The 54,844-nt window shown below is 65.8% G+C and carries 56 protein-coding genes and 1 riboswitch (1 of these 57 cut by a window edge); of the genes, 33 read left to right on the forward strand and 23 right to left on the reverse strand.

The genetic code is table 11. The features are described 5' to 3' along the window. Nucleotides 1–520 precede the first annotated feature (520 nt). Together ltrA and QX126_RS31200 are read left to right on the forward strand one after the other, a co-directional pair. Nucleotides 521–1,897 carry a group II intron reverse transcriptase/maturase gene (gene ltrA, locus QX126_RS31195; RefSeq protein WP_409997696.1) on the forward strand — a complete coding sequence of 459 codons (1,377 nt, stop codon included), beginning with the start codon at nucleotides 521–523 and terminating at the stop codon, nucleotides 1,895–1,897. Between the two features lie 355 nt (nucleotides 1,898–2,252). Beyond that, nucleotides 2,253–2,642 carry a DUF1236 domain-containing protein gene (locus tag QX126_RS31200; RefSeq protein WP_315718467.1) on the forward strand — a complete coding sequence of 130 codons (390 nt, stop codon included), beginning with the start codon at nucleotides 2,253–2,255 and terminating at the stop codon, nucleotides 2,640–2,642. A 52-nt stretch (nucleotides 2,643–2,694) separates the two neighbouring features. On the opposite strand, the gene QX126_RS31205 is transcribed toward QX126_RS31200, so the two are convergent. The 3 genes from QX126_RS31205 to QX126_RS31215 form a co-directional block, all read right to left on the reverse strand. Then, the gene (locus tag QX126_RS31205) at nucleotides 2,695–3,048 is read right to left on the reverse strand and encodes a VanZ family protein (protein ID WP_315739787.1); all 354 of its coding nucleotides are present in this window, start codon (nucleotides 3,046–3,048) and stop codon (nucleotides 2,695–2,697) included. A 130-nt stretch (nucleotides 3,049–3,178) separates the two neighbouring features. Beyond that, a complete protein-coding gene (locus QX126_RS31210) occupies nucleotides 3,179–3,778 on the reverse strand; it encodes a thiamine pyrophosphate-dependent enzyme (protein ID WP_315786174.1) in 600 nt (199 codons plus the stop codon). Further along, nucleotides 3,775–4,326 (reverse strand): thiamine pyrophosphate-binding protein, encoded by a 552-nt coding sequence (locus tag QX126_RS31215; protein WP_315786175.1) that lies wholly within the window; start codon nucleotides 4,324–4,326, stop codon nucleotides 3,775–3,777. Before QX126_RS31215 ends, QX126_RS31210 begins: the two co-directional genes overlap by 4 nt. A gap of 160 nt (nucleotides 4,327–4,486) precedes the next feature. Between QX126_RS31215 and QX126_RS31220 the strand changes: the two genes are divergently transcribed. From QX126_RS31220 to QX126_RS31230, 3 genes are all read left to right on the forward strand, one after another. Continuing rightward, the gene (locus QX126_RS31220; protein WP_315786179.1) at nucleotides 4,487–5,536 is read left to right on the forward strand and encodes a hydroxyacid dehydrogenase; all 1,050 of its coding nucleotides are present in this window, start codon (nucleotides 4,487–4,489) and stop codon (nucleotides 5,534–5,536) included. 33 nt (nucleotides 5,537–5,569) lie between these two features. Continuing rightward, entirely contained in the window at nucleotides 5,570–5,698 is a 129-nt protein-coding gene (locus tag QX126_RS31225) for a hypothetical protein (protein ID WP_315739783.1), read from the forward strand. Between the two features lie 269 nt (nucleotides 5,699–5,967). Beyond that, nucleotides 5,968–6,180: a hypothetical protein gene (locus QX126_RS31230; RefSeq protein ID WP_315739782.1), complete on the forward strand. Its 213-nt coding sequence runs from the start codon at nucleotides 5,968–5,970 to the stop codon at nucleotides 6,178–6,180. 8 nt (nucleotides 6,181–6,188) lie between these two features. Here QX126_RS31230 and QX126_RS31235 read toward each other — a convergent pair whose 3' ends face one another. Both QX126_RS31235 and QX126_RS31240 read right to left on the reverse strand, forming a co-directional pair. Continuing rightward, complete coding sequence (locus tag QX126_RS31235) at nucleotides 6,189–6,761, reverse strand: GNAT family N-acetyltransferase (protein ID WP_315786181.1); 573 nt, start codon at nucleotides 6,759–6,761, stop codon at nucleotides 6,189–6,191. An 8-nt stretch (nucleotides 6,762–6,769) separates the two neighbouring features. Next, nucleotides 6,770–9,127 (reverse strand): Orn/Lys/Arg decarboxylase N-terminal domain-containing protein, encoded by a 2,358-nt coding sequence (locus tag QX126_RS31240; RefSeq protein ID WP_315786183.1) that lies wholly within the window; start codon nucleotides 9,125–9,127, stop codon nucleotides 6,770–6,772. A 143-nt stretch (nucleotides 9,128–9,270) separates the two neighbouring features. Between QX126_RS31240 and cobT the strand changes: the two genes are divergently transcribed. From cobT to cobS, 3 genes are read left to right on the forward strand one after another with little or no spacing between them, the layout of a single operon-like run. Then, nucleotides 9,271–10,326, forward strand: a complete 1,056-nt coding sequence (gene cobT / locus QX126_RS31245) for a nicotinate-nucleotide--dimethylbenzimidazole phosphoribosyltransferase (protein WP_315786280.1) — start codon at nucleotides 9,271–9,273, stop codon at nucleotides 10,324–10,326. Then, complete coding sequence (locus QX126_RS31250) at nucleotides 10,326–10,919, forward strand: histidine phosphatase family protein (RefSeq protein WP_315786185.1); 594 nt, start codon at nucleotides 10,326–10,328, stop codon at nucleotides 10,917–10,919. Before cobT ends, QX126_RS31250 begins: the two co-directional genes overlap by 1 nt. Continuing rightward, nucleotides 10,916–11,635: an adenosylcobinamide-GDP ribazoletransferase gene (cobS, locus tag QX126_RS31255; RefSeq protein WP_315739776.1), complete on the forward strand. Its 720-nt coding sequence runs from the start codon at nucleotides 10,916–10,918 to the stop codon at nucleotides 11,633–11,635. The genes QX126_RS31250 and cobS overlap by 4 nt, the downstream gene beginning before the upstream one ends. Here the strand turns inward: cobS and cobD are convergent. Then, nucleotides 11,632–12,663: a threonine-phosphate decarboxylase CobD gene (cobD, locus tag QX126_RS31260; protein ID WP_315786186.1), complete on the reverse strand. Its 1,032-nt coding sequence runs from the start codon at nucleotides 12,661–12,663 to the stop codon at nucleotides 11,632–11,634. The two genes, cobS and cobD, sit on opposite strands and share 4 nt — an antisense overlap. Before the next feature lie 22 nt (nucleotides 12,664–12,685). Between cobD and cbiB the strand changes: the two genes are divergently transcribed. Further along, on the forward strand, nucleotides 12,686–13,654 hold the full coding sequence (cbiB, locus tag QX126_RS31265) for an adenosylcobinamide-phosphate synthase CbiB (protein WP_315786188.1): 969 nt from the start codon (nucleotides 12,686–12,688) through the stop codon (nucleotides 13,652–13,654). Here the strand turns inward: cbiB and QX126_RS31270 are convergent. The 3 genes from QX126_RS31270 to cobU are packed head-to-tail and all read right to left on the reverse strand — an operon-like array spanning nucleotide 13,641 to nucleotide 16,300. Continuing rightward, nucleotides 13,641–15,134 carry a cobyric acid synthase gene (locus tag QX126_RS31270; protein ID WP_315786190.1) on the reverse strand — a complete coding sequence of 498 codons (1,494 nt, stop codon included), beginning with the start codon at nucleotides 15,132–15,134 and terminating at the stop codon, nucleotides 13,641–13,643. The two genes, cbiB and QX126_RS31270, sit on opposite strands and share 14 nt — an antisense overlap. A 4-nt stretch (nucleotides 15,135–15,138) precedes the next feature. Continuing rightward, nucleotides 15,139–15,747 (reverse strand): cob(I)yrinic acid a,c-diamide adenosyltransferase, encoded by a 609-nt coding sequence (gene cobO, locus QX126_RS31275; protein WP_315786192.1) that lies wholly within the window; start codon nucleotides 15,745–15,747, stop codon nucleotides 15,139–15,141. 16 nt (nucleotides 15,748–15,763) lie between these two features. Then, complete coding sequence (gene cobU, locus QX126_RS31280) at nucleotides 15,764–16,300, reverse strand: bifunctional adenosylcobinamide kinase/adenosylcobinamide-phosphate guanylyltransferase (RefSeq protein WP_315786193.1); 537 nt, start codon at nucleotides 16,298–16,300, stop codon at nucleotides 15,764–15,766. Between the two features lie 34 nt (nucleotides 16,301–16,334). Further along, nucleotides 16,335–16,528, forward strand: a riboswitch (cobalamin riboswitch). 118 nt (nucleotides 16,529–16,646) lie between these two features. On the opposite strand from cobU, the gene QX126_RS31285 reads away from it, so the two are divergent. From QX126_RS31285 to cobJ, 8 genes are read left to right on the forward strand one after another with little or no spacing between them, the layout of a single operon-like run. Continuing rightward, entirely contained in the window at nucleotides 16,647–17,279 is a 633-nt protein-coding gene (locus tag QX126_RS31285; RefSeq protein ID WP_315786196.1) for a HupE/UreJ family protein, read from the forward strand. A 3-nt stretch (nucleotides 17,280–17,282) separates the two neighbouring features. Then, nucleotides 17,283–17,678 carry a DUF1636 domain-containing protein gene (locus tag QX126_RS31290; protein WP_315739769.1) on the forward strand — a complete coding sequence of 132 codons (396 nt, stop codon included), beginning with the start codon at nucleotides 17,283–17,285 and terminating at the stop codon, nucleotides 17,676–17,678. A 19-nt stretch (nucleotides 17,679–17,697) separates the two neighbouring features. Next, nucleotides 17,698–18,735, forward strand: coding sequence for a cobalamin biosynthesis protein CobW (gene cobW / locus QX126_RS31295; protein ID WP_315786198.1), 1,038 nt, complete (start codon nucleotides 17,698–17,700; stop codon nucleotides 18,733–18,735). A gap of 9 nt (nucleotides 18,736–18,744) precedes the next feature. Then, nucleotides 18,745–22,167, forward strand: coding sequence for a cobaltochelatase subunit CobN (gene cobN, locus QX126_RS31300; RefSeq protein WP_315786200.1), 3,423 nt, complete (start codon nucleotides 18,745–18,747; stop codon nucleotides 22,165–22,167). Beyond that, nucleotides 22,164–23,438 (forward strand): precorrin-3B synthase, encoded by a 1,275-nt coding sequence (gene cobG / locus QX126_RS31305; RefSeq protein ID WP_315786202.1) that lies wholly within the window; start codon nucleotides 22,164–22,166, stop codon nucleotides 23,436–23,438. The genes cobN and cobG overlap by 4 nt, the downstream gene beginning before the upstream one ends. Next, a complete protein-coding gene (locus QX126_RS31310; RefSeq protein ID WP_315786204.1) occupies nucleotides 23,431–24,063 on the forward strand; it encodes a precorrin-8X methylmutase in 633 nt (210 codons plus the stop codon). The genes cobG and QX126_RS31310 overlap by 8 nt, the downstream gene beginning before the upstream one ends. Beyond that, the gene (locus tag QX126_RS31315; RefSeq protein ID WP_315777613.1) at nucleotides 24,060–24,818 is read left to right on the forward strand and encodes a precorrin-2 C(20)-methyltransferase; all 759 of its coding nucleotides are present in this window, start codon (nucleotides 24,060–24,062) and stop codon (nucleotides 24,816–24,818) included. Before QX126_RS31310 ends, QX126_RS31315 begins: the two co-directional genes overlap by 4 nt. Then, entirely contained in the window at nucleotides 24,815–25,582 is a 768-nt protein-coding gene (gene cobJ / locus QX126_RS31320) for a precorrin-3B C(17)-methyltransferase (protein ID WP_315786205.1), read from the forward strand. Before QX126_RS31315 ends, cobJ begins: the two co-directional genes overlap by 4 nt. Here the strand turns inward: cobJ and QX126_RS31325 are convergent. Beyond that, nucleotides 25,546–26,319 (reverse strand): cobalt-precorrin-6A reductase, encoded by a 774-nt coding sequence (locus tag QX126_RS31325; protein ID WP_315786207.1) that lies wholly within the window; start codon nucleotides 26,317–26,319, stop codon nucleotides 25,546–25,548. The two genes, cobJ and QX126_RS31325, sit on opposite strands and share 37 nt — an antisense overlap. A 14-nt stretch (nucleotides 26,320–26,333) precedes the next feature. On the opposite strand from QX126_RS31325, the gene cbiE reads away from it, so the two are divergent. From cbiE to cobM, 3 genes are read left to right on the forward strand one after another with little or no spacing between them, the layout of a single operon-like run. Next, a complete protein-coding gene (gene cbiE / locus QX126_RS31330; protein ID WP_315786212.1) occupies nucleotides 26,334–27,569 on the forward strand; it encodes a precorrin-6y C5,15-methyltransferase (decarboxylating) subunit CbiE in 1,236 nt (411 codons plus the stop codon). Continuing rightward, on the forward strand, nucleotides 27,566–27,970 hold the full coding sequence (locus QX126_RS31335; protein WP_315739759.1) for a cobalamin biosynthesis protein: 405 nt from the start codon (nucleotides 27,566–27,568) through the stop codon (nucleotides 27,968–27,970). Before cbiE ends, QX126_RS31335 begins: the two co-directional genes overlap by 4 nt. After that, entirely contained in the window at nucleotides 27,967–28,728 is a 762-nt protein-coding gene (gene cobM, locus QX126_RS31340; protein ID WP_315786215.1) for a precorrin-4 C(11)-methyltransferase, read from the forward strand. Before QX126_RS31335 ends, cobM begins: the two co-directional genes overlap by 4 nt. On the opposite strand, the gene QX126_RS31345 is transcribed toward cobM, so the two are convergent. Then, on the reverse strand, nucleotides 28,698–29,828 hold the full coding sequence (locus QX126_RS31345) for a cobalt-precorrin-5B (C(1))-methyltransferase (protein ID WP_315786218.1): 1,131 nt from the start codon (nucleotides 29,826–29,828) through the stop codon (nucleotides 28,698–28,700). The genes cobM and QX126_RS31345 overlap by 31 nt on opposite strands. Nucleotides 29,829–29,875: 47 nt before the next feature. Here QX126_RS31345 and QX126_RS31350 point away from each other — a divergent pair, with 47 nt between their 5' ends. Further along, nucleotides 29,876–31,216, forward strand: a complete 1,341-nt coding sequence (locus tag QX126_RS31350; RefSeq protein WP_315786221.1) for a cobyrinate a,c-diamide synthase — start codon at nucleotides 29,876–29,878, stop codon at nucleotides 31,214–31,216. Next, nucleotides 31,213–31,869 carry a 5,6-dimethylbenzimidazole synthase gene (bluB, locus tag QX126_RS31355; protein WP_315786223.1) on the forward strand — a complete coding sequence of 219 codons (657 nt, stop codon included), beginning with the start codon at nucleotides 31,213–31,215 and terminating at the stop codon, nucleotides 31,867–31,869. Before QX126_RS31350 ends, bluB begins: the two co-directional genes overlap by 4 nt. 1 nt (nucleotide 31,870) lies before the next feature. Here bluB and QX126_RS31360 read toward each other — a convergent pair whose 3' ends face one another. After that, nucleotides 31,871–32,596: a formyltransferase family protein gene (locus tag QX126_RS31360; protein WP_315786225.1), complete on the reverse strand. Its 726-nt coding sequence runs from the start codon at nucleotides 32,594–32,596 to the stop codon at nucleotides 31,871–31,873. Between the two features lie 18 nt (nucleotides 32,597–32,614). After that, nucleotides 32,615–33,946 carry a hypothetical protein gene (locus QX126_RS31365; protein WP_315786281.1) on the reverse strand — a complete coding sequence of 444 codons (1,332 nt, stop codon included), beginning with the start codon at nucleotides 33,944–33,946 and terminating at the stop codon, nucleotides 32,615–32,617. Nucleotides 33,947–34,886: 940 nt separating this feature from the next. On the opposite strand from QX126_RS31365, the gene QX126_RS31370 reads away from it, so the two are divergent. The 11 genes from QX126_RS31370 (at nucleotide 34,887) to QX126_RS31420 (ending at nucleotide 45,096) form a co-directional block, all read left to right on the forward strand. Continuing rightward, nucleotides 34,887–35,591 carry an RNA polymerase sigma factor gene (locus QX126_RS31370; protein ID WP_315786228.1) on the forward strand — a complete coding sequence of 235 codons (705 nt, stop codon included), beginning with the start codon at nucleotides 34,887–34,889 and terminating at the stop codon, nucleotides 35,589–35,591. 138 nt (nucleotides 35,592–35,729) lie between these two features. After that, a complete protein-coding gene (locus tag QX126_RS31375) occupies nucleotides 35,730–36,554 on the forward strand; it encodes a flagellin (RefSeq protein WP_315739750.1) in 825 nt (274 codons plus the stop codon). 61 nt (nucleotides 36,555–36,615) lie between these two features. Continuing rightward, the gene (gene fliD / locus QX126_RS31380; protein ID WP_315786231.1) at nucleotides 36,616–38,331 is read left to right on the forward strand and encodes a flagellar filament capping protein FliD; all 1,716 of its coding nucleotides are present in this window, start codon (nucleotides 36,616–36,618) and stop codon (nucleotides 38,329–38,331) included. Beyond that, on the forward strand, nucleotides 38,331–38,756 hold the full coding sequence (locus QX126_RS31385; protein ID WP_315739748.1) for a flagellar export chaperone FliS: 426 nt from the start codon (nucleotides 38,331–38,333) through the stop codon (nucleotides 38,754–38,756). Before fliD ends, QX126_RS31385 begins: the two co-directional genes overlap by 1 nt. 232 nt (nucleotides 38,757–38,988) lie before the next feature. Next, a complete protein-coding gene (locus QX126_RS31390) occupies nucleotides 38,989–39,261 on the forward strand; it encodes a hypothetical protein (protein ID WP_315739747.1) in 273 nt (90 codons plus the stop codon). Nucleotides 39,262–39,719: 458 nt separating this feature from the next. Continuing rightward, nucleotides 39,720–40,385, forward strand: coding sequence for a flagellar hook assembly protein FlgD (locus tag QX126_RS31395; protein ID WP_315786234.1), 666 nt, complete (start codon nucleotides 39,720–39,722; stop codon nucleotides 40,383–40,385). A 22-nt stretch (nucleotides 40,386–40,407) separates the two neighbouring features. After that, nucleotides 40,408–41,646: a flagellar hook protein FlgE gene (flgE, locus tag QX126_RS31400; protein ID WP_315739745.1), complete on the forward strand. Its 1,239-nt coding sequence runs from the start codon at nucleotides 40,408–40,410 to the stop codon at nucleotides 41,644–41,646. A gap of 3 nt (nucleotides 41,647–41,649) precedes the next feature. Continuing rightward, nucleotides 41,650–41,919, forward strand: coding sequence for a hypothetical protein (locus QX126_RS31405; protein ID WP_315786237.1), 270 nt, complete (start codon nucleotides 41,650–41,652; stop codon nucleotides 41,917–41,919). 15 nt (nucleotides 41,920–41,934) lie between these two features. After that, nucleotides 41,935–42,387: a flagellar protein FlgN gene (locus QX126_RS31410; RefSeq protein ID WP_315739743.1), complete on the forward strand. Its 453-nt coding sequence runs from the start codon at nucleotides 41,935–41,937 to the stop codon at nucleotides 42,385–42,387. A gap of 27 nt (nucleotides 42,388–42,414) precedes the next feature. Continuing rightward, the gene (gene flgK, locus QX126_RS31415; protein ID WP_315786239.1) at nucleotides 42,415–44,172 is read left to right on the forward strand and encodes a flagellar hook-associated protein FlgK; all 1,758 of its coding nucleotides are present in this window, start codon (nucleotides 42,415–42,417) and stop codon (nucleotides 44,170–44,172) included. Between the two features lie 15 nt (nucleotides 44,173–44,187). Beyond that, nucleotides 44,188–45,096 carry a flagellin gene (locus QX126_RS31420; RefSeq protein ID WP_315786242.1) on the forward strand — a complete coding sequence of 303 codons (909 nt, stop codon included), beginning with the start codon at nucleotides 44,188–44,190 and terminating at the stop codon, nucleotides 45,094–45,096. Nucleotides 45,097–45,544: 448 nt separating this feature from the next. Here the strand turns inward: QX126_RS31420 and QX126_RS31430 are convergent, their stop codons facing one another. The 10 genes from QX126_RS31430 to QX126_RS31475 form a co-directional block, all read right to left on the reverse strand. Continuing rightward, nucleotides 45,545–46,078 (reverse strand): hypothetical protein, encoded by a 534-nt coding sequence (locus QX126_RS31430; protein ID WP_315786245.1) that lies wholly within the window; start codon nucleotides 46,076–46,078, stop codon nucleotides 45,545–45,547. Between the two features lie 138 nt (nucleotides 46,079–46,216). After that, the gene (locus tag QX126_RS31435) at nucleotides 46,217–46,540 is read right to left on the reverse strand and encodes a BA14K family protein (protein WP_315786246.1); all 324 of its coding nucleotides are present in this window, start codon (nucleotides 46,538–46,540) and stop codon (nucleotides 46,217–46,219) included. A gap of 1 nt (nucleotide 46,541) precedes the next feature. Next, on the reverse strand, nucleotides 46,542–47,324 hold the full coding sequence (locus QX126_RS31440; RefSeq protein ID WP_315786248.1) for an alpha/beta hydrolase: 783 nt from the start codon (nucleotides 47,322–47,324) through the stop codon (nucleotides 46,542–46,544). A gap of 3 nt (nucleotides 47,325–47,327) precedes the next feature. Beyond that, entirely contained in the window at nucleotides 47,328–48,623 is a 1,296-nt protein-coding gene (locus tag QX126_RS31445; protein ID WP_315786252.1) for an O-acetylhomoserine aminocarboxypropyltransferase, read from the reverse strand. A gap of 92 nt (nucleotides 48,624–48,715) precedes the next feature. After that, on the reverse strand, nucleotides 48,716–49,336 hold the full coding sequence (locus QX126_RS31450) for a nitroreductase family protein (protein WP_315786255.1): 621 nt from the start codon (nucleotides 49,334–49,336) through the stop codon (nucleotides 48,716–48,718). Between the two features lie 81 nt (nucleotides 49,337–49,417). Continuing rightward, nucleotides 49,418–50,347, reverse strand: a complete 930-nt coding sequence (locus tag QX126_RS31455; RefSeq protein ID WP_315786283.1) for an aliphatic sulfonate ABC transporter substrate-binding protein — start codon at nucleotides 50,345–50,347, stop codon at nucleotides 49,418–49,420. 1,255 nt (nucleotides 50,348–51,602) lie between these two features. Next, on the reverse strand, nucleotides 51,603–52,256 hold the full coding sequence (locus QX126_RS31460) for a DUF1007 family protein (protein WP_409999141.1): 654 nt from the start codon (nucleotides 52,254–52,256) through the stop codon (nucleotides 51,603–51,605). A 108-nt stretch (nucleotides 52,257–52,364) separates the two neighbouring features. Further along, nucleotides 52,365–52,784 carry a hypothetical protein gene (locus QX126_RS31465; protein WP_315786261.1) on the reverse strand — a complete coding sequence of 140 codons (420 nt, stop codon included), beginning with the start codon at nucleotides 52,782–52,784 and terminating at the stop codon, nucleotides 52,365–52,367. Between the two features lie 231 nt (nucleotides 52,785–53,015). Then, the gene (locus tag QX126_RS31470; protein ID WP_315786264.1) at nucleotides 53,016–53,747 is read right to left on the reverse strand and encodes a hypothetical protein; all 732 of its coding nucleotides are present in this window, start codon (nucleotides 53,745–53,747) and stop codon (nucleotides 53,016–53,018) included. A gap of 467 nt (nucleotides 53,748–54,214) precedes the next feature. Continuing rightward, nucleotides 54,215–54,844, reverse strand: the 3' portion of a protein-coding gene (locus tag QX126_RS31475; protein WP_315786267.1) for a TetR family transcriptional regulator. The gene runs 21 nt beyond the window's last position; only the last 630 of its 651 coding nucleotides appear in the window; the start codon falls outside the window, past its right edge — the gene reads right to left on this strand; it ends in the stop codon at nucleotides 54,215–54,217.

The raw sequence follows: 54,844 nt of genomic DNA on the forward strand, positions 1-54,844 counted from the left end.
ATGGTTCGGAAATCCAATCCTAACCCTTCTTGACCACCCGCCGCCCCATAGGATCTGTGGTACCTGCCGCCTGCATTCTTTTCGCAGGCGGGCCATGGGTGGTGTGCCGAGTATGAACGACAGCTTGGAGGTGGAAGTCCTCTATCCAGCCTGATGGCGGCGAAGGATTAGCGAAGCGCAAGGGCGTCATCGCGAGGTGGGGTCTGAAGACAGCGTGGAGCAAAGCCGCGGCCCGATGAACAAACATCGGATGTGAGGCCTACCCGGCCGGACGAGCGAGCCACCAATCGCGAAGTCCACGGTCATCAAGGGGCGGGGTGGTAGATCCGACGGGCATGCGGTGAAGGCGGTCGGTCTTACCCTCGGGAGATCTGCGTCGTGTCCCGGCAACGGGACTGAGGTCGTCGCAAGGCGATCTGAACGCGACGCAGAAGTCAGCAGAGGGCATAGTAGGCGGCAGCGTACCGCCGAAGGCCCGAACGATGGAAGTTCTGGTGGAGCGGTGATCTCGCACGACCCAATGCGGCAGGAAGCTCAGAGCAATCTGAACCCTCGCCCCGGACCGAGGGGTGAAGCCCCGCGGGCCGGCGCCGGGGCGGCCGAAGCTCGCGCGGCGAAAGCCTGTCTCGATCAGACGGCGGTCGCGGGACCGTCGATGGAAAGGATCGTCGCACGTGAGAACCTGAAGAAGGCATTGGACCGAGTGAAGCGCAACAAGGGCGCGGCGGGGGTCGACGGGATGACCGTGGATGATCTGCCGGCCTACCTGAAGGTGAACTGGCTCGCGATCCGCGCCCAACTGCTCGACGGCACCTACAAGCCGCAGCCGGTGCGGCGTGTCGAGATTCCGAAGGCATCGGGCGGCGTCAGGCTGCTCGGCATCCCGACGGTGCTCGACCGCTTCATCCAGCAGGCGGTTCTGCAGGTGCTGCAAAGCGAATGGGATCGGACGTTCTCCGAGACGAGCTTCGGCTTCAGGCCGGGCCGCTCGGCGCATCAGGCGGTGGCGAAGGCGCAGACCTACATTGCGTCCCGGCACGCGGTCGTGGTGGATATCGATCTGGAGAAGTTCTTCGACCGGGTCAATCACGACATCCTGATGGGGCTGGTCGCCAAGCGGGTTGCCGACAAGCGACTCCTGAAGCTGATCCGCGGCTTCCTGACTGCGGGCGTGCTGGAGGGAGGGCTGGTCAGCCCGACGGAGGAAGGAACGCCGCAAGGCGGGCCGCTCTCGCCGCTGCTGTCGAACCTGATGCTGGACGTGCTGGACAAGGAGCTGGAGAGGCGAGGTCATCGCTTCGTGCGCTATGCCGACGACTGCAACATCTATGTGCGCAGTCGGAAAGCAGGCGAGCGGGTGATGGCGAGCATCGAGAGATTCCTGGAACGGCGCCTCGAGCTCAAGGTGAACAGGGCCAAGAGCGCGGTCGCCAGACCGAGCCACCGCAAGTTCCTGGGCTTCAGCTTTACGCAGGGGAAGAAGCCGCGCCGGCGCATCGCGCCCGAGGCCATTGCCCGTTGCAAGGCGAGAGTTCGGGAGCTGACGGGGCGACAGTCTGGCCGAAGCCTGGAGCAGATCATCGAGAAGCTGGCGCTGTATCTGAAGGGATGGCGCGGCTACTTCGGGTTCTGCGAGACGCCGTCGGTGTTGCGCAAGCTCGATGAGTGGATCAGGCGGCGGTTGCGCGCCGTCGTCTGGACCCAATGGAAGTGCGGTCCTACTCGCTTCGACGAGCTGCGACGCCGCGGCGTCGACCGGGAGACGGCGCTTAAAACCGCCGGCAACCCACGTGGTCCCTGGCGGCTCGCCAACAGCGCCGCACTGGCCAACGCTCTGCCAAGGTCCTTGTTCGCCTCACTCGGCCTGCCTTTCCTCGCAGCCCGCAAAGCCGCTTAATCCGCCGAACCGCCGTATACGTGATCCGTATGTACGGTGGTGTGGGAGGGTTGGAGTCGCGAGACTCCCCCCTATCCCGATAGGCCTTCACCCGGCATTCCCTGCGCCCTCTCGATTCATCGAAGGGCGGTCGATCGCAGGACTCGGGCGTGATCCGCCGCGAGAGTGCGAACGTGCGCGTGGTTGTTTGAAACGTGGATAGCAACTGAGCAATCTCTCCATCATCTCCGACGATGGTGAAGAGTTCGAGGTTTGGTTCCGGTGGCATGATGAAGTTTCGGCCATTTGGAACCGGAACTGCAGGCGATCCCTTGGTGTTGATCGGCATCTCGAAAGCACTGGAGGAGAGACAATGATGAGAACCCGTCTTGCCGTTTCGCTGATCGCCACCTCGCTGCTGGCGTCGACCGCTGCGTTCGCACAGTCCACGACCGTCGAAGGTGCTGCCAATGGCGCTGCGGCCGGCGGCGCCGTTGCCGGTCCGGTCGGCGCCATGGTGGGTGGCACGGTCGGCGCCGCCGTCGGTGCGGGCCTGGAAATTCCGAACGCGGTGATCAACTCGATCGAGGCCGAGCGCGCGCCGTCGGTGGTCGTCCATGAGCGCGTCGTGGTCGGCGAGCCGCTGCCCGCCACCGTCGAGCTGCGCCCGGTGCCGCGCTACACCGAGTATCGCTACGCCGTCGTGAACGATCGCCGCGTGATCGTCGATCCGCGCACGCGCCGCGTCATCAAGATCATCGAGTGATCTGACGTTCTGACGGACAGGGGCCTCGTCGCATCAGCGGCGGGGCCTCTCGTCATGCGGTCTGCGTGCGGATCTGTCGGATGAGCCAGTCGATGGCCGCGGACAGGCCAAATCCGAGGCAGGCGGCCGCGGCGTCGACGATGAAGTCTTCCAGCCGCGCGTGACGTCCCGGCGCCAGGAACTGCGAGAGTTCGAGTGCACCGATCAGGATCACCGCAATCCCGGTAGTCAGCAGCCGATGACTGCGATAGGCGAGGCCGAAGGCAAGGCCGATCAGGATGAAGGCGAGGGCGTGTTCGCCGTCCTGTCCCAGGTGCGAATGTGGCCTATAGTTGGGCGGGCCCAGCGTTGCGAAGGCAACGGCTGCGGCGAGCAGCCAGGCCGAGAGGCGAATGACGATCATCATGGACGCTGCTTAGCACGTTCCGGGCCACGAACCGGGGTCACGGTCGCTTGAGGCACCGGTTTAGTTAACGTGGCTCGGAAGCCGGAACATGGCCTTCTCATCGTACCGCGAACAGCTTTCGTTCGGCGCCTCAGATAGGCTGCCGGACTCCCAGACCCTGCATGAAGCGCTCGCGGATCTGTGCCGGATCGCGCCTGGTGGCGCCCACACCGGGCCTATCGTCGATCTTCGCCGCGATCAGCACCGGGCCGGGCGCCTCGAGCGCAAGAGCGATCAAGCGTTCGAAATCTTCCTCGTCTGCGGCCCAATGGCTGGCGCCAATGCCGCAGCCGGCGGCAATGGCGACAATGTCGGCCTGCCGGGCCGAGGTCGGCTGGTTTCCGGTGATCTGGTAGACGCCATTGTCCATGACGATGATGGCCAAATTCTTCGGCGCCAGCGTCGCGATCGTGGTCAGGCAGCCCAGTTGCATCAGCAGCGAGCCGTCGCCTTCGAGCGCAAACACAGGGCGTTGCGGCTGCGCCAGCGCGACGCCGAGCGCGATCGGGCAGGCCAGCCCCATGCTGCCGAGCATGTAGAAATTCTGCGGCCGCTGGCCGGCGGCCCACAGGTCGAAATTGGTGTTGCCGATGCCGCCGATGACGGCTTCCTCGTGCTTGAGCTTCGCGACCAGACGGCAGGTGAGGTCGTAGCGGTTCATGATCTTGGTGTTGCTGCGAGGGGCGCTCATGCGAACACCTTTCCGCCGGTGAGCAAAGGCGAGAGGATGAGCGCCACCGGCGCCTGGGTCGCCACCGCCTGCTTGATCGAGCGGTCGACGACGAATTCGAGCTCGTCGAGCCGCGTCATGGTGTGGTGCTCCATGGCCAGCGCATCGAGCACCGGCCGCATGGTTCGGCACACCAGCGACTGGCCGACATTGAACTCGCCCAGCGTGCCGCGCTCGGACACGATCATGATCAGCGGGATCTGGCAGGGCACGATCAGCGAGGCCAGCACGTTGGCGAGCGTGGCGAAGCCCGAGGTCTGCATCAACAGCGCGCCGCGCCGGCCGCCCATCCAGGCGCCTGCGAGAATGCCGACCGCTTCCTCCTCGCGCGCCGTCGCAAAGGTCGTGAAGAACGGATCGTCGTGCAGGGTGTGGATCAGCGGCGTCAGGACGCGGTCGGGAACGTAGGGGATGAGGTCGACGGCGTTGCGCTTGAACGTCTGCAGCACGATCTCGTGCCAATTCGGCACAGCGGTTGCTGATCGCGCCGCATCGGCATCGGCGGCCATTGCTGCTCCTCCGGTCGTTCCTGATAGGGGGCCCGGCGCACGGGGCTTGGCGCTGAGCTTGACGGCACCGGAACGATTGTCAACATGCCGGCCCGGCCGGTCAGGCATCCGCCTTTCAAGTCCGAGATCAAGAACCAAGAAACCAGGAGGTCGGCTGTTCATGGTCGCGAATTCCAAGCGCGTCTTCTACGTCAAATATCTGGCGCACCCGATCTTCAGCGAGCTGCTCGCCGCGCGTCCCGACGTCCGGCTCGACCGGCTGGAGAACGAGAGCTCCGAGGCCGAGACGGCGCTGATCCTCGCGGCGGCTCACGCCTACCAGATCGGGGCGGCCCGCGACGAGCTCGCGCCGCGCTTCCATGTCGATGCAGACCTGCTGCGCCGCGCCCCAAACCTCCTCGTCGTGTCCAGCAACGGGGCCGGATACGACCCGGTCGACGTCGACGCCTGCACCGAGGCCGGCGTCCTCGTCGTGAACCAGTCCGGCGGCAACGCCCATTCGGTGGCGGAGCACACACTCGGCATGATGCTGACCCTGTCGAAGCGCATCATCCAGTCCGACCGCCGGCTGCGCCGGGAGCGCGACGTCAACCGCAACGATTTGATCGGCAACGAGGTGCAGGGACGGACGATCGGCATCGTCGGGCTTGGCAATGTCGGCCGCCGGGTTGCCGAGCTGTGCCGCGGCATCCTCGGCATGACGGTGCTGGCCTATGACCCATATCTGTCGTCCGATGAGATCGCCGCACGCGGCGCGGAGAAGGTGGAACTCGAGGACCTGATGCGGCGCTCGGATTTCGTCTCGATCAACTGCCCGCTGACGAAGGAAAGCCGCGGCATGATCGGTGCCCGCGAGCTTGCGCTGATGCAGCCTAGCGCCTATTTCGTCACCACCGCCCGCGGCTTCATCCATGACGAGGAGGCGCTGTTCGCCGCGCTCAGCGAAAAGCGCATCGCCGGCGCCGGGCTCGACGTCTGGGCCAAGGAGCCGCCGCCGCCGGACCATCCGCTGCTGCAGCTCGACAACGTGCTGGCGAGCCCGCACACCGCCGGCGTGACGCGGGAGGCGCGACAGAACATGGGTCGGATCGCAGCCGAGCAGCTGCTCGACGCGCTTGACGGCGGGCGTCCGCCGCGCCTGATCAACCCCGAGGCCTGGCCGCGCTACAGCGCTCGTTTCCGCGAGGCGTTCGGAGTGACGCCCTCGTAGCCAGAAGAGAAGAGATTGCGGGGAGAAGATTTCATGCGTCGCAAGCTGCGACGCAGCAATAAATCTTCTCTCCAGGGCGGCTTCGGCGAAGCGGACATTGCTATTTTCGGAGCCGTCTCGACAGCCCAGTGGTGGCTGATCATTTTTCCAGGGGCGCCATGAGCTTAGGCCACGTTTTTCGCTTGGCGCGAAAGGGAAATTGGTCCGATGCGCCGGTTGAACGCCATCCTGAAGTCGACCCACGGCCGCGTCCGTCGCGCCGTCTCGGAGTTCGTCGCGATCGCCGCCGCGAGCCTGCCTTCGGTGGGCGCCTGAGCGTCGGTTCCACCGCTGCGTCAAATATTTGCATCGGCCGCTTGATATCGGTGAACAGCGGGAGGAGAAGCGCGGTAACATCACCTTCGAGCACTGCGTGAGAGGCAGGAGGTTGCATGTCGCGCTATGTCATCCATTTCATGAAGGACGTGCTGGGCGAGAATGGCCGCCAGTGCGAGATATGCCAGAGCACGTTGGAGGTTGAGGCCGACAGCGAAGGCGAAGCCGCAGAAATCGCAAAGTCCAGGTTCTGTAAACAGCAGGAGGTGCGCGACTGGTCGCTGCATGCCGACCGCATTGAGGTGAAGGCGGCCGACTTTCCGTCCTGACCTGCGGCTCAGCGGCCCAGCCCAGCCGGTGCATCGCTGGCCCCGGGGCCCAGCGAGCGCTGCACCATCACTGTGTCGCACCAGCGGCCGAAACGGTAGGCTACTCCCGGCAGCAGCCCCACCCTGACGAACCCGAAGCGCTCATGAATGCCGAGCGAGGCGACATTATCGGCGTCGATATAGCCGATCATCTGGCGATATCCGGCCGCGGCGGAAGCATCGATCAGCGCCTGCATCAGCAGCCCGCCGACACCACGGCCGAGATGCTCATGGTGGACATAGATCGAATGCTTGACCGCGAACCGGTAGGCCGGCCGCTTCCTGAACAAGACGACATAGGCATAGCCCACGACTTCGCCGCGGAATGTCGCGACAAGATGTGGCAGCCGATGATTTCGCAGATTCTTGCGCCGCTGCTTGAGGTCGTCCGGCTCGGGCGCCCCGGAACCGGCGGCGCTGTCCTCGACCCCGCGGCGGACGTGCCGCCGGTAGATCGAGAGCATGGCCTCGACATCTTCGTCGCGTGACGGCCTGACGAGGACCGGCGGCTCGGTCTCGCGAGCCGTGATCGCGCTGTCCATGGTTCGAATTACTCTGCGCAGACATAGGTATGGAGCCGGATCCGGCCAGCTTCGTCGATCTCCTTGTACAGCCCCTGGATCTCGACGTCGAAGCCGGGATAGGTGTTGAACGCCCGCTCGAACATCTTGAGGTAATCGATCATCGGCTTGGCGCGGTCGGATAGCCGCTCGCCCGGAACGATGGTGGCGATGCCCGGCGGATAGACCACGAAGGGGGTCGTCGCAATGCGGTCGGAGATGCGATCGATCGGCAGGTAGTCGACCTCATTGCGCATCAGCGCACGCGCCGCCTCGCGCGGCGACATCGCGATCTCCGGCATGTGCTGCGGCTGAAACTGTTTCGCCTGCAGCGCGCTCACCTCGGCGTCGCGGTAGAAGCGGTGCATCTCGCCGCAGAGGTCGCGCAGCCGCAGCTTGCCGTAACGCGCAAAGCGCTTGCGGGTGAACTCCGGAATGGCGTCCTCCAGCAGCACGTTGTCATCGTGGAGCCGCTTGAAGGCGACCAGGCCGCTGATCAGGGTTCCCGCCTTGCTCGCCTCGACCCCCGGCGTCAGCAGGAACAGTAGCGAGTTGAGATCGTTCTTCTCCGCCACGATGCGGTTCTCGCGCAGATATTGCGCGACGATCGGAGCCGGGATGCCGTGATCGGCATAGCCGCCGGTGGCGCGATCGAAGCCCGGGGTCAGCAGGGTCAGCTTGTTCGGATCGGTCATTGCGAAGCCGGGGGCGAGATCCGGAAAGCCGTGCCAGGCCGCGCCCGGCGTGAGCTGCCACAGCGCGGTATCGGTCGCGAGCTGGTCGGTCGAAATCGCCTCCCAGGCCACGTCATGGCTAGCCCCGGGATTGGCCGCATCGGGGATCGACACCCGGTCCGGCACGAACGGCTCGAAGAACCAGCGCCGCGCCGGATCCTTCTCCTTCTCCTCGAATTCCCGGCGCATCGTCCTGATCTTCTTGCGCAATTCGATTCCGAGTCGGATCGTGTCGTCCCACAGCACCTCGCCGGAGCGGCCCTTCATCATCTGCGCGCCGACGTCCAGCGAGGCGAACAGCGGATAGAACGGCGAGGTCGAGGCGTGCTGCATGAAGCTTTCGTTGAAGCGGCGATGCTCGACCCGCCGCCGCTGGCCCTTGATGTGGCGGTCCTTGACGTGGATCTGCGAGGCCTGGGAGAAGCTCGCGAGCTGCTTGTGGGTCGATTGCGTGGCGATGATGCCGGGGGCGTCGGGTCCGAGCTCGCCGAGGCCCATGGCGAAGCGGCCGGCGTAGAGCGGGTGGAATTTCATGAAGCCCGCCCAGGCCTCGTCGAACATGATGTAGTCGCAGAGATGCCCGATCCGCTTCAGGATCATCTCGGCGCTGTGGATCGTGCCGTCATAGGTGCACTCCTCGACCACCGCGACGCGGAACGGCCGCTCCTTGCGCCAGGCGTCGGGGTCCTTGACCAGCGGGTTGTCGCGGATCTGCTGTCGCAGATGCTCTTCGTCCAGCAGATCCCAGCGCATCGGGCCGATCAGGCCCCAGGGGTTGCGAACCGTTGGGATGTAGATCGGGACGCCGCCCGAAATCAGCAGTGCGCCGTGATGAGCGGCCTTGTGGTTGTTGCGATCGAACAGCACGAGGTCGCCGTCGGTGACCAGGGCCCCGAGCACGACCTTGTTGGAGGTCGAGGTACCGTTGAGGACGAAATAGGTCTTCTCGGCGCCGAAGATCTGCGCGGCTTCCTTCTGCGCGCGCAGCGCCGGCCCCTCATGGGTCAGGAGATCGCCGAGATCGAGCACGGAATTGTCGAGATCGTCGCGGAACACGGCCTCGCCGAGATGCTCGACGAAGACCCGGCCGATCGGGCTGCGGCTATAGAACACGCCGCCATTGTGCCCGGGGCAGGTCCAGAGCTGGTTGCCTTCCTCGGCATAGTCGACCAGCGCGCCGAAGAATGGCGTCTTCAGTGTCTCGGCATATTGCTTCAGCCGGCTGACCAGGTTCTTGGCGATGAAGGCTGGAGTCTCCTCCGACAGGAAGACGTATCCGTCGATGAAGTCGAGCACCTCGACCGGCAGATCCTCGAACCGCTTGCGGCGGATCAGGAGGATGATCGGGAAGTCCAGTCCGCGACGGCGCATCAGGTTGATCAGCGACGCCGTCTTGCCTTCCAGGCCCTTCTTGCCCCAATCGACGACCATGCAGCCGATCGCGGCATCCGTCTGCACGGCGATCTCGGCGTCCTCCAGCTTGCGGGCGCGCACCACCTCGAAGCCCGAGCGCTGGATCTCCTCGATGATCTGGTTGAAGCGGAGCCCCGCAAGGTCGTCGGTCTCGAACACGGGCGCGGCGAACAGGAAGGTGAAGCGGCGGAAGTATTCCATGAGAGTCTTTCGGGCTGGGTGGGCAGCCACCTGTCGTCACGTTCGATGACGCTTCGATGACAATAGGGCGCCTCACGGAGCTTGTCTCGGTCGCCTCGCAGTGGCAATCGTCCCGAACCCGAGTGATGCTGAAAGGATCCGTGGTGCTTCCCGAATGGATCAGCCTTGATTGTGTGGCGCCGTCCGAGCTCCATCGGCAGGCGGCGCTGGAACGCCAGGCCCAGTTGACCAAGCCGATTGGCGCCCTTGGGCGATTGGAGCAGGTGGCGGTCGAGCTGGCGGCGCTGCAGGCGTTGGAGCGGCCGGGGGCCGATCGGGTCCCGGTGGTGCTGTTCGCGGGGGACCATGGCATCGCGGCGCGGGGCGTGTCGGCGTATCCGCCGGAAGTGACGGTGCAGATGCTGCACAACTTCGCGGCCGGTGGCGCAGCGATCTCGGTGCTGGCGCGCAACCTCGGCTGTCCGCTGGAGGTGGTCGACGTCGGCACGCTGGCGAGCGAGCCGGTGCCCGGCGTGATCGTCGACAAGCCGCGGCGCGGCACGCGCGACTTCAGCACCGAGGCGGCGCTGACGCTGGAGGAGGTCGCGTTTGCGGCCGAAGCCGGACGGCGCGCGGTGGTGCGGCAGGCCGATCACGCGCCGCAACTCGTGATCTTCGGCGAGATGGGGATCGGCAACACGACATCGGCGGCAGCGATTGCCGCCGCGCTGCTGTCATGCGCGCCCGCGGACATCGTCGGCAGCGGCACCGGGCTCGACGCCGACGGACGGGCCAGGAAGGCTGCGGTGATTGCCGATGCGTTGGGGCGACACGGGCTCACGACGGGAGCGGCCGTCGCGGACGTCCTGGCCGCCGTCGGCGGTTTCGAGATCATTGCGATGGCCGGCGCGATCGTCGCCGCCGCGCAGCGGCGCTGGCCGGTGCTGGTCGACGGCTTCATCGTCTCTGTCGCGGCGCTGGCCGCCGTCCGCCTCAATCCCTCCTGCCGTCCGTGGCTGCTGTTCTCGCATCGCTCGGCCGAGCGCGGCCACGCCATCGTGCTCGACGCGCTCGGTGCCCGTCCGCTGATCGACCTCGATCTGCGGCTTGGCGAGGCCTCGGGCGCCGCCACTGCGCTGCCGATCATTCGGTTGGCCTGCGCGCTCCACGGGGGCATGGCCACCTTTGCGGAGGCCGCCGTCTCGGGAGCCAAGTCCTGATGCGGATCGATCTGCTGCGGCACGGGACGACAGGACGGGACGGCTATCTCGACGGCCGTACCGACCCGCCGCTCAGCGACCTCGGCTGGGATCAATTCCGGCGGCAGACGCGGAGCCTGATCTGGCACAGCGTCGTCAGCTCGCCGTTGGCGCGCGCACGTGCGGCAGCGGAGGATTATGCCCGGCAGACCAACTGTGCGCTGGACATCGATGCGGATTGGAGCGAGCTCGATTTCGGACGCTGGGACGGGCGGACGCATCGCGACATCGCCGCGGAGCCCGGAGGCGAAGCCTTGCTCGACACCTTCCATGCCGATGCTGAGGTCCGGGCGCCGGGCGGTGAGAGCTGGTCCGATTTGCAGGCGCGAGTGGCGCGCGCAACACATCATATCCTTGTCCGGCCCGAGCCTGCGCCGGTTCTCGTGGTGACCCATGGCGGCGCCATACGCGCAGCGCTCTCGCATCTGCTCGGCTGGCCGCTGCACCAGCTGTGGAGCTTACGCATTCGCCCTGGTACGCGGATCACGCTCGAAGCCGGGCAGGGCGATGATGGTGTACCTTGGGGCGAAATCGTCGAGATCATCCAGCCATGATGCTTCGTGAATTCTGGATCGCATTGCAATTCCTGACACGGCTGCCGACACCGCGGGTCGCTGAGTTACGACCGGACGATCTGGCGCGGGCGTCGGTCTGGTTTCCGGCAGCCGGACTGGTGATTGGCGCCTGTCTGGCGCTGGTCGCCCGCCTTTTTCATGATGCCGATCCGTGGATCGTCGCGCTGACCGTGCTGGTCGCCTGGATCGGGATCACCGGCGCGCTGCATCTCGATGGGCTCGGCGACGTCGCCGATGCGTTCGGCGCCTCGCATGGCAAGCCGGAGCGCTTCATCGCCGTGCTTGGCGATCCCCACGCCGGCAGCTTCGCTGTCGTCGCGATATCCCTGCAGATCGCCGCGAAGCTGGTGCTGATCGCCGAGCTGGCGACGGGGCCGACGGCCTGGGCGCTCGTGCTGATCCCGGCCTGGGCGCGCTGGGGAACGCTGGTGTGCAACAAGACGCTGCTGTCGCTGAAGCCGGGGCTGGGGGCGAGCATCTCGAACAGCGTCGGCTGGAACGTCATCGTCGCCTGGGGCGGCGGACTCGCGATCGGTGCGCTCGCCGGCGCGGTACCGACGCTGGTTGCGATTGGTCTCGTTCCGGCGGTCGCGTTCTACTGGCAATGGCGGCTCGGCGGCATCACCGGCGATTGCCATGGCGCCAGCATCGAGGTCACGGAAACGCTGCTGCTTGCCGCCTGCGTGCTCGGTTAGAAGGCATCGCCGAGCGCCGGCGCCAGCCGGTGCCACTCGGACGCATTGCCCGGCAGGCCGAAGCGCAGCCAGCTCGGCTGAGCCGGAAAGCGCCGGACGTGGATGCCGTGCCGGGCGAGCCGCTCGGCGATGTCAGGCGCGTTCGGCGATGTGATCAGCCTGAACAGCGGCGTGCCGCCGATGACCGCGCAGCCGGCCTTGCTCAGAAGATCGTCGATGCGCTGACAGTCGTTCGCCAGCCGCGCGCGTGTCTGCTCCAGCCAAGCAGCGTCGGCCAAGGCCGTCGTTCCGATCGCGAGCGCAGGTCCGGATACGGCCCAAGGCCCGAGCTCGTCGCGGAGTCGGCGGACGACGTCAGCGGAGTCGATCGCGAAACCGAGGCGGACGCCGGCAAGGCCGTAGGTCTTGCCGAACGAGCGCAGCACGATCGTCGCCGGCGGCAGGTCGGCTGCGAGGCTGGCGTCGGCGGGACAAAGATCGATGAATGCTTCGTCGACGATCAGCAGGCCGTCGCGCCGGCGCAAGGTCGCGGCCAATCCGACCAGCACATCGCGGGGCAGCAGGCGGCCGGTGGGATTGTTGGGATTCACGACGACGGCAACATCGGCATCGGCGAGCGCATCGACATCATCGACCAGACCGACGCGATGCCCACAGCGGCGCCAGCACAGCGCATGCTCCTCGTAGGTCGGGGCGAGCACGGCAACCCTCGAGCGCGGGCGCAGCCGCGGCAGGATCTGCAACAGCGCCTGCGTGCCGGGCGCGGCAACGATCATTTCGGGCCCCGCCACGCCATAGCGCGCAGCAGCCGCTGCGCACAGCGCGTCGTCTTCGGCTTGGGCCGGCAAGCGCGCCCAACTTGCGGGCGGGATGGTCGGCACCGGGTAGGCTATGGGATTGATGCCGGTCGACAGATCGATCCACGGCCGCGGCGCATCCGGGTAGCGACGGCTGATCGCAGCGAGATCGCCGCCGTGAAGGATCGCTTCCGGCTGGTCCGCGCCCGTGCTAGTCGCTCTGTCGTCCATGTCTGTCCTTCAGCGGAGATCGATGTTCGTCTCTCTCGCGCTCACGGCGCTGCTCGTCGAGGCGGCGGTCGGTTATCCCCAGGTCCTGGTGCGGCGGATCGGCCATCCCGTGATGTGGATGGGTGCGCTGATAGCATGGGCGGACCGCCGCTGGAACGGGGCAGACGGCTTTGCCGCACGACGTGCGCGCGGCATTGCGCTCGTGTGCCTGCTCGTCGCGGGGGGGATGACCATCGGCCTCGCCGCAGCGTGGGTGATGCAGGCGGTCGTGGGCGAGCCGGTCGCAACGATCATCCTTGGTGTGGCGGCAAGCAGCCTGCTGGCCCAGCGCAGTCTCGACACGCATGTCGCCGCGGTTGCAGAGGGACTGGAGCAGGAGGGGCTCGAGGGCGGCCGCCGAGCGGTCTCGATGATCGTCGGCCGCGATCCCGATCGGCTGGATGAAGCAGGCGTTGCGCGGGCCGCGATCGAGAGCCTGGCAGAAAACTTCTCCGATGGCGTCGTCGCACCCGTGTTCTGGCTCGTCGTCGGTGGTCTTCCAGGTATCCTGATCTACAAGGCTCTCAACACCGCGGACAGCATGATCGGTCATCTCTCGGACCGGCACCGCGCGTTCGGCTGGGCGGCGGCGCGGCTCGACGATCTCGTCAACCTGCCGGCCTCGCGCCTGTCCGCGCTGTGGATCGCAGCCGCTGCGGCCTGCATCCCGAGCGCCTCGGCTTCGGCCGCGGTGCGAGCCGTTGCACGTGATGCGTCGAAGCATCGTTCGCCCAATGCCGGCTGGCCGGAGGCGGCGATGGCTGGTGCGCTCGGACTGCGCCTGGCGGGGCCGCGCGTCTATCACGGTCATCTCGTCACCGATGCCTGGATGGGCGACGGGCGCGCCGATCTCAACGCCTCCGACATCCGGCAGGCCTTGCGGCTGTATCGGCTGGCCTGTCTGGTTCAAGCCCTGGCCGTCGCAGGACTCGTCCTGGTCAAGATCCTGTAGCCGCCACGGCCGGCGTGGGCTTGCTCGCCAATGCGAGGATTCGGTTCACGTCAACGTAGCGCTCGAGATGCGCCGCGAGTGCATCCAACGTCGTGTCCACATCGGTCTCATAGGCTAAGCCGCTCGTCGTCGCGCCGAGGCCGCGCAGCCAATGGGCGCGCAGGCCATCATCGGCGAACAGGCCATGCACATAGCAGCCGGTAACCAGGCCATTCGTTGCGATGGCGCCATCGCGACGGCCGTCGGAGAAGGTCAGGAAGGGGCTCTGTGTCGCCGGTCCGTCAGTGTGGCCGATATGCATCTCGTAGCCGTGGAACGACAGCTGGTCGTCCATCAGCGTGCCCTGGACCTCGCGCAAGGCCTTATCATCGGTCAATGTCGTTTCGACGTCGAGCAGGCCAAGTCCAGCGACGGAACCAGGTGCACCCTCGTGCCCGTCGGGGTCGCAGATCACGTGCCCCAGCATCTGATAGCCGCCGCAGATGCCGAGCACGCGGCCGCCGCGGCGCAGATGCGCGGCGAGATCGATGTCCCAGCCGGCGTCGCGCAGCGCGCCGAGATCGGCGATCGTCGCCTTCGAGCCCGGCAGGATCACGATCGATGCGTCGCCGGGAATGGGTTTGCCCGGCCGCAGGAACTGCAGATCGATCCCGTCCTCCAGCCGTAACGGATCGAACTCGTCGAAATTGGATATGCGCGGGTAGGCGAGGATGACGACCTTCGGCCGTTGTCCTCCCGATGTTCCGCGCTCAGCCAGGCCAAGCGCGTCCTCCGCTGGCAGGCGGCGCGCATCCGAAAAATGCGGAATGAGCCCGAGCGATGTCCACCCCGTCCGCTGCGCGATCTCGTTCATGCCCGACGCAAACAAGGCCGGATCGCCGCGAAACTTGTTGACGAGGAAACCTGCCACGCGCGCGGCATCGTCCGGCGGGATCACAGTCCTGGTGCCGACCAGGCTCGCAATCACGCCGCCCCGATCGATATCGCCGATCAGCACCACCGGAATCTGCGTCGCTTGCGCGAAACCCATGTTGGCGATGTCGCCGCCGCGCAGGTTGATCTCGGAGGCGGAGCCTGCGCCTTCGACCAGCACGATGTCGGCATCCGCTGCGAGCTGATGGAAGCTGTCGAGCACGGCCGCCATCAGTTGCGGCTTCATCGCCTGATAGGCGGATGCCTTGGCGTTGCCGATGACGCGACCCTGAACCACGACCTGCGACCCGATCTCGCTCTGCGGCTTCAGCAGCACCGGGTTCATGTGCACCGTCGTCGGCCGCCGCGCCGCGCGCGCCTGCAGCGCCTGGGCACGGCCGATCTCGCCGCCATCAGCGGTGACGGCGGCATTGTTCGACATGTTCTGCGGCTTGAACGGCGCCACCTTGAGGCCGCGCAATGTCAGCGCGCGCGCGAGCCCGGCGACGATCAGCGATTTGCCGACGTCGGAACCGGTGCCCTGGAACATGATGGCGCGCGCGCTCATGAGCCTAGTACTCGATGCCTTCCTGCGCCTTCACGCCGGCTGCGAAGTGATGCTTGACGAGGTTCATCTCGGTGACGAGATCGGCGGCCTCGATCAGCTCCGGCTTGGCGTTGCGACCGGTGACGACGACGTGCAGATCGGGACGGCGCCCTGCGAGCGTGGCGACGACGTCTGCGATATCAAGGTGATCGTAGCGCAGCGCGATGTTGAGCTCGTCGAGAACGAGCAGCCGGATCGAAGGATCCGCCATCAATTCCCGAGCCTTCGTCCAGGCGCGCTCGGCCGCGGCGACGTCGCGCGCCCGATCCTGCGTCTCCCACGTAAAGCCTTCGCCGAGCGTGTGCCACGACACCTGGTCGCCGAACTTCTCGATCGCCTTGCGCTCGCCGGTTTCCCACGCGCCCTTGCCGAACTGCACGACGCCGATGCGAAAACCGCGGCCGAGTGCGCGCAGCATCAGGCCCCAGGCCGCCGTCGATTTGCCCTTGCCCTTGCCGGTGTGAACGATCAGCAGGCCCTTCTCGACGGTCTTGGAGGCAACCTCGGCATCCTGCACCGCCTTGCGGTTCTCCATCTTCGCTTTGTGGCGTGAATCGTCGGCGCTTCCGGTCATCGACATTTTCTCCTGGTCACTTCAACGTCAGCGGCAGGCCGGCCGCCATCAGGATCACGCGATCCGCGACAGCCGCGACCTCCTGGTTCAGCCGTCCCTGCGCATCACGGAAGGCGCGGGCAAGCGCATTGTCCGGCACGATGCCGAGTCCGACTTCGTTGGACACGGCCACGATGGGGCCAGGCGCGTCCCTGAACGCCTCGATCAGCTCGGCGCATCGTGCCGGAACGTTCATGTCGGCGAGCATCACATTGCTGAGCCACAGCGTCAGGCAATCGATCAGCATCGGCGCGCTCGAATTTGCCCGTGCACGGACCAGGCCTGCAAGATCATGCGTGGTCTCCAACGTCTGCCATCCCTCGGTGCGGCGCGCTTTGTGCTGCGCGATTCGGTCCTTCATCTCATCGTCGAACGCCTGCGCGGTCGCAACATAGGTCCAAGGTGCGGGAAGGGCGGTCACGAGCGCCTCGGCATGACGGCTCTTGCCGGAACGCGCGCCGCCGAGCACCAGGGTGAGGCGCGGCAGGGCGGGATGCGGGCGGGCGGGGACCATGGGGACGATTCCGATTGACGGGCTTTGGCGCGACCCGTATCTAACAGATGACGGTTCTCCGAAAGGAGAGATTTAGGGAACACGGTGCGGGTTCTTGACCCAAGGCCGTGGCTGCCCCCGCAACTGTAATCGGCGAGTGTGAGGCCAAGACACCACTGGGAAACCGGGAAGGTGGCTTCATGCGGTGACCCGAGAGCCAGGAGACCTGCCGTCGACATTGCTGTTGGCCGACCCGTCGCGCGGGGAGTCGCGATGCTGGTTCTGATCCCGCCGGGATGGGCGGGATGCCGTCGGATGCAGCGCATCGTCCGGCCCTCTGGGGAGCCGGCAAGCGACGGAGACGGCCATGAAGTTGACCCGTACCACGACCTTTGCAGCCGCGAGCCTGGTGCTGCTCGCCGCCGATCCCGCCTTCGCGCATCACATGATGGGGGGCAAGCTGCCGCAGACGTTTGCGCAGGGCCTGCTGTCCGGCCTCGGCCATCCTGTCATCGGAATCGACCACCTGGCCGCGATCGTGGGCGCGGGCATCGTTGCAGCGCTTCTGGGCCGCGGCTTCGCGCCGGTGCTCGCCTTCACCACAGCGATGATCGCGGGCGTCGGCCTTCATGTGGCCAAGGCCAACATCCCGGCTGCCGAGCTGCTGGTCGGCCTGACCACCGTCGTGGTTGGGCTGGTGGTGGTGATGCGTGGCGGTTTCGGCGTGCTGCCCGTCGCCGGCCTGTTCGCCGTGACCGGCCTCGTCCATGGATATGCGCTGGGTGAATCGATCGTTGGGGCCGAGAACACCCCGCTCGGGGCCTATCTCGCCGGTCTGCTCGTGATCCAGACCCTCATCGCCGCCGGCGCGTTCCTCGGCACCAGGCTGCTGTCGGCGAAGGCCAAGGCGGCTGCGCCGCTGGCGCTGCGGCTCGCGGGCGCTGCCATCGTGCTGGTGGGTGGGGTCGCCGCGGCGACGGCGGCCGGCGTGATCGGCTGATTGATGACCGCATCGGAGACTGGTGAGACGACGCTGTTCGTCTGCGTCACCTGCCGTTCGCAGGCGACGGAACCTACGCCGCCTGATCAGCCGCGGGCCGGAGCCCGTCTGCTCGCCGCGATCGAGACGTTGCCGACCGCGCAGCGCGCCGGTGTCGCCGTGGTCGGCGTCGAGTGCCTGTCCAACTGCAATCGTGCGTGCACGGTTGCAGTGACGGCGCCGGGCAAATGGACCTACGTGCTCGGCGCGCTCGATCCGGATCTGCATGTTCAGGATGTGCTGACATTCGCGCAGCTGCATCAGCGCCATGACGCCGGCCTGCCGGCCTGGCGCGAGCGTCCCGAATACATCCGCAAGAACACCGTTGCGCGCGTTCCCGCGCTGTCAGCACCACGCTGAAACGAGAGATCGTATCGCCATGACGAAGTCGTTCGCCAAGACGCCTTGCACCATCGTCACCGGTTTCCTCGGCGCCGGCAAGACCACGCTGGTGCGCAACCTGATCGAGACCGCGAACGGTCGCCGGCTCGCCATCATCGTCAACGAGTTCGGCGATGTCGGCATCGACGGCGACATCCTGAAAGGCTGCGGCGTGCCGGACTGTCCGGAGGATCGCATCGTCGAGCTGTCGAACGGCTGTCTGTGCTGCACCGTTGCCGATGATTTCGTGCCCGCGCTCAGGAGCCTGCTGGATCAGAAGGAGCCGCCCGAGCATATCGTGATCGAGACCTCGGGGCTCGCGCTGCCGAAGCCGCTGGTGCAGGCCTTCAACTGGCCGGAGATCGCGACGCGCGTCACCGTCGACGGTGTGGTGGCGGTCGTCGACGGCCCGGCGGTGGTCGCCGGCCGCTTCGCCGACGATCCCGACGCGCTCGCCGCGCAGCGCGCCAGTGATGCTTCGCTCGATCACGACAACCCGCTGGAGGAGGTCTACGAGGACCAGCTGCTGTGCGCCGATCTCGTCGTGATGAACAAGAGCGACCTGATGAGCGAGGAGCAGCGCAAGGATGTCGCGGCCGAGATCGCGGCGAAGGTGCAGCGTGCCGTCAAGGTGATCGCGACGGAGCACGGCAAGCTGTCGGCTTCAATTCTGCTCGGGCTCGGTGCCGCGGCGGAGGACGATCTCGCGGCCCGGCCGTCGCATCACGACAACGAGGCCGAGCACGACCACGACGATTTCGAGAGTTTCGTGCTCGACGTTCCGGCGCAGGCTTCGCCCGATGCGCTCGTCGACCGCATCGCGGCCGCCGTCGACGCGCATGACGTATTGCGCGTGAAGGGGTTCGTGGAAGTCGCCGGCAAGCCGCTGCGCCTCCTGGTGCAGGCCGTCGGCAACCGCATCCAGCATCAGTTCGAGCGCCCGTGGCGATCCGGCGAATCGCGGCAGGGGCGGCTGGTGATCATCGGCGAGCGCGGCCTCGATGCCGCCGCCATCCAGAGCCTGATCACAGGATAGGCGGGACCGATGCACCTGCTGGCGACAACGGGCGCGGATCTCGACGACCTCGAACAGGCCGTGGATCTTGCACAGTCGCCGGCCGAAATCGTCGTGCTGTCGTTCTCGGATAGCGACTTGTCGGCATTGGCCGAGGCCTGGACCGCGTCGTCGGATGAGCTGCCGAGCCTGCGCCTCGCGAGCCTGAAACGGCTGAAGCATCCGATGTCGGTCGATCTCTATGTCGACCGCGTCGTGCTGGGCGCGCGCGCCGTCGTCGTGCGCTGTCTCGGCGGGCTCGACTATTGGCGCTACGGGCTGGAGCGCATCGCATCGGTCTGCCGCAGCCGCCACATCCTGTTCGCGGCACTGCCGGGTGATGATCGCGCCGACGACAGGCTTGCTGAGCTCTCGACCTTGCCGCAGGACGCGACCTCGCGTCTCTACGGCTATCTGCACGAGGGTGGCGTCGGCAATGCGCGCGAGGCCCTGCGCTATCTCGCGACGCTGCTCGGGCGCGACGTGCAGTTTGCCGAACCGATCGCGATCGGTTCGATCGTCGGCTTCAGGCCCGATCGCGGAGCCGTCGGCATCGATGATCTCTGCGGCCACGATGATGCGCGGACGTGCGCGCTGATCGTGTTCTACCGTGCGGGCCTGCTCGCTGCCGATACGGCCGGGATTGCTGAGCTGATGCGGGCGCTCGAAGGTGAAGGGCTGGCGGCAGTCGCGGTCGCGGTGACCAGCCTGAAGGATCCCAACATCGGGGATACGCTGGCGCGACTCGTCCAGCGCCGGCGTCCTGCGATCATTTTGAACGCCACCGCGTTCTCGGCGCTGCGCGACGACGGCACCACGGTGCTCGACCTCGCGGACGCGCCGGTCTTGCAGATCATCCAGGCGCAGAGCACCGAAGAGGCCTGGGCCTCGTCGGCGCGCGGACTGTCGCCGACGGATCTGGCCATGAATGTCGTTCTGCCGGAGCTCGACGGCCGACTGTTGGCGCGCCCGATTGCGTTCAAGGGCGAAGCGCCCGCGGATGAGCGTCTGCAGTTCGGCACGATGCGCTATGTGCCCCGACACGACCGCATTGCTTACGTCGCCCGGCTCGCGGCGCGATGGGCGCGGCTGCGGGCGCTGCCGGCAAGCGAGCGGCGCGTGGCGCTGCTGCTCTCCGATTATCCGGCGCGCGGCGGGCGCCGCGGCTACGCTGTCGGTCTCGACACCAGCGAAAGCGCAGCCGCCATTGCGCGGCTGTTGGCGGAGGCGGGGTACGATATCGGCCGCGCAGCGCCGACCGCCGAAGATGTCGACGCGCTGCTGCGGGACGAGGCAGATGAGCTCGTCGTGCCGCTCGCGGCCTATCGGTGTGCTCTGGCGCAGTTGCCGGATGAGCTGCAGCGTGCCTTGCATGACAATTGGGGAGAGGCGGAAGCCGACCCGGCGGTTCGAGATGGCGCCTTTCGTTTTTCGGTGCTGCACGCCGGAAAACTCTCGATCCTGCTACAGCCGGATCGTGGCAATCGCGCCGATCGCAAGTCCGGCTACCATGACACGAGCGTGCCGCCCCGGCACGCTTATGTCGCGCTCTATGCGCATCTGCGTGAGGCCGAGCGGATCGATGCGCTGATTCATCTCGGTGCGCATGGCACGCTGGAATGGCTGCCTGGCAAGGCGCTGGCGCTCTCAAATGCGTGCTGGCCGGAGGCCGTGCTGGGCCCGCTGCCGGTGATCTATCCCTTCATCGTCAACAATCCCGGCGAAGCGATGCAGGCCAAGCGGCGGTTGTCGGCCCTGACGCTCGGGCATCTGACGCCGCCGCTGTCGCAGGCCGGTCTGCACGGACCCTTGCTGGAGCTGGAGGGGCTGGTCGAGGAATATGCCGAGGCGGATGGCCTCGACAAACGCCGCTTGAAGCTGCTCGAGGAGGAGATCGTCGCGCGGGCCTGGCAGGGTGGCTTGGCCGCCGATTGCGGGCTCGACCGTACGATGACCGGACGCGAGGCGATCGCACAGCTCGATGCGCAGCTCTGTGACATCAAGGAGCTCGCGGTGCGCGACCGCCTGCATGTGTTTGGGAAGGCGCCCGACACGGCGGCGACCGGCCTGCTTGCGGACGCGATCACGGCGGCCATGGGGCCGGCGGCCGCGACGGTCGATCGCGCCGACATCGCCGCACGGATCGCCGCGAGCGCTGCAGCCGAAGGTAGCGCGTTGCTCGCGGCACTCGACGGTCGCCGCGTCGCTGCCGGTCCCGCCGGCGCGCCGAGCCGCGGCCGGCTCGACGTGTTGCCCACGGGGCGTAATCTCACCGCGATCGACCCGCGTGCGATCCCGACCCGGACCGCCGCTGTGGTCGGCGTACGCGCGGCTGACGAGGTGATCCGGCGCTATTTGCAGGATCATGGTGACTACCCGCGCGCGCTCATGCTCGATCTCTGGGCGTCCGCATCGCTGCGCACGGGCGGTGACGATCTGGCCCAGGCCTTGGCTTATCTGGGCGTGCGGCCGCGCTGGGACCTCAACTCCAATCGTGTCACCGGCGTCGACGTACTGCCGTTGGCGATGCTCGACCGCCCGCGCATCGATGCGACGCTGCGGATCTCGGGGCTGTTTCGCGACCTGTTCGAAGCGCAGATCGCGCTGTTCGATCTCGCCGTGCAAAAGGTGGCCGCGCTTGACGAGGACGATGCCGACAATCCGCTGGCCGCGGCACGGCGGCGCGGCGAGAGCCTCGCGCGCGTGTTCGGCGGGGCGCCTGGCAGCTACGGTGCCGTTGCCGCCGACCTTGCGCTCGGAATGGACTGGACGAGCCGGTCGCAGCTCGGCGAGGCGTATCTCGAGAGCGCCGCTTATAGCTTTGGCGGGACGCATGACGGCGCGTCTGCTTCCGACACGTTCCGCGCCCGCGTCCGCAGCGCCGACGCCCTCGTGCATCCGCAGGACGATCGTGAGCGCGACCTGCTCGATGGCGAGGAGGTCGCCGACTTTGCCGGAGGCTTTGCGGCGGCCGCGGCGTCGCTCGGCGCGTCGCCCGCGCTGCTGCATCTCGACACCAGCCGTCCGGAGGCGCCGGCGGCGCGGACGTTCGGCGAGGAGATCGCCCGCGTGGTGCGCGGCCGTCTCACCAATCCGCGCTGGATTGCGGGAATGCTCGCGCATGGCTATCGCGGCGTCGCCGAGATCGCGCAGGGCGTCGACGCGCTCTACGCCTTTGCCGCCACCTCTGACGCCGTCGCCGAGCACCTGTTCGATCTGGCGCATGGGGCGCTGCTGCGCGACGAGGCCGTGTTGGACAACATGGTCGCGCGCAATCCGGCGGCGGTCGCCGCGATCGTCTCGCGATTTGAGGATGCGCTACGCCGGCAGCTATGGGTGCCACGCCGGAATGCGGTCGCCGATGAGCTTGCGCATGCCCGCACGCGCCTGACGCAAGCGGAGAGCGCGTCATGACCGCCTCGGTCGAGATCAAGGGCTGGTGCCCGGGCGCGCGGCGTCCGATGCCGAGCGGCGACGGGCTCATCGTTCGCGTCCGGCCGCATGGCGGCGCGTTGCTGGTGTCGGCGCTGCGTGAGCTTGCCGAGGCTGCTCGGCACTACGGCAACGGCCAGATCGACCTCACGCGCCGCGCCAATCTGCAGATTCGCGGCGTATCGCCCGAGACGCTTGTGCCGCTGTGGGAGCTGATGGCATCGCTCGGACTGCTCGATGACAGTGTCGAGCTCGAGGCCATCCGCAACATCGTCGTCAATCCGCTGGCAGGACTCGACCCGGCCGAATGGGTCGACATGCGTCCCGTCGCCGCCGAGTTGGAGACGCTGCTGGCCTCGGATCAGGCGCTCCATGCTCTGCCGCCCAAGTTCGGCTTTGCGCTGGATGGCGGCGGCAGGTTGCCGCTGACCGGGCTCGCTGCGGATGTTCGTCTCGTCGCCTGTAGCGGTCCTGAAGCCCGGCGTGTCGCCGTTGGCATCGCCGGTTCTGTTGAGTCCGTGTGGCTGGGAACGACAGCCGATGCCGATGCGGCGTCGACGGCTGTGCGGCTCGCGCGGCTGGTGCTGCAACACAGCCCGACGCGGCGCTCCGCAGATTTGCCGCCGCACGCGCGCGCCGCCGTCGGCGCCGAACTGGGCCTTGATCTCTCCAACGTCATCGCGACGCCATCAGCCGCGAAATCGCAACGACGTTGCGGCATCATTGCCCTGACGGATCAAACCTGCGCCGTCGGTCTCGGCGTGCCATTCGGCCGCATCGATAGCGGCACGCTGGCGCGGCTTGCGGCCATGCTCGCGGCACACGATGTCGCCGAGGTCCGCCTGTCTCCATGGCGCGCGCTGTATGTCGCCGCGGGCGCCGTGACCGCGGAGCAACTGGTGGCGGATGCAGCCCGGCTCGGCCTGGTTGTCGACGATACCGATCCACTGATGCGCATCGACGCCTGCTCGGGCGTCGGCTGCTGTCCGTCGACGGGACTGGCGACGCGACAGCATGCCCGCGTGCTCGCGGATGCGATGGCCCGGACCGGATTCAACGGCACGCTGCACGTCTCCGGCTGCGCCAAGGGCTGCGCACGCTCGGCAGCCGCGGACGTCGTGCTGGTCGGCGAGGGCGAAGGTTATCACATCGTCCGCAACGGCACGGTGAAGAGCGAATCCCGCGGCATGCTCGATCCCACTGAGACCGACGTCGACGGGCTGTTCGAAACGAAAGAAAAGGCCGATGTCTAAGCTGCGCGACTACATCAAGGACGGGGCGGAGATCTATCGCCGTTCGTTCGCGACCATCCGCGCCGAGGCCGATCTGTCGCGCTTCCACGGACTGGAAGAGAAGATCGCCGTGCGCATCATCCATGCCTGCGGCATGGTCGAGATCGCCTCCGACATCGCCATGTCCGAACACTTCGCCGCCGAAGCGCGGGCGGCGCTCGATCGTGGCGCGCCAATCCTGTGCGACGCCAAGATGGTGGCGCAGGGGATCACGCGGGCGCGGCTGCCGGCGAGGAACGAGATCATCTGCACGCTCGATGCTCCGGAGGTGCCGGCGCTCGCCGCGCAGCTCGGGACGACCCGATCCGCGGCGGCGCTGGAGCTGTGGCGGCCGCATCTCGGCGGCGCGCTGGTGGCGATCGGCAACGCGCCGACGTCGTTGTTTCATCTGCTCGACGTGCTCGATCAGGGCGCGCCGCGACCGGCCGCGGTGATCGGAACGGCCGTTGGGTTCGTCGGAGCCCGGGAATCCAAGGAGGCGCTCGCGGCCGACGGCCGTGTGCCGTATCTGATCGTGAAGGGTCGGAAGGGCGGCAGCGCCATGGCGGTCGCGGCGGTGAATGCCATCGCGAGTGATGTCGAATGAGCCTGCTGGACACCATCGCGGGCTCGGCAAATCCGGGCACGCTCTACGGCATCGGCGTTGGTCCGGGCGACGTTCGTTATCTGACCTTGCGCGCCGCCGGCCTGGTCCGGTCCGTCGATGTGGTGGCGTTCTTTGCCAAGCGCGGCATGGAAGGCAACGCGCGACGGATCGTCGCGCCGTTGATGGAATCGGGCCGGCACGAGCTGCGGCTCGAATATCCGGTCACGGAGGAATTGCCCGTTGCCGACCTGTCCTATCAGTCCCAGATCGCCGACTTCTACCGACGTGCGTCGGACAGCATCACCGCGCATCTGGCGGCGGGGCGATCGGTCGGTCTGCTGTCCGAAGGCGACCCGTTCTTCTACGGCTCGTTCATGCATATGTGGCGGCGGCTCGAGCGCGATCATCCGGTCGAGGTCGTCCCGGGCGTCACCGGCATGTCCGGCTGCTGGACCAAGGCCAATGTTCCGATCACCTGGGGCGACGACGTCCTCTCCGTTTTGCCGGGCACGCTGGGCGAGGACGTCCTGCATGACCGGCTGACGCGTTGTGAGGCCGCCGTCATCATGAAGGTCGGGCGCAACCTCACCAAGGTGAAGCGTGCGATCATCAGCGCCGGCTTGCTCGATCGTGCGCTCTATGTCGAGCGCGGCACGATGGAAGCGCAGCGTGTCGCGCCCCTGGCCGAGGTGGAGCTGGAGCGCGGCCCCTATTTCTCGATGATCCTGATCCCCGGACAGGGGCGGCGGCTATGACGGGCACGCTGACCATTGTCGGCGTCGGCCCGGGGCGAGCCGAACTGATCACGCCGGCCGCCTCGGCCGCCATCGCTCGCGCGACCGATCTGATCGGTTATGGACCGTATCTCGACAGAGTGACCACGACGAGTCCGGGCCAGATCCGGCACGCCAGCGACAATCGCGTCGAGCTCGACCGCGCCCGCCACGCACTCGGGCTCGCAAGCGACGGCAAGCAGGTCGCGGTGGTGTCGGGTGGTGATCCCGGCGTCTTCGCGATGGCCGCAGCGGTGTTCGAAGCGGTCGAGGCGGGACCGGCGGCCTGGCGCGACCTCGACATCCGCGTCGAGCCTGGTGTCACGGCCATGCTGGCAGCCGCGGCTGAGGTCGGGGCGCCGCTCGGTGGCGACTTCTGTGCGATCTCGCTGTCTGACAATCTCAAGAGCTGGACGACCATCCGCCGCCGCCTTGAGGCGGCTGCCGCCGCCGACTTCGTCATCGCGCTCTATAATCCGCTATCCAAGGCCCGCCCGCATCAGCTGGGGGAGGCGTTCGCGCTGCTGCGGCAGATCAAGCCGGCTTCGACCATCGTCATCCTGGTGCGGGCTGCGGGCAGTGGTGAGGTCAGACAGATCATCACCACGCTGGGCGAGGTGGATCCCGACAAGGCGGACATGCGCACGCTCGTGCTGATCGGCTCGACGGCCACGCGCCTGATCGCGCGCGGGGGCAAGCCGCCCTTCGTCTATACGCTGCGTCGTGAAGTCGAGGGCGGCGCATGAGCGAGCTGCGCCTCCAGCCACTGCAACGCGGCTCGTGCGCCGTCCAGCGCGACGCCATGCGGCTTCTCGGGGCGGGTGATCATCACCACCGGAATCGCGAGCCGTCGCGCGGCTGCGATCTTCGGATAGGTCGCGGCTCCACCGGAGTTCTTCGACACCACGAAGGCGATGCGCTCCTGGATCAGAAAGGCTTCCTCTGTCGGCTCGTCGAACGGCCCCCGATCGTGGACGAAGCGAATGTCGGGTGGCAGCAGGACGTCACCAGGCGGGTCGATGGTTCGGGCGACATAGCGATGCTGCGGGGCTGCCCCGAAGGCTGCGAGCTCCAGGCGACCAAGACTGAGGAACACAGGCGCCGGATCCGCTCCGAGCGCCGAAGCCGCGTCGTCGGCACTGTCGACCTCGATCCAGCGATCGCCGGCCTGGCGTTGCCACGCCGCGCGCCGGATCGACGCCAGCGGCACCGACAGCGCATGACAGGCTGCGACGGCATGGCGCGAGATCTGGTCGGCGTAGGGATGCGTTGCATCGACGACGGCGTCGATCGCATGATCCCGCAGCCAGGCTTCCAGTCCGGCGATGCCGCCGAAGCCGCCGATGCGCGTCGGCAGCGGCTGCGGTTTGGGCGAAGCGGTGCGGCCGGCGAGCGAGAGTGTCGCCGTGAACCGGTCGTCGCCGGCGAGCAGCCGCGCCAGCTCCGAAGCCTCGGTCGTCCCGCCGAGAATGAGGATACGCATGCGGGGAAGCGTCCATGGTGAACTCGGCCGCAACTTGCAACGCGCAGCGCTGGCTGTCCATCGTCGGGATCGGCGAGGACGGCGTTGACGGCCTCTCGACGCCTGCGCGACGTCTCATTGCGCAGGCGGCCCTCGTGGTCGGCGGCGCCCGTCACATCGAGCTTGCAGCGTCGTTGATTGCGGGGGAACGGCTGGCCTGGCCCAGCCCGCTGAAGCTTGCGTTCGATCAGATCGCGGCGCGACGGGGAGAGCCCGTCGTGGTTCTCGCAAGCGGGGATCCTTTCAACTACGGCGTCGGCAAGCAGCTCATGCAGCGTTTCGCGTCCGCCGAGATGCTGTGCGTCCCGCAGCCCTCGGCCTTCAGCCTCGCGGCGGCGCGGCTCGGCTGGCCGCTGCAGGACGTGGCGCAGGTGACGTTGCACGGCCGCGCGCTCGAAGGGATCATCCGCCATCTTGCGCCGGGGGCGCGCATTCTGGCGCTGGCCTGGGATGGATCCACCGCCCCAAGGCTCGCCGCGCTGCTGACCTCACGCCGCATGGGACGCTCGCGCCTGACGGTGCTGGAAGCGATCGGCGGCGCGCACGAACGGGTGCGAAGCGCGCTGGCTGACGCGTTCGATCTTTCCGATATCCATCCGTTGACCACGATCGCGATCGAGGTTGACGCAGAGGTTGATGCGCCCGTGATCCCGCTGACCGCCGGTCTTGCCGATGACCTATTCGAGCATGACGGCCAGTTGACCAAGCGCGAGGTCCGCGCCGTGACGTTGTCGGCCCTGGCGCCACGTCCAGGCGAACTGCTGTGGGACGTCGGGCTGGGCTCGGGTTCGGTGGCAATCGAGTGGCTGCTGCGTCATGGCTCGTTGCGCGCGATCGGCATCGAGGCGCGGCAGGACCGGGCCGACCGGGCGATGCGCAACGCGCTGGCGCTCGGCGCTCCCGAGCTGAAGCTGGTGATGGGGCGCGCGCCGGCGGTGTTGGCGGATCTTGAGTCGCCGGATGCGGTCTTCATCGGCGGCGGCATTTCGGAAACGGGGGTGTTCGAAGCCGTCTGGTCGCGGCTGAAACCCGGCGGCCGCCTCGTCGCCAACGTGGTGTCGCTCGAAGGCGAGACGCGGCTGAGCGCGTTGTTCGGCCAGCATGGCGGTGAACTGATCCGCATCGCCGTTTCGCGGATCGAACCGGTCGGTCGCATGCATGGCTGGCGGCAGGCCATGCCGATCACGCAGTGGCGGGTGACGAAGCCATGATCGCGCTCGGGATTGGCTGCCGCCGTGCCGCCAGCGTCGCAGACATCGAGGCGGTGATTGCACATGCGCTCTCGCTTGCGCGCCTCGCACCCGCGGACGTGGCGGTGCTCGCCACTGCGGCCGACAAGGTCAGCGAGCCTGGCGTGATCTGCGCCGCGCAGCGGCTTGGCCGTCCGCTGCTCGGAATTGCCTCTGCAGCGATGACGGCTGTCGCCGATCGCGCGATCACGCGAAGCGATCGCGTCAGGCGCTTGAAGGGTGTACCTTCCGTGGCCGAGACGGCCGCGCTGGCTGCCGCCGGCGCGAATGCCCGGCTGATCCTCGCGCGCGTCGCAAACGCCGCGGCGACCTGCGCGCTGGCGGAGGGCGAGGCTGTCACCGATGCGGAGCCTGCGCCATGACGGTGCACTTCATCGGCGCCGGTCCCGGTGCCGCCGACCTGATCACCTTGCGTGGTCGCGACCTGATCGCGCGCTGCCCGGTGTGTCTCTATGCGGGCTCGCTGGTTCCTCAGGCGCTGCTCGATCATTGTCCGCCCGGTGCGCGTATCGTTGATACGGCACCGATGTCGCTCGATGAGATCGTGGCCGAGATCGAGCGTGCCACGCTCGCGGGCGAAGATGTGGCGCGGCTGCATTCCGGCGATCTCTCGATCTGGAGCGCGCTCGGCGAACAGCTGCGGCGCCTCGACGCGTTGAGGATACCCTACACGATCACACCCGGCGTGCCGTCGTTCGCGGCGGCGGCGGCCGCGCTCGGTCGCGAGCTGACCTTGCCGGGACTCGCACAATCGGTGGTGCTCACGCGGACCTCCGGCCGCGCTTCGGCCATGCCGGAGACGGAACAGCTTTCGCTGTTCGCGCAGTCGCGCGCCACGCTCGCCATCCATCTCTCCATCCATGTTCTCGACAAAGTCGTCGAGGAGCTGCGGCCGCACTATGGCGACGACTGTCCGGTGGCGATCGTCTATCGCGCGAGCTGGCCGGATCAGTTGATCCTGACCGGCACGCTGGCGACGATCGTCGGGCAGATCACGACTTCCGCCGTGGAGCGGACCGCGCTGATCCTGGTGGGCCGCGCGCTCGCAGCTGAGGATTTTCACAATAGCGCGCTGTACGATGCCGATTATCAGCGACGCTTCCGCGGGAGGGGCGAATGAGCCGGCCCGTAACTCTGTCCGACCAGCCGGCCATCGCGGTCGAACACAGCGACATCGAGCGCAACGTCGTTGTCGCCCAGCGCACGCCGCGCCGTCTGCCAGGCGGCGTGCGCGACGACCTCGCCGGCCGGAAATCCGAGCCGCTCGGCCTCCTGAAGCACCTGCAGCGCGGTGTTGGCGGTGCGTGCGGTCGTGACCAACCCGTCCGGCGCGCCGGCGTCATGCAACGTGTTCGCGAGCCAGCCGAGATCGACTTCGCCGGCGCGCGAATGCAGGTCGAGCAGGCCCTGGCCGAGCTTGGTCATCTTGGCGAAGCCGCCGGCCACGGTGATGCGGGCCACCGGATGCCGGCGCAGATATTTCAGCATGCCGCCGGCGAAATCGCCCATGTCGATCAGCGCCGTCTCCGGCAGGCCGTGGAGCTGCTGCACGGCCTTCTCCGATGTGCTTCCCGTCGCGCCGGCGATGTGCGGCAGGCCGGCGGCGCGCGCGACGTCGATGCCGCGATAAATGGAGTGGATCCAGGCGGCGCAGCTGAACGGCACGACGATTCCCGTGGTGCCGAGGATCGACAGGCCGCCAACGATGCCGAGGCGCGGGTTCAGCGTCTTCCGGGCGAGCTCCTCGCCGCCAGGAATGGAGATCTCGATGATGACGTCGCGCGCCGCGCCGAGCGCTGCAGCGGCCTCATTGATCGCCGCCGCGATCATCTCGCGCGGCACCGGATTGATCGCAGGTTCTCCCGGCGGCAGCGGCAATCCTGGTCGCGTCACTGTGCCGACGCCGGGGCCGGCGCGGAACGTCACGCCGGAATTGTCTGCACCGCGCCGCAAAGTCGCTTTGACCAGCGCACCGTGCGTGACGTCAGGATCGTCGCCGGCGTCCTTGATGACGCCGGCGGTTGCCTTCGCGCCGTCGGCCTCGTGCATCGCGACCGCAAAGCCGACACGACGTCCGCCCGGCAGGGCGATCTCGACCATGGCAGGACAGTTGCCCGTGATCAGCAGCTCGTAGGCGGCGCGCGCCGCGGCCGTGGCGCAGCTGCCGGTCGTCCAGCCACGCTTCAGCGGTCGGCTCGGCGGATCCGCAGTTTCCATCATGTCCGCTCGCATAGCACATTTTGCCATGCCTCGGCGGCGTTGCGGCCATGACCAGGGTGGCGCCCAGCGGGATCATCATCGCCGCGCCGCGTTCGGGCGCCGGCAAGACGACGATGACGCTCGGACTGCTGCGTGCCCTCAGCCGGCGCGGCACGCGCGTGCAACCCTTCAAATGTGGCCCCGACTATATCGATCTCGCCTTTCACACGGCTGCGGCAAGACGGACGAGCTACAATCTCGACAGCTGGGCGATGTCGGCGCCGCAACTGCTGGGGCTTGTCCGCGACGTTACCGCCGACGCCGATATCGCCATCGTCGAGGGCGTCATGGGCCTGTTCGATGGCGCGTCGCATCCCGGACGCGCGGGCAGCGGCTCGGCCGCGGGTCTCGCAGCCCTGACCGGCTGGCCGGTGGTGCTCGTTCTCGATGTGAGTGGGCAGACTGAGACGGCCGCTGCCGTCGCGCTCGGCTGCGCGCGTTTTCGCGACGATGTTCACGTGGCCGGCGTGATCCTCAATCGGGTCGCGAGCGAGCGGCATAGGGCGCTCATCGAGCCGGCGTTTGCGACCATCGGAATCAGGGTGCTCGGCGCGCTGGCGCGGGACGCGCAATTGACATTTCCCGAACGTCATCTCGGACTGGTCCAGGCCCAGGAGATCACGGCCCTCGAAGCCCATCTCGAGCGTCTCGCGGCAAGCGTCTCCGGAGCCGTCGATCTCGAGGCGCTGCTGGGTCTCGCGAATCCGATCCGCTCTACCGATCTCGCTGCGCAGACATCTGGCCTTGGCATCAAACCGCCCGGACAGCGCATTGCGCTCGCAGCAGATGCGGCCTTCTCGTTCAGCTATCCGCATCTCCTGCGGCACTGGCGCGCCCAGGGCGCGGAGGCCATCCCGTTTTCGCCGTTGAACGACGAGGCTCCCGATCCCGCAGCCGACGCGGTGTGGCTGCCAGGCGGCTATCCCGAATTGCATGCGGGACGGTTGGCCTCGGCGCGGTCGTTCCTCGATGCGTTGCGCGCGATGGCCTTGCGCGGCGTGCCGATCCACGGCGAGTGCGGTGGCTACATGACGCTGGGGGCGGGACTCGAAGATGCCCACGGTGTCCGGCATGCGATGGCGGGGCTGCTGTCGCTGGAAACCTCGTTCGCACGACGCCGCTTGCATCTCGGCTACCGTCAAGCGACCCTATTGGCCGATTGCAGCCTCGGCCGAAGGGGCGCCGTCGTTCACGGTCACGAATTCCACTATGCGACCATCCTGAGCGAGGCCGACGATCCGCTGATCGCGTGCCGCGATGCGTCGGCCGGCGTCGTAGCCGAGCGCGGCGCCCGGCGCGGGTCGGTGACGGGATCGTTCCTGCACGTCCTGAGCGGCGAGGGCGCATGAGCGAGCCAGGCCGAAGCCCTCCGCAGTTCGACGCGACATTCCGGCAGCGCTTTGCCGAGCTGGTGCGCTGGCGTCGCGACGTCCGCCGTTTCCGCGCCGATCCGGTCTCCCCAGAGCTGATCGAACAGTTGCTCGCGCTCGCGTCCCATGCGCCATCTGTCGGCTTCTGCCAGCCCTGGCGGTTCGTGCTCGTCGAGAGCCCCGAACGCCGCGCGACGGTCATCGAGAACTTCGAGCGCGCGAACCAGGCCGCGCTCGCCGGTTATGATGGAGAGCGACGCGCGCTCTATGCGAGCCTCAAACTGGAAGGCTTGACGCAGGCGCCGATCCATATCGCCGTCTGCGCCGACGAGGGCGCTGCCACCGGTCATCGGCTCGGCCGCGCCACGATGCCGGAAACGCTCCGCTACTCGGTGGTGGCGGCGATCCAGACGTTCTGGCTGGCGGCGCGCGCCGAAGGTCTCGGCGTGGGCTGGGTGTCGATCCTGGACCCAGCGGCTGTCTGTCGCGAACTCGCGTTGCCGTCCGACTGGAGCCTGATTGCGTATCTCTGCGTCGGCTGGCCGCAGGAGGAACATGACGATCCCGAACTGGAACGTCACGGCTGGGAAACACGGCTCGACCAGACAGTGATCAAGCCGCTCAAGCGCTAGGTCACGATGCGAGCGCCAACGCCGGTGCGTCAACCGTCCTTGGCTCGCCAACAGCGCCCGCGGCGCTCATGAGCTGAAACCGTGTGCCGTGCAGGTTGATGGTCAGTGGAATGCCGCGGAAGTCGTCGTGAAAGGCGCGGATGCGGCGCGCCATTTCGGCCGGATCGATGTCGGCGGACATGTCGCACTTGGCGGCGTACATCTGTCTGGTGCTCTTCGCTCCGCTCCAACCGACGCCGAGCGCCGGCAGCGGGCCAGCGTCGCAGGCGAGGTCGCGCGACATGCGCCAGAACAAATAGGCGAGCCGCACGAACGTCATCTGTTCCAAACCACGGACATCCACGCCGCGCGGGATGTCGAACGTCTCGACACCGACGATCGGGCCGCAGTCGACACGGGTCTCCATCACATGGGCCGTTGCGCCGAAGCGCGTCGCACCGTCGTACATCGCGAAATGAGCCGGCGCCCAGCCCGGATAATCCGGCGGGGCCGGATGAAAATTGTAGGCGCCGTGGCCGAGCGCCTGAAGGATGTCGGCAGGCACGATGACGCCGGTCGTGAAGGCAAGCAGGCGGGATCTGCCGAGCACATCGCGTTCGATGGCTTCGATGTCCTGCAGGCTGACCGCGAAACGGAATGCGAGGGCTGGGTTGTGCGCCCGTAGCAGCTCCGACAGCGCAAGTTGCTGGTCGCGGCTGCCGGTGAGAAGAATGATGGTGTCGAACATGATTTGTCCTGGTTGGCGTCAGCGGCGATGGGCGTTGAAGGTGGCGGGCCGGTGCGCAGCTCCCGAGGTGGCCGTCGCGGCGAACAAATTGGCCGGCAGCTCCTGACCGGGGATGATCTCGAGCACCATGTTGTCGGCCAGCAAAGCGGCCTCCCGCGCGATGCGAACCTCCGGCTGCCACGAGCACAGTGAGAGCTCGAGGCGGCCAAAGCCGCCGCAATCAGCGACGAAGGCGCTGGTCAGCTTCTCGATGCTGTCAGCGGCGGCGCGTGCGCTGCTGCTTCCGACGTCGCGCAGGATGACCGTGACACCTCTGCCGGATTTTACTTTCGAGCGCACCACGAGCAGCGACTCCAACGCGCCGACGCGCCCGGCCCGCCGGGGCGACCGCGCCACCTCGGCAAAGTCCGGGTCGGGACCAAGATCAGCCTTTGTCGGCTTCAGATTGTGGACGATCGTCGCGTTGCGGACTCCGGCTTCCCCTGCGACGGCATGGTAGCTGCGGGGAAGCCAGACCGTGTCGAGGGCGATCTGGGAGCTCACCGCACTCCAGGCCTGATCGATCTGATAGCCGTCCCAGATATCGGGATATGAAGAGGCGATCTCACGCCAGGTCGTCAGCATTGTCCCGGCCGCCTTGGACCGGCCGAAATAGAGGGTGCGCGGCGACATCTCCCAGCCGTTCCACTTATGGACGGCAAAGTCGCAGCCTGCCAGATGAGGAAGGTCCGGAGGTGCTTGGAACATCACGTCGGCCTCGACGTACAACAGCGGTTCGCGATTCCGCTGCCACATCCGCGCGATGAAGTCGGCCTTGTCCGCAGCGCTCAGGCGTTCGCCGGGGCGGCGATCGATCGCCTCGATGTCGAATGGGAGCCCGAGCCGCTGCAACGAGCGTCTGAGATGATAGACGTGCAAGTCGCCGACCGTCGTTGGATGGCAGGACACGACACGCATCGCAGTTGCCGGTGCTGCGTCCGGCGCAGGCCAGTCGCGGCCGCCCCACCATAATTCGTGCGGGCCGTCGTCTGAGGTGCCGACGGTGCCGAACTCGGTCAACTTGGATTTCAGGAAATCGAACGCGGGGCTTTCGCCGAAGGGGATCACCACGGCGTCATGCGAGGTCAGCGCGCCGTACAGCAGCTCCGCCCCGGCGCCCGTTGGCGGGTCGACCAGGACGATAGTGCGGCCACGGCCAGGCGGTGGAAGGTCATCGCAGTGAACCACCGGCCCGAATGCTCGCGACAGCCATTGCAGACGATGACCTTGCCGCTGACCGAGCCTGACGCCGTGAGCGCGCAGGCTTTGCACCGGGTCGTGGTCGTTGGTCTTCAGATCTTGTCGCGTCATGCCGGGCCCTCCCGCACAATAGAACGGACCACGTCGGCCAATCAGGCGCGTCGATCGCTCATGCGCTTGCGTCGGTGTCTTGCGACAATGCGAGTAAGATCGGGCTTTCGACACGGAAAACGCGAGCTTCGTTTCGCAATGTTGCCGGGCGCGCTGCTCGAGGCCGCAACAGATGACAAACACCGTGGCTGCGCGAGCAGAAGTATTCGCAATCACTTCGATCTGATGCGCCTTATCAAGGCCGAAGCGGACGATTGGTCTCGTAAACGAAGTCGCAGTGCGGATCACGAGCTTCACACCGGATATATCGCGTGCGGTGACGCTCTGGAGCCTCGATGCAGATCGAAACATTCAGCAACATTCGTTGACGCTATAGACATGATGGCCATCTACGCGCGCGCGTCGGCGGCGTGCGACGCAGCGCGTCGATCGCTTCATCTATCGTGCTATCAGCAACTATAACGTACGAACGCGATGGATCAGGCGCGCAATGTCGCAAAAGTCGTCACGCGATTCAAAAATCGCGTCCGCGGCAACTGACAGAGTCGAAAAATGCGATAATTTCGTCGAGGTGATTCGGAAAAAATTGCCGGGCGAGATGATCGTTTCGCAATAATTCCGAACCTTGCTCAACCGCGGACTTTGTGTGCGCGGTATGCATCCACGGATGCTGTTAGTAAGCGTTGCAGCTCGCGTTTTCTGCTGAATTCGTCTTCTGGAATGAATCCCCCGCCATGCCGAACATCGGCCTCTCTTTCTCAACGATCGTCGGGCGCTCGATCCGCGTGCGGCAGAATTTGCCTGTCCCTAGGCAAAACATTCCATCTAACTACCTGAAAAGTCACAAAAAATCTTCGCCTGCTTCTTTCGGTCGCCACGTTCAACGATCGGAAGCCGTCTGCGAATGCCGCATTCGGCATTGCGGGTTGGAGATTCGGAAATGAGCTACGCGCTGGACGTCTGGGCCCCGGCCGATGGCATATCTTCGAAAGAGCCGGGGTCCCCGGACGTCGCGGCGCTGCCGTCGAGCGAGTCGGCCAGCACCGTTCCCGACTCCGCGCCGCCAGGCGAGACCGCGGTCTTCGACGAGGACAAGGACCTGCTCGACCGGCTCGCCACCGGAGAGGAGCTCGCATTTCGTCTTCTCGTCGAGCGCCACATCGATCGCGCCTATGCGATTGCGTTGCGCATCGTCGGCAATGCCGCCGATGCCGAGGACGTCGTGCAGGACACGATGTTGAAGGTCTGGACTCACCGGGGGCGGTGGCAGCACGGTCGCGCCAAATTCTCGACCTGGCTCTATCGCGTCGTCAGCAATCGCTGCATCGACATCCGCCGCAAGCCGCGGACCGAGAATGTCGACGTGGTACCAGAGGTTGCGGACGGCAAGCCGGATGCAGTGAGCGTCATCGAGCGTGCGGAGCTCAGCGTCCTCCTGGAGGGGGCGATGCAGCGGCTTCCGGAGCAGCAACGGATCGCCGTGATCCTGTCGTATCACGAGAACATGAGCAACGGCGAGATCGCCGAGGTGATGGACACGACAGTGGCCGCCGTGGAGTCCCTGTTGAAGCGGGGACGCCAGCAACTGCGCGACATGCTGCGGCGTCACGAGCGCGACATTCGCGGCGCCTTCACGGATTGCTAACCATAAAATTCTCGGCGCAGGAGAAATCCCGCCTGAATCCCGCAGGCGCTTCCGTTTGATCGGTCAGACGGGGCCGATCCGCACCGTCAGTCCTTCCACGATGCGGCGTGCTTTGCCGATCACTCAGGAGTCCTCACCGTGCCCGCAATTTCCACCAACATCGCCGCCAACTCCGCCGTCCGTTACCTGAACATCAACTCCAACCAGGAGACGAGCTCGCTCGCCAAGCTGTCGAGCGGTTCGCGCATCACGTCAGCCTCGGACGACGCGGCCGGTCTCGCCATTTCGACGCGCATCTCTTCGGACATCACCACGCTGCAGCAGGCCGCGACCAACGCAGCGCAGGCGACGTCGATCCTGCAGACCGCGGATGGCGGCGCGTCCAACATCAGCGACATCCTGGCGCGCATGAAGTCGCTGGCCTCAGAGTCCGCATCGGGCACCACGGTCGGAACCAGCCGCACTTACATCCAGTCGGAATTCTCGCAGCTGATCAGCGAAATTTCGTCGATCGCGACCGGAACGCGCTATAGCGGCCAGAGCCTGCTCGACGGGACCAGCACCTTCTCGTCGGGCGTCTCGGTCCTGGTCGGCTCGTCCGCGTCCGACACCATCAACATCACGCTGTCGGATCTCACCGCGAGCACGCTCGGCGTCTCGTCGCTCGACGTCAGCACCCAGACCGGCGCGACCGCAGCCTTGACCGCTCTCGACACCGCGATCGACACCGTGTCGAAGGCCCGCGCCGACATCGGCGCGCAGGAATCGCGTTTCAACTTCTCGGCGGACTCGATCTCCACGCAGACGCAGAACCTGCAATCGGCCAACTCCGCGATCAAGGACGTCGACATCGCGTCGGAGCAGGCGAAACTGTCGTCGGCGCAGGTGAAGACCCAGGCCGCGGTGTCGGCGGAAGCCGCCGCCAACCAGATCCCGCAGTACCTCCTGAAGCTGCTGGGCTGAGTTGTGATCTGCCGGGCCGGCGCCACGCCGGTCCGGCCCTTCCCTCGGAGGACGACGATAGATGACGGTGAGCAGCGCAACCTCGAGCACGAGCGGCACGACGTCGTCTTCTTCCTCATCATCGACGAGTTCGAGCAGCTCGCTCACGACGTCGGGAACGAGCACGACGAGCACGATCGACTGGACTGCGCTGATCGAATCCGCGGTCAATGCCAAGCTCACCCAGGCGACCCAGATCTCGACCAAGATCACGGCCAATGAGGCCAAGATCACGGCCTACCAGACGCTGCAGACCGCGCTGAAGACGCTGTCCTCGGGATTGTCGTCACTGGCGACGTCGATGGTGAACTCGCTTGCGACGAACGCCTTCGCCACGCGGGCCGCCACCATCAGCGCGACCGGCGACGTCAGCGCCTCATCGGCTCTGTCGATGTCGGTGAGCAACGGTGCTGCGACCGGCAGCCACACGCTGACGATCGGCCAGATCGCCACCGCACACAAGGTGACGGGCACGACGCAGTCGAGCCAGACCGCGGCACTCGGCTATTCCGGCACGTTCTCGCTCGGCCTATCCGGCGGCAGCACGGCCGACATCACCATCACCAGCGGCATGTCGCTGCAGGATGTCGTCGACGCGATCAATGCCCAGACCTCTACGACCAATGTCGAGGCGTCGATCGTCCAGGTATCGAGCGGGTCGTATCAGCTGGTGCTGACGGGAACCCAGGATTCCGCTGACATCACCTATGCCAGCTCGTCCGGCGACGACGTGCTCAACAAGCTTGGCGTGACCGACAGCTCGGGTGCCTTCACGACCGTGCTGCAGACGGCGCAGGAGGCGGAATTCACGCTCGATGGGATCAGCCTGACGCGCAACACCAACGACATCACCGACGTTCTCAGCGGCGTCACCTTCGATCTGCTGCAGGCGACTCCGTCCGGAACGACGCTGACCGTCACCATCGGGACGGACATGAGCCAGATCTCGTCGGCATTGCAGACATTCGTCACCGACTACAACGCATTCCGCGATGCCGTCATCGCGCAGCAGACCACCAATTCCGACGGGACGGCGTCCTCGAGCTCCGTCCTGTTCGGCGACGGCACCATGCGCGACATCATGAATTCGCTCCAGGCCGTGCTCGGAACCTCGGTCGGCGGGCTGACGATGGCGGACCTGGGCCTGTCGTTCAACGAGAAGAACGAGCTCGAGCTCGATACTGGCACCCTGTCGACGATCCTCAGCACCAATCTGAGCGGCGTGACGACGTTGTTGTCGGCGCAGACCAAGACCTCGTCGAGCCAGCTCAGCGTAGTCAATACCGGATCGTCGCCGCAGTCGTTCACCCTGGATCTGACTGTGGACTCGTCGGGGGCGCTCACGACCGCGTCGGTCGGCGGCGACAGCTCGCTGTTCACGGTCAGCGGCAACACGATCGTGGGCAATTCCGGGACGATCTATGCCGGGATGGCCTTCACCTACACCGGCTCGACGTCGCAATCGGTCACCGTGACCTCCACACAGGGGCTTGCAACCCAGATCTACCAGATCGCCAAGACCGCATCGTCCAGCACGGGATCGCTGCAGACGCTGATCGACAATCTGACCTCGCAGGACGAGACGATGCAGGCCAAGGTCGATGACATCAAGAGCTCGGCCGCCACGTTCCAGACTCAGCTCACGGCGCAATACGCCAAATATCAGGCCGCCATCGAGAGCGCCAACAACACGCTCACTTATCTAAAAGCCCTTCTCAACGCGAGTTCGAGTAACTGATGACCCAAAATTCGATGGCGCAATTCGCAAGTCAGGCCTATCGCGGTGCTGCGGTGGCCGTTCCGCCGCTCCGGGCCGTCATCATGCTGCTCAACGGAGCGATGCTGAGCTTGCAGAAGTCGCTGCAGGCGCAGGAGGCCCGCCGCTTCGAGGAGGGGCACATCCATGTGACCCGGGCGACCGCCATCCTGCGCGGATTGAGCCTTCACCTTGATCCAACGCGCGGCGGGCCGGTCGCCGACCAGCTGTTCGGAACCTACAACGCCCTGATCGTGGCCGCGCTGCGGGCCTACGGTCGACCTCACATGCGCGAGAATTTCCAGCGGATCACTCAAAGTTTGCTGGAGCTGCGGGAGGCGTGGGAGGCTGTCGATGCGGCAGCCCGGGGAAAGCGAGCAGCCGGTGATTCGGCCAACCGTCGGTAGCTCTGTCCGAATCAGGCACCTGCCGCACTGCGGAAATCTTGGGAAACCGATCAGAAACGGGCTGCATTGTCTCCCGTTTCGGTATCCAGTGCGGCGTCGCGTGCAGACGGCTCCCGAAAAATACGGAGTTTCCCGCGTCCGGTTGCGGTCGATCGTCACAATTGCCGATATCAATTTCGTTCGCGGGCTGAATGCTTTATGACCAAGCCGGAAGCGCTGGATTGGGCGGACGATGGACGTCAGGGAATTCGAGGATCTGATCGGTAGGCTGGGTGAGGACATCTCGCGCTGGCCAGCCGAGCAGCGTCAATCGGCTGCTGATCTGCTTGCATCCTCTCCCGAGGCCGATCGATTGCTGTCCGAGGCACGTCTTGTTCGTGAGGCGCTGTCGTCGCCGCCGGTTCGTGCACCCGCGGGCTTGACGTCGCGTATCCTTGCTGCGGCCAACCGCCTGACCCAAGAGGAAGCGTCAACCGCCCCGGCTGACGCCCACCAGCCCGGCTGAGCTCCGCCAGGGCCGAGCTTGGGCGACTGCGCTTCGGCCGGTTGGGCCGTGGGCGCCGGAACCGCAACACCATCACCCTCAATTTGTCGAGCTCGCTTGCGCATGAATCGGGGGCGCCCGAGTGCGACGACGCGAGCCGTGGCGCGGGAGATGACGCGACGGGTGCAGCCGATCTGACCTGGTCGCGCCGTCCATACTCTCTGCTGGTCTCGTCCTGCCCACCGGCCGAGTGCGCCGCGAGGCCGCGCTGCCGATGCAGAGCGGGGCCCCGCACCAGGCGATTTTTGCCGCCCCTGCGCAACCGCGCGCCGGCAAATTCTGCCGTCGGATCAACTAATTCGACCGACTAATTGTGCGCCTGGATTCGGCGCTCCGGCCGTTTGATCAGCAAACGCCTTCGCGACCGTGTGGTCGTGCTGTGTCCCGCCGCCGTTCGCGGCGCGAGCCGGAGTTCCGTCATGACTGTTTCCGCCGCGAGTTCGTCGACCGCGACCACCTCATCGACCTCATCATCCAGCGATACATCGCGTACGACGCTCAGCTCGACCGACTTTCTTCAGCTCCTGGTGAGCGAACTGCAGAACCAAGATCCGCTCAACGCGACCAGCGTGACCGACTTCATCAACCAGATGACGTCGTACGCCAACTTCACCTCGCAGCAGTCGCTCAACAGCAGCATGACCTCGCTGGCCGGCTCGTTCTCGAGCCTGGTGACGCTGAATTCGGTGAACTACATCGGCCACACCGTCGAGGCCAAGAGTGACACCGCCGTTCTGTCGAACGGCTCGGCGACCTTCGGCTATTCTCTCTCGTCGGCGGCATCGAACGTTTCGATATCGATCAAGGATTCCTCCGGAAGCACGGTCTGGACCGGCACCGGGACCGGCAACAAGGGCGCCAATTCGATCACCTGGGACGGCACCGATTCCAGCGGCAATCAGCTCAGCGACGGCGGCCAGTACACGATCTCCGTGACGGCGACTGACTCCGCGGGCACCTCGGTTCTCAACTACACGACGATCACCGGGACCGTAACCGGCATCGACACCTCGACCAGCACGCCGTCGCTCACCGTCGGCGGCATTCCTGTCAGCGCCAGCAACATTATCGGCGTCACCTCCTGACGGCATCATTCGGAGTACAATCATGAGTCTTTCTGGAGCCCTGTCATCGGCGATCTCGGCGCTCAACGCGCAGAGTTCATCGCTCGCCATGATCAGCGACAACATCTCCAACGCCGATACGACCGGATACAAGACCACGTCCGGCCTGTTCGAGCAGCTGGTGACGGCATCGAGCAGCTCGAAAGCCTATTCCTCGGGTGGCGTCTCGGTCTCCGGCCGTGCCAATATCACGCAGCAGGGGCTGTTGGCCGCCACCACCAACGCGACCGACGTCGCAATCCAAGGCTCGGGTTTCTTCGTCGCGACCAACTCGACTTCGGCCGGAGGCGAGACCTTCTACACCCGCAACGGCGCGTTCACCACCGACAATGCCGGCTACCTCGAGAACAACGGCTATTATCTCGAAGGCTGGCGCACCGATGCGAGCGGCAACGTGGTCGGCAACGGGCTCGAATCGATCAACACCAAGGTTGCGCTGACGAATGGTGGAGCGACCACCAAGACGTCGCTCGCCGCCAACCTTCCGGCCGATGCCGCGAGCGGCGATACCTTCAGCAGCTCGATGACGGTGTACGATTCGCTGGGGCAATCGCACACGCTCAACGTCACCTGGACCAAGGGGGCGACGGCGAACGAATGGACCGCCGATTTCGCGCCGGCCACGGCGTCGGACGGCACCGTGACGAGCGGCACCTATACGATCGATTTCAACTCGGATGGCTCGCTGAGCACGGTCTCTTCGACCAATCTCGGCATCACCTGGAATAACGGCGCGGCGGCCAGCTCGATCGCGCTCAGCTTCGGCACGACGGGCGGCGGCACCGATGGCCTGACCCAGCTGTCATCCGGCAGCACGACGCCGAGCGTCTCCAATTTCAGTGCCAATTCCGATGGCATCTCTTTCGGTACGCTGAGCAGCATTTCGGTCGGCAAGAACGGCCTCGTCGAGGCGACGTATTCCAACGGCCAGACGGTTCCGATCTACAAGATCGCGGTGGCGACCTTCGCCGATCCCAATGGCCTCGTGGCGCATAGCAGCGGCATGTACACGTCGACGGCGACGTCGGGCAATGCGACCCTGCAGGCGTCCGGCGAGAATGGTGCAGGAACCATCTACGGCAGTGAGCTGGAGTCGAGTACGACCGACACCACGGGCCAGTTCAGCAATATGATCTCGGCTCAGCAGGCCTATTCGGCGGCATCGCAGGTGATCTCGGCGGTCAACAAGATGTACGACACCCTGATCTCGTCGATGAGGTAGATCATGGCCGACCTGAAGAGGGAGCGGCTCGGCGAGGGCGAGGCTCTGCTGAAGAGGCTGCGGCGGCTGAGACTGCGCGCCGCGACCGTCGGCAAGGACGACCGCGCGCAACTGTTGGCCTTGATCGACGATATCGAAACGGTCCGACGAAAGCTTCTGCGTGAATGCGCGCTGCTCGACGAAGAGCTCAAGGTCGCCACCGTGAGGGTGACGGCGCTGAATACCTACGCCCGTGTCGCGCAGATCAGCCGCCGACCGCAGCGTGAACAGTAGGATGGGAGCGACAGGATGAAACACGCAGTTCAGGCCGATCAGCGGCCGGCCAGCGAAGATGAAGTGCGGACCTTGATCGCGCTGATTGACGAGCTCATCGCGGTGGTGTCGGAGGAGAATGCGGAGCTTGCCAAAGGGCTCCCGGCCTCGCGCTCCAAGCAGCTTGACGACAAGAATCGGCTCGCCGGGCTGTTTGAGCAGCGGGTTGCCGAATGCGCCAGGCGAACGGCGAGTCTCGACGTCCGCGACCGCGTCCTGCGCGAACAGCTCATGGAGCACATCTTCAACCTGCGTGGCGCGATGGACGAGAACCTCGTTCGGCTGCGGGCTGCGATCGAAGCCAGCAATCGTCGCATCGAGGCAGTCATGCAGGCGATCCGCGAGCAGATCGCGAATGCGTCGCCCTATGGCGCAGGCGGGCGTCGCACCGCGCGTGCGACGTCCTGTGGAACCAATGTCAGGGCATGATGGCCGCCCAGCAGCGGGAGTAGAGTGATGTCGCTCGACATAGCACGGCTGGTCGCGTTCAGCGGCATCTCGGCCACGGAGCTGCAGATCAGCGTGGCGTCGTCGAACATCTCGAACGCCGACACGAAGGGGTATACGCAGAAGACGGCCAACCAGGTCACGAATGTGACCGGAGGAGTTGGGACCGGTGTTTCGATTACCGGCATTTCGAGCAATGTCGACAAGCTGCTGCTGAAATCCCTGATCGGAGCCAATTCCGAGCTCGGCGCGGCCGACACCACCAACAACTATCTGACGCAACTGCAGCAGCTGTTCGGCAGCGCGTCCACATCCGGCACTTCGACGACGGGAACGTCGCTGGCAAACTCTCTTGCATCGCTGGAGTCCGCCTTGTCGTCGCTGGCAAGCTCGCCCAGCAGTGTTTCGCTGCAATCGGCCGTCGTCAGCGCTCTGGACGATTTCGCCAGCCAGCTGCGCAGCACGTCGAGCGGTGTGCAGACCTTGCGGGCCAACGCCGACAAGGACATCGCGTCGTCGGTTCAGAGCGTCAACGACGACCTGCAGCAGATCGCCGATCTCAATGTCGAGATCCGCAGAATGGCAGCGTCCGGCCAATCGACCGCGGATCTCGAGGATGAACGCAATGCCGCGCTGCAGGACCTGTCGTCCTATATGAACGTCAGCTACTACACGGCGTCGAACGGCGACCTTCAGGTCTATACCTCGTCGGGGCGAGCCCTCGTCGACAGCTCGGCGCACACGCTGAGCTACACGGCCTCGGCGAATGTCTCGGCGGCTTCGAGCTATGCGTCCGGCGGCTTCAGCGGCATCATGGTCGACGGCGTCGACGTCACGTCCCAGATCACGTCGGGCAAGATCGGCTCGCTGGTCACGTTGCGGGACGAAACCTTGCCGGCCGCGCAGACCCAGCTCGATCAGTTGGCTTCGCAGCTGAAATCGGCGCTGAATGAGATCAGCAATGGCGCGTCGGCCGTGCCACCTCCGGCCACTCTGACCGGGTCGGCGAGCGTCAGCAGCACGACCGCCCTGTCGGCGTCCGGAACGGTCCGCATCGCCGTGGCTGACCAGAGCGGCAATCTCGTTTCGTACCAGGATCTCGATCTGTCGTCCTACGCGACGGTGGGCGATCTGGTCACGGCACTCAACGGCATCTCCGGGGTCTCTGCCTCGATCGACTCCAGCGGACACCTGTCGATCAGCGCCACGTCGTCGTCGAGCGGCATCGCGATCAACGATATGACCAGTGCGGTCGGCGGCAGCGGCTTCTCCAACTATTTCGGCATGAATGATCTCGTCACCGGCACGAGCGCCGCCAATTTTGCCGTCAACAGCAGCATCTCGAGCGGCGCTTCTGGTCTGCCGACCGGCACGCTCGACGGTTCTGCGACCTTGACGACTGGCAGCCAGGTGCTGACGGCCGGCTCGGCGACGGTTATCAATGCGCTCATCGACAAGCTCACCGGCTCGACCAGCTTTGCGTCGGCCGGAGGCCTCAGCGCAACGACCGGCTCGTTTTCCGACTATGCCGCGGCGATCGTCGCCAATGTCGCCAGCAAGGCTTCGCAGGCCTCCACTGCCTACACCGCGAAGTCGACAGCCCAGTCGAGCTATGCCAGCTCGCTGTCCTCGCAATCGGGCGTCAATCTCGACGAGGAGACCGCGCGGCTGAGCTCGCTGCAGAACAAATACGCTGCCGCCTCGCAGCTGATCTCCGTGATCAACAGCATGTTTTCTTCGTTGCTCACTGCCGTGCAGTCGACCTAGTCCGGAGCGCAGATCATGACGATGCGGATTGCGACATTCTCGAACTCCGACCAGATGATCACGAGCGCGCTGCGGACGCAGGCGACCATGGCCAATCTCCAGGTGCAGGAAGCCTCGGGGCTGAAATCGGAGTATCTCGCCGGCTACGGCGCCGACACCCAGCACGTCGTCAATCTTCAGGTCTCGGTCACGCGGGCGCAATCCTATATCGATGCTGCGACCCTGGCCGACAGCAAGGTGCAGGTCATGTATTCCGCGGTGGGGCAGGTGTCCGACATCGTCAGTCAGCTGCGCACGGCCCTGAGCGCCGCGAGCTCCGGCAGCAGCACGGGAACCTCGTCCGCGATCAGCAGCGCGCAGCAGTTGCTGCAGCAGATGGCGGGCATTCTGAATACCCAGTATGATGGGCAATATCTGTTCGGCGGAGGGCGCACCTCGACTCCGGCTGCCGATACATCGACCTTCGCGTCCGGCTCGGGATCGCTGACCACGACGGATACCAGCTATTTTCAGGGCGACAGCGAGCTTGCCTCGGTCCGTGTCTCCGACGGCCAGTCCGTGACGTATGGCGTCACCGCCGACAACCCTGCTTTCGAGGAGGTCATGCGTGTTCTGAAGTTCGTTGCGAATAGCTCGACCCTGTCCGGAACCGACATCACCTCCGCGCTGACGCTTGCCGATCAAGCAGTGGACGATGTCGCCACGGTGCAGGCCAAGGTCTCCGATGCAGCGTCCCGGATCGAGAGCGCGAAGTCTCAGCAGACCGACTACAAGAGCTATGCCGAGAGTCTGGCGACCGACCTGACCAGCGTGGACGTCGCTGCGGTCACCGCCCAGCTCTCGACTTATCAAGCCCAGCTCACGGCGAGTTATACCGCCATCTCCAAGATCCAGAGCCTGAACCTGGCCAGTTACCTGCGCTGAGTTTCGGGACATCGTGCGGGCCCAGCAGAGCCGGACTGCCGATTCAAACCATGCGGCTCGCTGGAGGATTGTTGGCGGGCATCTCGTTGGCGGACCTCTCACTTGCCTGGCTTGCGACGTTCGACAGCGGCGCTGCGCGCGATCGGTGGGTGGGTATGGGCGGATCAAGGAAAACGCGAAAGTCCAGCAGCTCCAGCTGCGGGAAGAGGATGATCAGGACGTCGAGCTGCCAAGGAATTCCGCACTGGAGTCGTCTGCGCCTTCGTCGCCACGGTCATGGCTCTCGAGCAGATCTGGTGGGTAATCGCGCCCGGCGCAATGAGGCGTTGGCGACATTTGTCGTGTTCGTCTGGCGCGATCATGACGAGTACGTCATCCGCGCGGCGGAGGTTGCGCATCGCCGTGCCGGTGCGTCGGGTGAGCCCCACGCACCAGCGAAATCACATCACTAGCGATGATGGACGCGGATCACGCCATGACCGTAGCTGTGTCCGAAATGACGGCCGCCGTGCCAGCCATGATGGCCCCAACCCGGACCGCGGTAATAGCCGTAGCTGTGCCGCCACGGCCGCGGGCCATAGGAATAGTCGTAGCTGCGATAGATCGGGCGCGGCACGTAGCTGTAGCCATAGCCGCCGTAATAGGGCCGGTAGGCCGGGTAGTAGCCGCCATAGCCGTAGGGATAGGCGGCGTAGCGATACCCGCCGTAGTAGGGATAGGGCGCGTAGCCGCCATAGTAGGAGGGTGCGGCGATCGCCGATCCGATCAGGGCACCCGCCAACAGCCCCGCGCCGATCGCGGCACCGCCGCCCCAGCCGCCATGCCAGCCGCCGTAGCGGACCTGCACGGCATTCGAGCTTTCGGCGCTCGGTTTGGCGGCTGCTGACAGCGACGTCAGCGGCGCAGCCGAGACCGAGTGCAGCGTGGATACAGAAAGTGCGCCGGCGATGGCGAGCGTCGCGGCGGCTTTGAAGGTGACCATCCTGATGTCTCCCGTTGATTCAGCGCTATGCTCAACCGGACGAGACGAACTTCGTTGCATTTGTCGCAGCGGACGTTTTGTCACGCGCCATTGGTCCAGGCGGCGGTCGATGCCGGGGGGGCATCGACCTTGGTGTCGTTACGGGCAGGAATGGCGCAGGCCGTCATTGCCGAGATAGGTGCCGGAGCCCGGGTCGTAGGACCGGCCCCGCTGGGCGCAATAGGCCTGGGCGTTGGCGGCCTCGGCGCGGCTGTCGGCGATGGCGCCCCCGATGATCGCGCCGGCCGCGAGGCCGCCGAGGGCGGCGGCACCCGCACCATAGCCGTGGCGATGCCCGTAAGAGCGATGGCCGTAATAGCCGTGGCGATGACCGTAACCGCCGCGCCAGTGGCGATATTGCACCTGCTGCGGCTCGGTCGCGTTCTGCGTCGCTGGGGTCGGCGACCGGAACCGTGACCGCAAGCTAATCGATCAGCGCATCGAGCAGCGCATCCGGACATTCCGTCATCATCGTATGTCCCGCGCCGGGCAGGACGGTCGTGCGCGATTGCGCGATCGCAGCCGCCAGCGCCTTGCCGGCCTTCAGCGGCGTCATCATGTCCTTCTCGCCGAGGATCAGCCGCGTCGGCACCTTGATCCTGGCCGCCGATGCCAGCGCATCCTGGTACTCGTTGCAGGCCGAGAGATCGTTGAACAGCACGTCGGGCGCGCAGCGCTCCAACGTCGCCTGCGCGCCGCCATGCATCCACAGGCCCGGCGCGCGGCTGCCGCCGAGCTCGGCGGCAAAGCCGAGGCCCCAGATCGAGACCATGTCGATGGCGGCGTGATCATTGGCTTCCGCGGCCTTCAGGAGGTCAGGTCCGACCGTCATCGTCGCCGCGGTGCCGATCAGGCTCAGCGCCGACACGCGATCGGGATGGCGTGCCGCGGCATCCAGCGCGATCAGCGAGCCCATCGAATGGCCGATCAGGTGAGCGGGTTTCGCATTCAACGCCTGCAACAGCGCGACAATCCAATCGGCCATGGCGGTGATGGTCGGCAGCGCCGGGCCCGCCGAGCGGCCATGGCCCGGCAGATCGGGCGCCAGCACGGCAAAGCCATGATGGGCGAACCAGCGGCTGTGCAGTGCCCAGACCGAATGGTCGAAGCCGGCGCCATGGATGAAGACGACGGCGGGCAGGGACGAATCGAAGTCGCGGCCGCCCGTGGCGGCGAAGACCTCATGATCTCCGATCGACAGCTGCATGGCTCACACCTTCTGCGAGGCGCGCAGCGCCTGTCCGAGATCGTCGATGATGTCGCTGGCCGCCTCGATGCCGACCGAGAGCCGGATCAGCTCCTCGCCGATTCCGGCCGCAGCGAGCTGGGCGGCGTCCATCTGCTGATGCGTGGTCGAGGCGGGGTGGATCACCAGCGTCTTGGCATCGCCGACATTGGCGAGATGGCTGATCAGCTTCAGGCTCTCGATGAACTTGCGCCCCGCGGGACGTCCGCCCTTGATGCCGAACGAGATGATCGAGCCGGCGCCGCGCGGCAACAGCTCCTTGGCGAGCGCATGGTCCGGATGGGTCTCGAGCGAAGGATGCAGCACCCAGTCGACGGCCTTGTTGGCAGTCAGCGCCTCCAGCACGGCGCGGGTGTTGGCGACGTGCCGCTCCATGCGCAGATGCAGCGTCTCGACGCCCTGCAGCAGATGGAACGCGTTGGTAGGCGACAGGCAGGCGCCGAAATCGCGCAGGCCTTCGGTCCGCGCGCGCATGATGAAGGCGGCCGCGCCGAACTGCTCGTCGAAGACGATGCCATGATAGCCGGCATAGGGTTCGGTGAGCTGCGGGAACTTGGCCGAGGCGCGCCAGTCGAACCGGCCGCCATCGATGATCGCGCCGCCGATCGCGATGCCATGGCCGCCGAGCCACTTGGTCGCAGAGTGCATCACGATGTCGGCGCCTTGGGCGATCGGCTGGCTGAGATAGGGCGTGGCAAAAGTGTTGTCGATCAGGAGCGGCACGCCGGCTGCATGCGCGATCGCTGAGACCTTGGGGATGTCCAGCACCTCCAGACCGGGATTGCCCAATGTCTCGCCGATCAGGAGCCGCGTGTTCGGCTTGATCGCGGCGCGGAAACCGTCGTGATCCCTGGGCTTGACGAAGCTCGTGGTGATGCCGAAGCGCGGCAGCGTGTGGGCGAGCAGGTTGATGGTGCCGCCATAGAGCGAGGAGGAGGCCACGATGTGATCGCCCGCATTCAGGAGCGTGGCGATGGCCAGATGCAGCGCCGCCTGGCCGCTCGCGGTGCAGACGGCACCGACGCCGCCTTCGAGCGCGGCGAGCCGCTCTTCGAGCACGGCCGTGGTCGGGTTGGAGATGCGGGTATAGATGTGGCCGGCACGTTCGAGATTGAACAGCGCCGCGGCGTGCTCGGTGTCGTCGAACACGTAGGACGTGGTCTGATAGATCGGCACCGCGCGGGCGCCGGTCGCGGGATCCGGGTGCTGGCCCGCGTGCAGGCTCAGGGTTTCGAAGGCGGGCGGTTTCGGCGGCGGCATGCGGATCAACTCTCCTCAAGCAGATCGCATCTTCTGCCACAGATTTCGCCGTCAGTCAGGAGCGGCGCGGTGCGCCGCCCCTGAGACATCGATCAGCCGCCGAAGCGCTGCGGGAACAGGCCGGCCGAGGCGATCTCGGCGATGGACAGGCGTGCGCTCGGCTTCTCGCGCTCCTTGAGCATGGCGGGCAGGTTGGCGCCGTCGCCCTTGCGGCCGACCGCGATCGCGATCTCCACGGCGAAACCGTCGGGCACCCCGAGCGCTGTCTGTGCGGCGGCGACGTCGAAGCCGCTCATGCCGTGGGTGATCCAGCCGGACACCGCCGCCTGGTTGGCGAAATTGGCCCAGGCCGCGCCGGCATCGAAGGAATGCGTGCGCGTTGGTGCCGGCTCGGTCTTGCCGGCCGGGATGAAGGTCTTCTTCGACAGCACGTAGACGATCGCCGCGGCATGCTGCGCCCAGCCGCGGTTGAACTCGACCAGCGGCGCCAGGAAGGTGTCGAACTCGGCGGAGCCGCGCAGCGCGTAGAGGAAGCGCCAGGGCTGCGAATTGTAGGAGGAGGGCGCCCAGCGTGCCGCCTCGATGAAGGTCAGGAGCTCCGTCTCCGGAAGCGCCTCGTCGCTGAAGCCGCGCGGCGACCAGCGATCGACGAAGATGCGATGCGCCGGATGCTCGGTGATGCGGTCGGTCGGCGGGGGAAGATGGGCAGTCACGGGTGGTCTCCTTCGTTCAGGCTCGTCGTCGGGCCTCGTGCCGCGCTTCGCTGCCGGGCACAATCTCGGCTCCTCTGTGGCTCACGGCGCTTTGGGAGTCCAGATCGCCAACGCAGATGTGTCCACCTTCGCCGGCAGCACGCGCTCCGCCAGGAAAGCATCCGCGATCTTCTGCTGCTCCGACAGGCCGGCCGCGGTGACCGCGCCGACCTGGTAGGAGCGGTGGCTGTTGGCCTCCTCGACGGTGGCCGCATCGATGCCCCACAGGGCAGCGAGCTGGCTCGCCGCGGCGCCCGGATTGGCCTTCACCCATTTGCCGGTTTCGACGAGCTTGCCGTAGATGACGTTGAGGGCGTCGCCATGCCCGGCGGCGTAGTCGGCGGATGCGAGATAGTAGCGCTTGTAGCTGGCAAGCCCGTCGCTGCCGTCCGCGAGCACGCGCGCCCCTGACTGGCGGATGGTGCTGGTCAGGAACGGATCCCACGCGACCCAGGCATCGACATTGTTGCTGACGAAAGCGGTCCTGCCGTCGGCGGGCGGCAGATAGGCGGGGGTGATGTCCTTGAAGGTGAGACCCGCTTTGGCGAGCGCGGCGAGCAGCAGATAGTGGCTGCCGGCGCCCTTGGTCACCGCGATCTTCCTGCCTTTCAGCTCAGCGAGCGTCTTGGTCGGCGAAGCCGTTGCCACGAGGATCGCCTGCGCCGACGGCGAGGCGGCCTCCTCGGCGACATAAGCGAGCCTCGCGCCCGCGGCCTGCGCGAACACCGGGACGGTATCGGCGACATCGGCGCCGACATCGATGCTGCCGATGTTGATCGCTTCCAGCAGCGGCAGTCCGCTGGAGAATTCGTGCCACGACACCTTGATGCCGAGCGGCGCCAGCGCCTTCTCCAACTCGCCATTGGTTTTGAGGAGGGCGATCAGGGTCGAGGATCTCTGATAGCCGATGCGCAGCGTCTCGGCTGCGTCGGCTTGCGACGTGGCGAGCGCGCCGAGCAGGGCCGCGGCCATCATCAGGACGCCGCGACGGGCGAGATGCAAGGGCCGCGCGCGACGCAGGCCGCTGAAGGACGGTGTCATTCGGCAATCTCCCAAACAGGCGGTTGCATGCAATTGTCCAAGATCATTCGCAGGATCGTGAGCCCTGCGCAATTTTGCAGATCTGTTCATATGGAGATGAAAGTTTCTCATGTGCCCGTGCCGCGAGAGGTTTTGTTTTCTTGGCGCGCGAGATCTGACGAGACAGCCGCTCGCATCCTCGCGACGCGCAGGGCGTCCGAGATGTGTCTGCCGTTCGTCCCTCCATCGAGAGAGGGCACAGGGAAGGCCGGGCGTCGACTGACACCCATGGCCCGCGTGCAAAAAAGGAAGCACGCGGCGGTTACCACAGGATCAGCCGGACATCCGGCCTTCCCTGCGCAACGGGCTTACGGCTTATACGCGATCTCCCCGGTGCGCCGGGCTTTCTGGCCACCGTCATCCGCGAGACACGCAAGCATCTTCGCGAACTTGATACTAGCGTCGGAGTATCAGGACCACGCGATTTCGCCGTCCGGCTCCCATCGTTCGTCCGCGCGCTTGACGCACGCTGCGACGAGAACCGGCCATCGCATCCCGCACCAACGTTTCGTGACGTTCGCGAAGCGCCCCTCTCGATCGGGCGGGATGGGGTGATACAATCATAAATTCTGAAAAAAAGAAACAAGAATATTTTTCGTCGCGGGACTGGACAGGGCAAATCAGCCTGAGAATGCGGGCGAATTCCGCTTCGTCGCGCACGCGCGAGGAGAAGCCATTGGCTCGTCACGCAAGCCCTGGGGCTTCGGCATATCACAATCAGCTTGTGCCCCTCTGCCGCGACGGCATGGCAGGCCCTCGGCCCAGCCATGCCGTCTTAGCGACTCTCCGCAGCGGTCTGGGCGGGCATGTCCGATCGAACTGCCTTGCATCTGCCGGCCGAAATGAAGCGCGGGAGCTCATGAGCGGATTTGGCCGAAGCCCGCAGACTTGCGCGGTGCAGCAAGCCGGCAGCCATTGGGGGGCAGGAGCCGCGGAGCGGACGCATTCGAGAGGACAGCCCGTGACTAAGGCAGACCTCCGCGATCGAGTCGGCGGCGTCCGCATTCAGCCCGTTGCGGACATCCCAGGCGTAGACCGGAAGGTCGGAGATGGGCCACAAGCAGAAATCAGATTTGCGCCGTGACTTTTCGTTCTGCGCCGGAGCCCGGAGCGCATTATGAGCAGCGGCGGGTGCGAACGAGCGTCATCAAGGGCATTCGACCATGATCTTATTCTCGAACAGCAGGCCGACACGGACGTTCGCGCCGCCCTCCTTGAAGGAATCCTCGCTCGCACCCTGTGCCATCTTGCGGTCGCGATCGTTACCAATTGGCTTAGCTATCCACGCCTCGCAGTCGGCGGGGGCGCCCACGAGCTTGACCGGATGGTCCTTTGCCATCTGGAAATCGATGAAATACGAAGGATCAACTATCTCCAGAAGGAGACTTTTCGACTTCACAGGCGTCTTCAGCGGCAGCGTGAAATGGAGAGTCAGGCGGTCGCCCGCGTAGTCGAAGAAATAATCGATTGGCGCTTCAAACGTGAGCTTTCCGTTAGCCTTTAGAGATGTGAAATAGCTATGTTCCTTCAGCGCTTCGATGTTGATTTTCGCCAACGGCTGCAACTCTTCGTGGGTATAAACGCCATTGGTCTTGGTCTCCATGCCCAGCAGCGCATGGTTCGAAAAGTTATCGTCGAAGGTCCACGCGTGTCGTACGCCGGTGACGAAGCCGTCGGCCGCATAGACCAGCTCGCTTGTCGAGGTGACCCAAACATGCGGATGCGCCTCGGCCGCTCTGTCGCCAACCAGCAGCACACCGGTGAGCAGCGCAACCACGACCGATAAGACGACCCTAGGCAGCCGCACGTCAGAGCTCCGAAAATGTTGAATACGACCGGTCCATCGGAGGCACCAACCGTTCTCTATCATATTGCGCTGCCGATGTCGCCGATGGGGCATGAGCGGTTGTCACGTGTTGAATCCGATGTAGGCGATTAGTCCCTCAACGGACGTGGGAAGCAGCCCTTGTTCCTCGGAACGGCTAAGCGTCGCTTTGCCTTCTCTCGCTCGGCTCCTTCGCACATCCAAAACGGCAGCGGCTTGGGCGCGCAGCCAACCCCGCACCAGCTCCGTGCCGGCCGGCGCGTCTTGTTGGCGGGTGACAATTACTCTTCTCTCCTCGTCCACACCAAGTGTGAGGCGATGTCCGGCGGCGGTGAACGCAAATCCCTCACTGCGATCGACCCACCAATGCTCCAGACAATTGCAAGCCTCTCCCGCGCTCCGAAAGACGGAGACGTCGCCAGCCGTGGCCTCGTCGCGGCTCTCATTCACAATCACAATGTCTGCAAGCCAGTCGTTCGTCATTACGACAATAGTGCCAGCCATCATTGATGTCGGCAATGGGTCAACAGCGACCTCCGGCCCTCCGGCGGCATACTTCCGGTTGAAACCAGAATTCGGACTTCACGACCACCGACCGTGAGGTCCGCGACGGGCCAGGAGCCGACATCGAAGGCGATCCGACCGGTGTCCCGTTGACCTTGTCGGCAACATTCGCGGCCTCTCGCAACGTCCACGTAGCCAGTAGAACTTCCGCAGATGCCATGTAGCTGCATGTCAGCCTGCCATGCCAATTGGAAGTGCAACGAACCAATTCTCGAAAATATCTCCAAAAGGCTGCAGCTTTTCAAACAGCGTCGGCGAGAAGATATGGTTGGTGTCGGTGCCTTTGAACCACTGGTGGTCACCGACGACCGCTCTGTCCAGATATCCAAAATGACTTTCTTGAGCTGGCGCCGCCCGCATCCAAGACGCCGGTTGATAGCAATATGAACCAAATGGTTTGTCGTAAAGGCGGAGGTTGTTCGCCTGCGGATGCAGCTCTCGCTCCCCAAGTAGAGCGTCTTGAGCGAAGAAGAGTTCGTATCGACGTTCTGTGGTTCCATCAGATCGGATGATATCGATCGGAAAGGCGTGATGCTTGCCAGGCTCAAGAGCTTGAATTGCGTCATACACTCGCTCGCTGACGCGCGCTGAGTGACGACCTGCAGCGTATTCCACACGCACCGGGCGGTTATTGGTCCATTTTGCCTTCAGTGGCATCTTCCACTCGGGCAAGACCTGACCGTTCGCATCGAATACCGTTCCGGAGGTGAAGATGTCCTTGCCCGGCATCTTGTATGATTCGATCCATAAGCGGTCCTGGCGTTCGCGGCTATCGAGGAACTCGATAGGCTCGCCACCTTTTCCAGTGAGAGGATAGTATTGGACCAACCGCCAATAGATTGGTCCGCGATAATCAGCCGGCACCACTCCAGCGGTCCTAATCCGCTTTGCTTCTTCGGTCATGGCATCGTCTTCTCGAACTATCCGGTGACAAAGAACTCAGTGAACGGCGTCGAACAGAAAACAAGACAAGGATACTGCCGCTCAGATAAGCAATTCAGTTCCGCGAAGGAAAAGACTAGCAAGAAGTCGGTTAATAGTCTTGCTGGTGGAAGCTGGGTAGAAGTCCGCTATGGGTCAATTCGCGACTTGATTGGACGCCTCATCGTGTCCGGAATTCGCCCTTAACCGACAATCACGGACTCTGATGAGAGGTCCGTCGTTGGCTGCGGACCCCCGACCTGCGGCGCTGCATCAAGTCAGCGGCGATCTGGGATACGACGGCATCAAGTCAACGTAGTGTCGCGGCAGCCCGTGGCCGTGCAGAGGTTCCCAGTTTGCGTGGGAGAGGCGTGGATGCGCGGGACAAGCCCGCGCATGGCGGGAGTGCCCCGAGAGGCCGCTTGACCGGAGAGGCGCCGGCTCTGGGACTACACGGCCTTACGTCTGTGAGGCTTGTTGGCGGTGGAAAGGTACGCACAGAACATGTCGGCCATCGCATCGGCATAGGCCGATATCTCGGCCCGGCTGCGCGGTGTCTCCGAGAAGTGCTTGCCGACCTGGCCAAGCGTCGTCTTGATCAGGTCGGCGGCCCGCGCGCGCTCGGTCTCTCCGGCACGAGGCAGCACCTCGCGCATGAAGGCGAGCATGGCGCGGCGGCCACGGGCCCTGGCCTGGCGCGCCTCGGGCGCGTCGCGATAGAGCGGGGCGGCGTCGTCGAGGGCGCCGCGCACCGCGGCCTCGTCGCACTCCGATTGCAGGAACGCGTGAACGAGGGCGCGCAATCGCGTCAGAGGCGGACGGCGCGTGTCCTCCAGAATGCCGTGCAGCAGTTTCGTCGTCTGCTGCCACTCGTCGCTCTGCAGCCTGAACAGGATCGCCGCCTTGTTCGGGAAGTACTGATAGAGCGAGCCGACGCTGACGCCGGCCTTCTCGGCGACACGGGCCGTGGTGAAACGTTGCGCGCCTTCCTTGGTCAAAACCTGAACAGCCGCCTGCAGAATGGCCGCGACGAGGTTGGCCGAGCGTGCCTGTTGCGGCAGTTTTCGCGGGGAAATCGG

The sequence above is a fragment of the Bradyrhizobium sp. SZCCHNPS1003 genome, from assembly GCF_032381555.1.
In the GTDB taxonomy this organism is placed as follows: domain Bacteria; phylum Pseudomonadota; class Alphaproteobacteria; order Rhizobiales; family Xanthobacteraceae; genus Bradyrhizobium.

Excerpts from the sequence above, each read along its gene's own strand:
- ltrA (WP_409997696.1), top strand. The coding sequence starts at position 521 with ATGCGGCAGGAAGCTCAGAGCAATCTGAACCCTCGCCCCGGACCGAGG.
- QX126_RS31200 (WP_315718467.1), top strand. The coding sequence starts at position 2,253 with ATGAGAACCCGTCTTGCCGTTTCGCTGATCGCCACCTCGCTGCTGGCG.
- QX126_RS31205 (WP_315739787.1), bottom strand. The coding sequence starts at position 3,048 with ATGATGATCGTCATTCGCCTCTCGGCCTGGCTGCTCGCCGCAGCCGTT.
- QX126_RS31210 (WP_315786174.1), bottom strand. The coding sequence starts at position 3,778 with ATGAGCGCCCCTCGCAGCAACACCAAGATCATGAACCGCTACGACCTC.
- QX126_RS31215 (WP_315786175.1), bottom strand. The coding sequence starts at position 4,326 with ATGGCCGCCGATGCCGATGCGGCGCGATCAGCAACCGCTGTGCCGAAT.
- QX126_RS31220 (WP_315786179.1), top strand. The coding sequence starts at position 4,487 with ATGGTCGCGAATTCCAAGCGCGTCTTCTACGTCAAATATCTGGCGCAC.
- QX126_RS31225 (WP_315739783.1), top strand. The coding sequence starts at position 5,570 with ATGCGTCGCAAGCTGCGACGCAGCAATAAATCTTCTCTCCAGGGCGGC.
- QX126_RS31230 (WP_315739782.1), top strand. The coding sequence starts at position 5,968 with ATGTCGCGCTATGTCATCCATTTCATGAAGGACGTGCTGGGCGAGAAT.
- QX126_RS31235 (WP_315786181.1), bottom strand. The coding sequence starts at position 6,761 with ATGGACAGCGCGATCACGGCTCGCGAGACCGAGCCGCCGGTCCTCGTC.
- QX126_RS31240 (WP_315786183.1), bottom strand. The coding sequence starts at position 9,127 with ATGGAATACTTCCGCCGCTTCACCTTCCTGTTCGCCGCGCCCGTGTTC.
- QX126_RS31250 (WP_315786185.1), top strand. The coding sequence starts at position 10,326 with ATGCGGATCGATCTGCTGCGGCACGGGACGACAGGACGGGACGGCTAT.
- cobS (WP_315739776.1), top strand. The coding sequence starts at position 10,916 with ATGATGCTTCGTGAATTCTGGATCGCATTGCAATTCCTGACACGGCTG.
- cobD (WP_315786186.1), bottom strand. The coding sequence starts at position 12,663 with ATGGACGACAGAGCGACTAGCACGGGCGCGGACCAGCCGGAAGCGATC.
- cbiB (WP_315786188.1), top strand. The coding sequence starts at position 12,686 with ATGTTCGTCTCTCTCGCGCTCACGGCGCTGCTCGTCGAGGCGGCGGTC.
- QX126_RS31270 (WP_315786190.1), bottom strand. The coding sequence starts at position 15,134 with ATGAGCGCGCGCGCCATCATGTTCCAGGGCACCGGTTCCGACGTCGGC.
- cobO (WP_315786192.1), bottom strand. The coding sequence starts at position 15,747 with ATGACCGGAAGCGCCGACGATTCACGCCACAAAGCGAAGATGGAGAAC.
- cobU (WP_315786193.1), bottom strand. The coding sequence starts at position 16,300 with ATGGTCCCCGCCCGCCCGCATCCCGCCCTGCCGCGCCTCACCCTGGTG.
- QX126_RS31285 (WP_315786196.1), top strand. The coding sequence starts at position 16,647 with ATGAAGTTGACCCGTACCACGACCTTTGCAGCCGCGAGCCTGGTGCTG.
- QX126_RS31290 (WP_315739769.1), top strand. The coding sequence starts at position 17,283 with ATGACCGCATCGGAGACTGGTGAGACGACGCTGTTCGTCTGCGTCACC.
- cobW (WP_315786198.1), top strand. The coding sequence starts at position 17,698 with ATGACGAAGTCGTTCGCCAAGACGCCTTGCACCATCGTCACCGGTTTC.
- cobN (WP_315786200.1), top strand. The coding sequence starts at position 18,745 with ATGCACCTGCTGGCGACAACGGGCGCGGATCTCGACGACCTCGAACAG.
- cobG (WP_315786202.1), top strand. The coding sequence starts at position 22,164 with ATGACCGCCTCGGTCGAGATCAAGGGCTGGTGCCCGGGCGCGCGGCGT.
- QX126_RS31310 (WP_315786204.1), top strand. The coding sequence starts at position 23,431 with ATGTCTAAGCTGCGCGACTACATCAAGGACGGGGCGGAGATCTATCGC.
- QX126_RS31315 (WP_315777613.1), top strand. The coding sequence starts at position 24,060 with ATGAGCCTGCTGGACACCATCGCGGGCTCGGCAAATCCGGGCACGCTC.
- cobJ (WP_315786205.1), top strand. The coding sequence starts at position 24,815 with ATGACGGGCACGCTGACCATTGTCGGCGTCGGCCCGGGGCGAGCCGAA.
- QX126_RS31325 (WP_315786207.1), bottom strand. The coding sequence starts at position 26,319 with ATGCGTATCCTCATTCTCGGCGGGACGACCGAGGCTTCGGAGCTGGCG.
- cbiE (WP_315786212.1), top strand. The coding sequence starts at position 26,334 with ATGGTGAACTCGGCCGCAACTTGCAACGCGCAGCGCTGGCTGTCCATC.
- QX126_RS31335 (WP_315739759.1), top strand. The coding sequence starts at position 27,566 with ATGATCGCGCTCGGGATTGGCTGCCGCCGTGCCGCCAGCGTCGCAGAC.
- cobM (WP_315786215.1), top strand. The coding sequence starts at position 27,967 with ATGACGGTGCACTTCATCGGCGCCGGTCCCGGTGCCGCCGACCTGATC.
- QX126_RS31345 (WP_315786218.1), bottom strand. The coding sequence starts at position 29,828 with ATGATGGAAACTGCGGATCCGCCGAGCCGACCGCTGAAGCGTGGCTGG.
- QX126_RS31350 (WP_315786221.1), top strand. The coding sequence starts at position 29,876 with ATGACCAGGGTGGCGCCCAGCGGGATCATCATCGCCGCGCCGCGTTCG.
- bluB (WP_315786223.1), top strand. The coding sequence starts at position 31,213 with ATGAGCGAGCCAGGCCGAAGCCCTCCGCAGTTCGACGCGACATTCCGG.
- QX126_RS31360 (WP_315786225.1), bottom strand. The coding sequence starts at position 32,596 with ATGTTCGACACCATCATTCTTCTCACCGGCAGCCGCGACCAGCAACTT.
- QX126_RS31365 (WP_315786281.1), bottom strand. The coding sequence starts at position 33,946 with ATGACGCGACAAGATCTGAAGACCAACGACCACGACCCGGTGCAAAGC.
- QX126_RS31370 (WP_315786228.1), top strand. The coding sequence starts at position 34,887 with ATGAGCTACGCGCTGGACGTCTGGGCCCCGGCCGATGGCATATCTTCG.
- fliD (WP_315786231.1), top strand. The coding sequence starts at position 36,616 with ATGACGGTGAGCAGCGCAACCTCGAGCACGAGCGGCACGACGTCGTCT.
- QX126_RS31385 (WP_315739748.1), top strand. The coding sequence starts at position 38,331 with ATGACCCAAAATTCGATGGCGCAATTCGCAAGTCAGGCCTATCGCGGT.
- QX126_RS31390 (WP_315739747.1), top strand. The coding sequence starts at position 38,989 with ATGGACGTCAGGGAATTCGAGGATCTGATCGGTAGGCTGGGTGAGGAC.
- QX126_RS31395 (WP_315786234.1), top strand. The coding sequence starts at position 39,720 with ATGACTGTTTCCGCCGCGAGTTCGTCGACCGCGACCACCTCATCGACC.
- flgE (WP_315739745.1), top strand. The coding sequence starts at position 40,408 with ATGAGTCTTTCTGGAGCCCTGTCATCGGCGATCTCGGCGCTCAACGCG.
- QX126_RS31405 (WP_315786237.1), top strand. The coding sequence starts at position 41,650 with ATGGCCGACCTGAAGAGGGAGCGGCTCGGCGAGGGCGAGGCTCTGCTG.
- QX126_RS31410 (WP_315739743.1), top strand. The coding sequence starts at position 41,935 with ATGAAACACGCAGTTCAGGCCGATCAGCGGCCGGCCAGCGAAGATGAA.
- flgK (WP_315786239.1), top strand. The coding sequence starts at position 42,415 with ATGTCGCTCGACATAGCACGGCTGGTCGCGTTCAGCGGCATCTCGGCC.
- QX126_RS31420 (WP_315786242.1), top strand. The coding sequence starts at position 44,188 with ATGACGATGCGGATTGCGACATTCTCGAACTCCGACCAGATGATCACG.
- QX126_RS31430 (WP_315786245.1), bottom strand. The coding sequence starts at position 46,078 with ATGGTCACCTTCAAAGCCGCCGCGACGCTCGCCATCGCCGGCGCACTT.
- QX126_RS31440 (WP_315786248.1), bottom strand. The coding sequence starts at position 47,324 with ATGCAGCTGTCGATCGGAGATCATGAGGTCTTCGCCGCCACGGGCGGC.
- QX126_RS31445 (WP_315786252.1), bottom strand. The coding sequence starts at position 48,623 with ATGCCGCCGCCGAAACCGCCCGCCTTCGAAACCCTGAGCCTGCACGCG.
- QX126_RS31455 (WP_315786283.1), bottom strand. The coding sequence starts at position 50,347 with ATGGCCGCGGCCCTGCTCGGCGCGCTCGCCACGTCGCAAGCCGACGCA.
- QX126_RS31465 (WP_315786261.1), bottom strand. The coding sequence starts at position 52,784 with ATGGCTGGCACTATTGTCGTAATGACGAACGACTGGCTTGCAGACATT.
- QX126_RS31470 (WP_315786264.1), bottom strand. The coding sequence starts at position 53,747 with ATGACCGAAGAAGCAAAGCGGATTAGGACCGCTGGAGTGGTGCCGGCT.